We start from the raw sequence: 55,971 nt of genomic DNA on the forward strand, positions 1-55,971 counted from the left end.
GCGGACGACCGACTCCAGCAGATCGCGGCTGCACGCGATCATGAACTCCATCTCGGGCCAGCGCCGGACCCAGCCCTGCGCCGACAGCGAGACCAGACCGGTCGGCAGCGGGATGCGCCGGGCACCCGCCGCCAGCCAGGCGTCCGTGACCCCCGGCAGCAGGTCCTCCATGGCGCGCGCCCCGCCGGACCACAGGAGATGGGCGTGTCGGGCCTGGGGGACACCCTTGCGGGGCTCCGGGCCCTCGGGCAGCGTGTCGCGTTCGACGACGACGACCTCGGCGTGGTCGCGCAGCGCGGCGGCGGCCAGCAGACCGGCCAGGCCCGCGCCGACGACGACGGCGCGCCGGGCGGTCGTGACCGCCGAGTCGTGCGGGCCGCTAACGGGTTCTTTCATGGAAGTCGCTCTCTGACCTGGTCGCGGCGGCCCATTCGCGGGCGGCCGCTACGACGGGTGACTGACGCAGGGCGATGGACATCCTGACGAGGTCACGGGGGTTCTCGGCGGGCGGGGCGGGGGTGTCGGCGGTGGCCGAGTCGATGACCCGGCCCTCCGGATCGTCCTCCTTGGCCCGGACGGCCGCCGTCACCATCGCCGCGTCCGCCTCCGCCCGCGCCTGGACGGGCTCGGAACCCGACGCGACGGCCGCGTCGTAGGCCCTGGCCCGTACCTCGGAGTCGAAGTACGGGTACAGGCTGAGCATGCCGTCGTGGATGTCGGACTCCCGCTGTGTCATCCGGAGCCTGGCAGGGGCCCACCAGGAGATCCGCACCTCGTGGCTCGCCTGGCCCCAGACCGGGCGCAACTCCCGCCACAGCGGGCCGAGCCGACGGTACATGGACCAGATGGTCCACGAGTCGTCGAGGCGCTCCCCGGCCAGCGGCAGACAGAAGCCGACCGCGCCGACCTGGGCGCCGGCGGACGCCAGCAGCGGGGCGACGTCCGTGCTCAGATGGTCCAGGTCGGCGCCCTGCCAGCGGGCGACCACGGCGATCAGTTTGACCGCCGCGAACGGGACGTTGAGCAGGAAGCCGGACGCGATGATCAGCAGCCCGGCGCGCAGCCAGCCACGCACCTGCAGCGCCCAGCGCCAGCACATCACGTTCATCGCGACACCCGCGACGGTGAAACCGACCAGGTAGAGCACGATCATCTCGCGCAGGAACGGGGTGTCGGCGTAGTACGTGTCGAAGTCCCGCACCCGCTCCACGGGCGCCTCGCCGAGCACGAACAGCAGCACGATCGCCGCGCACACCGCGCCGTACCCGGCGATCCAGCGGCGGGAGAGCCTGCGGGTCGTCTCGGGCGGGCCGCCCCGCCAGTTGGTGATCAGCACCAGACAGGAGCCGCTGAACGCGCTCAGCAGGAAGTAGACGACGGGCGCCGAGATGTTGGTGACGCCGGTGACGTGGTTGAGCTGGGTGATCGTCGGCGGTGCGGCGAAACAGAAGACCAGGGCGGCCAGGGTCATCAGCGCGCACACGGACCTGATCAGCGGGTCGCGCCGGTTCCGCAGCAGCGCGGGCGTCTTCGAGGCCAGCGCGATCGTCATCGCGACGGCCGGGATGTAGTAGCTGGGCCCGTCCATGTCCGCCGTGTCTCTGCGTCTCGTGCGTCTCGGAGTTCCGGCCGCTCAGCCCTGCGGCCCGCGGTAGCCCAGCGAGGCCCCGATACGGCCCGCCAGATGGTCGCGGCGCACCGGCCCGCGCAGCGCCGAACCGGCCAGCCACGTACGGCACTTGCTGGCCAGCAGCAGGCCGAAGCTCTCGGCGTCCTGCTCGTCCCTGAGGTCGAAACGGGTACGGGCGGCGACCTTCAGCACGGTCTCCCGCAGTTCGGTGTCCCGCAGATCCGCGTCCCGGCTCAATAAGCGCGCGGCGACCGCCACGCCCTCGACCTGCCGGCCGCAGTGCCCGGCCTGCATGTGCCACAGCTCGTGGCCGAGGATCACCAACTGGTGGTCGGGCGCGGTGCGTTCCTCGATGACGACCAGGTCCTGCTCGGCCATGTCCAGCCACAGCCCGCTGGCCGTGCCCGGCGGGAACGCGGCCGTACGGTAGTGGACGGGCCGGCCGCGGCGTCTGCTCATGGCGTCGCACAGGGCGCCGTAGAGGTCGGCGGGGTCCGCCGGTGCCGGCAGGTCGATCTCGCCGACCAGCTCGCCGCACAGACGGCGCATTTCCTTTCCGATGCTCAACTGATCTCCCCCGGTCAGGACTCGGGCCGCTTGACGCTCTCCAGCAGCATGTCCAGCCACTCCGCCACCTTGTCACGGTGCTGGTCGGTGGGCAGCTGGGCCGCCCGCCAGGCGATGGAGCGCACCCCGTGGTTCTGCAGCAGCCGCTGCAGCGGGTCGTCCACGGCCTCGGCCGCCGCGCGCTCACGGTCGGCGAGCTGCTGGAGGAGCTCCTGCTCGGTCCGCATCAGGGCGCTCGCCAGCGCCTCGGGGTCCTCGGCGGTGAGGAAGCCGGCGTGCACTCTGAAGAAGCGCTGGATGGCGTCGCAGTGCTCCATCGTGGGACGCCGGTCCCCGTTGATCAGGGCACCCGCCTGCTGGCGCGACATCCCGGCGCCGTCGGCGATCTCCTGCTGGGTGTACTTGCGGCCGCCCGGCTTGAGGCGGGTGCGGCGCAGCAGGCCCAGCCGCTGCAGAAAGCGGGCCTGGACGTCCGGTTCACCGGCGCGCTGGCCGCTCAGCAGGGCCTTCACCACCGCCTCCGGCACGCCCGAGGCGACCGAGAGCCGCCGGGAGTCGAAGACCTCCGTGTGCCGTACGCGCAGCTTGTCGGCGAGCGCGGTGACACGGGCCACGACGGCCGGCAGCAGAACCGTCGCCGCGGCGTCCGGAACCTCGAAGCCATCCGTCACCGACAGATCTCCTACGTCTCTCTCAGGCCAATTTCGCGGTACTGCGGAATCCGTGGATCCAAGCCTGGCGCGAGACCCTGGTCCCGGCAAGTACACCGTGAACTGCGGGGAGACTAGCGGTTGGGTCGAACTCACATCCAGGTCTCGCCACAACTGTGGCGAGATTCAGCCGTCAACCGGCGCCAAATGCCACGATAGTTGACACGTCTGAGGCCGGGGCAGCAGGATCAAGGCGCCGCGAGAAGGCCGCATAGGCAAGAGGGGTGACCTCCCGATGGCATATCAGGCAGGAGGGCGGCGGTCGGTACCGCGGCCCGTCCCCGACAGTCTCGAGACCCGGGACGCGCAGGCGTATCTGCAGGACTACGCCGTGCTGCTGGACTCCGTCCTGTTCCCGTCCGCCGTCCTCGACCACCGCTGGGACGTCGTCGTCGCCAACGCCGCGTTCCGGTCGCTGTTCGGCAATGTGGGACCGCATCCGACGGCCATGCCCGACGACAACTTCCTGCGCTTCGTGCTCTTCCACCCGGACGCCGCCACGGTCCTCGGGGACCACGAGTCCAGCTGGTGCCTGCCGATGCTCGCCCATGTCGCCGCCGCGGTGGAGCACCACCCCCAGGACCGGGGCCTGCAGTCCATCCGCCGGGACATCGCCCAGGACCCGATCATGGACGCCGCCTACCGCCACGGCCTTCCGCACTGGCTCCGTACGGTCGGCCCCGCCGCCGGCCGGCACGACGGCGCCGTACGCCCCGTCGTCCACCCGGACCCGCGCTGGGGCGCCACCGACTGCCGGATCGTCGGCGAGACCCCCGACACCCTCCGCGACCTGGGCTACCACCGGATGACTCTCGTCCTGCGCGAGGTGGGCCGCCCGGCCAACCCCGTCCGCAGACCACGGCGCCCCCGGCGGGCCGTCCTCGGCCATCTGAGCGTGGTGCCCTCTCCCGAGCGGTGAGCCGCACCCCCTCCGGTGCCGCCGGCGTTCAGGTCGCCGACGGCACCGGAGGTCAATCCTTGTCCAGGGAGACGTCCCGAGGGACGTCCCGCGGCGCGTCCTGCGGCACCCCGCGTTTGGCCGCCTGGATCTGCTCGTACACATGGGTCCGCAGCTCCGCGAAGCGCGGGGCCACCCGGGTGTGCAGCTGATCCCGCTCGGCGGGCAGATCGATCTTCAGCTGCTCCCGTACGACGGTGGGGGAGGCGGAGAGGACCAGGACCCGCTCGCCCAGATAGACGGCCTCGTCGATGTCATGGGTGACGAACAGGATCGTCATGCCCCGCTCCCGCCACAGGCCCCGCACCAGATCCTCCAGATCGGCACGGGTCTGCGCGTCCACCGCCGCGAACGGCTCGTCCATCAGCAGCACCTGGGGCTCGTACGCCAGCGCGCGGGCGATGGCGACCCGCTGCTGCATCCCGCCCGACAGCTGCCAGGGGTAGGCGCCCGCCGCGTCCGCGAGGCCGACCGATGCGAGCGCGTCGTCGACCAGCCCGCGCCGCCGTTCCTTGCTCAACCTCTTCTGTTTCAGCGGGAGTTCGACGTTGTCGCGGACCCGCATCCAGGGGAACAGGCTGCGCCCGTACTCCTGGAAGACCACCGCCATCCCCGGCGGCGGACCCGCCACCGGCCGTCCCCCGAGCAGGACCTGACCGGCCGTCGGATCCAGCAGCCCGGCCACACACTTCAGCAGGGTCGTCTTGCCGCAGCCCGACGGGCCCACCAGACAGACCAGTTCGCCCGCCTCGACGGTGAAGGTGAGGTCCCGCACCGCCTCCACCCGGCGCCCGGAACCCTCGTAGACCTTCTTCAGGCCCCGTACATCCAGCATGGACCGCCGCTCCTTGTCGAGTCCCACTACGACCGCCGGGATGACGCGCGCACACCGTGGTACCAGCCGAGCACGCGCCGCTCGACCAGCCGGAAAACGACGGACAGCAGAAAGCCGAGCAGACCGAGGACGAGGATGCCGGTCCACATGTCCGGGATCGCGAAACCGCGTTGGAACTGGACGATGGTGTACCCCAGCCCGTTGCTGGACGCGGTCATCTCGCTGATGACCATGAGGATGATGCCGATGGACAGCGCCTGCCGCAGCCCCGCGAAGATCTGCGGGCTCGCCGAGCGCAGCACCACGTTCCGCAGCCGGGCGACGCCGGTGATGCCGTACGACCGGGCCGTCTCGGACAGCACGGGGTCCACCGCGCGGACGCCCTCGACCGTGTTGAGCAGGACCGGCCAGACACAGCCGCTCGCGATCACGGCGATCTTCATCGAGTCGCCGATGCCCGCGAACAGCATGATGACCGGGACGAGGACCGGCGGCGGCACGGCCCGCAGGAACTCCAGGACCGGTTCGCAGACCGCCCGCACCCGCCGGGAGGAGCCGATCACCGTGCCGAGCGCCACCCCGGCGACGGCCGCCAGGGCGTAACCGGCCGACAGCCGCAGCAGGCTGGGCAGCACGTCGGCGCGCAGCCGCTCGGCGGTCCAGACGTCCGGGAAGGCGGTCAGGATCGTGCGCAGCGGCGGCCAGAACACATCGGTGCTGTCCGCCGACGCGAACCACCAGACCGTGACCAGCACGAGCGGCAGTGCGACGGCGAACAGCAGCCGCAGCAGGACCCGGCTCACACCGCCACCTCCCCGCGCACCGACTGGTGCCAGGCCAGCGCCCGCCGCTCCACCGCGCGGGCGCCCACATTGATCAGCAGCCCCAGCAGCCCGGTGACCACCACCAGGGCGTACATCTCCGGCACCGCCTGCGAGGTCTGGGCCACCGCGATGCGCTGGCCCAACCCCGGTGCCCCGATGACCAGTTCGGCGGTCACCGCCAGGATGAGGGCCACGGCGGCGGCCAGCCGGACCCCCGTCATGACGTACGGCAGGGCCGTGGGCCACAGCACGTACCGGACCCGGGCCCAGGGGCCGAGGCCGTAGGAGCGGGCGGTCTCCTCGGCGACCGGGTCGACGTCCTGGACGCCGTACAGGGTCTGGATGAGGATCTGCCAGAAGGACGCGTAGACCACCAGCAGCAGCACCGAGCGCAGTTCGCTGCCGTAGAGCAGGACGGCGAGGGGGATCAGCGCGACCGAGGGGATCGGGCGCAGGAACTCGATCGTGGACGTGGTCGCCTCGCGCAGATACGGGACGACGGCGATGACGACCCCCGTCACGATCCCGGCCGTCACCGCGATCAGCAGGCCCACCGCCCAGCCGGTGAGGGTGTCGCCGAGCGCCGTCCAGAACGCGCCGTCGGCGAGTTCGGCGGCGAGCGCGTCGGCGACCCGGCTCACCGGCGGGAGATAGTCGTCCTCGACGAGGCCGACGCGCGGGGCGGCCTCCCACAGGGCGAGGAACCCGGCGAGCCCGGCCGCGCCGAGGGCGGCGTCGGCACCCCTCACGGCGGCGGCACCCTTCACGGCAGCAGCTTGTCCAGGTCCGGGGCCTTCTCGAACAGGCCGTCCTGCTGCCCCAGTTCGGCCAGCCGCTCGATGGAGGCACGGTCCGGCTCCGCGGGCCAGCGGGGCAGCACGACCGTCTTCAGCAGGCTCTCCGGGATCTTCGTGTACGTGGTGATGATCTCCCGTACCTCGTCCGGGTGTTCGTCGGCGTACGCCAGCGACTCGGCCGTGGCCTCCTGGAACTTCTTCACCAACTCCGGGTTCTTCGCGGCGTACTGCTCGGAGGTGAAGTACATGGCCACGGTGAGGTCCGGGGACACGTCCACGAAGTTCGACGCCAGGACCGTGCCGCCCTGGGACTTGATGGTGGCGAGCGCGGGCTCCACGACACAGGCCGCGTCCACCTGGCCCTTGGCCAGCGCGGCCGGCATCTGGTCGAACGGCATCTCCACGTACTCGACCTTCGACGGGTCGCCGCCGTCCTTTCGGACCGACTCGTTGACCGAGGTGTCGCAGATGTTGCCCAGGGTGTTGGCCGCGACCTTCTTGCCCTCCAGCTCCTTCGCGGACTTCAGCGCGCTGCCCTTCGGCACGGCGATCTCCGCGAAGTCCGCGCCCGGCTTCCCGGTGGAGGCCACCCCGTTCACCACGGCCTTCACCGGCACGTTCTTGGACTGGGCGACCAGCAGGGAGGTCATGTTGCTGAAGCCGAAGTCGAACTGCCCGGAGACGACACCGGGCACGATCGCCGCCCCGCCCTGCGCGAGCGTCGGCTCCAGCTTCAGCCCGCGCTCGCTGTAGAAGCCCTTCTTCTCGCCCAGGTACATCGGGGCGACATCGATGATGGGGATCACGCCCAGCTTGAGCGTGGTGGTCCCGCCGGAGGCCGAACCCCCGCCACCCGAACCGGAGTCGGAGGAACCACAGGCGGTCGCGGCGGTGAACAAGGTGCCGGCCGCGAGGCCGATGAGCAGACGACGCATGACTCCCCCAGACGGGAACGCTCTTCGACGGATGTCCTCGACAGGCTGTGCGCACACCGCACAGAAGTGCTCAGCGGGAAGGTAGAACGCCGTTGGTTGCGGGTCAATGCCCTTGCTGTGCAAGCGCGTTGACAGTTGCGGAAGTGTGCTCCTAGCGTGCGCAGAGCGCACCGCCGTGCGCACGGAGCGCAGCGGGCACGCTTCAGCCGTGCGCATTCCGTGTGCGTTGTGTGTTTCCGTGCGCCGGCCGCGGTGCTTCCTGGAGGCGACGATGCCTGATCGAGACCGGTTCGGCGCAGACCGCGCACCGCACTTCGTCCGGTCCTTCGAGCGGGGCCTCGCGGTCATCCGGGCCTTCGACGCCGAGCACCCCGCGCTGACCCTGAGCGAGGTCGCCCGCACCTGTGAGCTGACCCGGGCCGCCGCCCGCCGCTTCCTGCTCACCCTCGTCGACCTCGGGTACGTCCACACCGACGGCCGGCTGTTCCGGCTGACCCCGCGCGTGCTCGAACTCGGCTACGCCTATCTCGCCGGACTCGCCCTCCCCGACCTCGCCGTACCGCATCTGGAGCGGCTGGTCGCGCAGGTGGGGGAGTCGTCCTCGCTGTGCGTCCTCGACGGCGACGACATCGTGTACGTGGCGCGGGTCAGCGCGTCCCGGATCATGACGGCGACCATCACCGTGGGCACCCGCTTCCCCGCCCAGGTCACCTCGGTCGGCCGGGTGATCCTCGCGCATCTGCCGGACGAGGAGATCGACGCCCGGCTCGCCCGCGTCGTCCCCCATCCCTTCACCCGGCGCACCCTCACCTCCGCCGACCGGCTCAGGGCCGAGCTGCGGCGGATACGACGCCAGGGGTACGCCGTCGTCGACCAGGAACTGGAGGAGGGGCTCCGCTCGGTCGCCGCGCCCGTCCGGGACCGGGACGGCGAAGTGGTGGCCGCCGTGAACATCCCCGTCCACGCCGGCCGCACCTCGGTCGAGTCGGTACGCCGCGACCTGCTGCCCCCACTGCTCGCCACCGTCGCCCGGATCGAGGCCGACCTGTGCGCGACGGGGGCGGCGGCGAGGACGACGACGGGACACGGCACCGCCGTGCGCCCGTCGCTACAGGTCGAGCACCAGCCGTGACCCCTGGCACCGGGAGACACAGATGAGCATGGTCTCCCCGGCCGCGCGCTCCTCGTCGGTGAGCACCGAGTCACGGTGGTCGGGGGTGCCCTCCAGGACGTCCGTCTCGCAGGTCCCGCAGGTGCCCTCCGCGCAGGAGTACAGCACCTCGACCCCGGCCGCCCGCACGGTGTCGAGCACGGAGACCCCGACGGGGACCGTGACGGTCTTCCCCGTACGCTCCAGCACGACCTCGAACTCGCTGTCCGGACCCGTCTCCTGCTCCTTGGGCCGGAACCGCTCGACCCGGAGCGCGGCGCCGGGGCACCGCTCCTCCACCGCGTCGAGCAGCGCGCCGGGCCCGCAGCAGTAGACGAGGGTGTCCTCGGGCAGCCCGTCCAGCACGGACCCGAGGTCCAGCAGCCCCGTCTCGTCCTGCGGGGCGACGGTCACCCGGTCGCCGTACGCGTCCAACTCGGCCCGGAACGCCATGGATTCACGGTTGCGCCCGCCGTACAGCAGGGACCACTCCGCACCCGCCGCCTCGGCCGCGGCCAGCATCGGCAGGATGGGCGTGATGCCGATGCCGCCGGCCACGAACCGGTAGCGGGGCACCGGTTCCAGGGCGAAGTTGTTGCGCGGCCCGCGCACCCGGACCTTGTCGCCCGCCGCCAACTCCGTGTGCACATAGGCCGATCCGCCGCGCCCGTCGGGCTCCCGCAGGACCCCGATGCGCCATGTCGAGCGGTCCGCCGGATCACCGCACAGCGAGTACTGGCGCTCCAGCTCCGGCCCCAGCAGCACATCGATGTGCGCGCCCGGCTCCCAGCCGGGCAGTTCCTCGCCGAGCGGGTGCCGGAGCGTGAGGGCGAGCACGCCGTCGGCGGCGAACTCGCGCCCCTCGACGACGAGTTCGGCCTCGTAGACGGCCGAGGCGGCGGACGCGGGGGCGGACGTGGAGGCGGGGGCGGACGTGGAGGCGGTCATGAGCTGTTCCCTTGCGGCTCGTGTCCCTGGGGGTGGGCGAGCATCCACTCCCACATCTCGATGGGGTCCTGCGCGGTGTGTTCCCGCCCGCAGTGACAGGTCCCGTGCAGGATGTCCGTGCCCGGCAGCCAGTCGATGCGGTAGACCTCGCCGGTCCCGAACGTGGGCGGTGTACTCACTGGACCTGCTCCACCGGCTTCTCGCCCTGCTCGACCAGCCGCGCGAGGATCCGCCGGGCCGCGAGCCCACCGGTGTCGATGTTGATGCTCAGCTCCTGGTAGCCGGTGCGCTCCGAGCCCAGCGTCTTCTGGAGCAGGTTCAGCGCGACGACGTCCTGCATGACGACCGTGTGGTTGTTGCCCTTGAGGAACTCGGTGACCTCGTCGCTCTCGGTGGCCCAGTCCCGGGAGACCATCCAGAAGTCGTACACCTTGCCGTCCGTGGACGGGGTGATCGCGTAGGTGATCTCGGTGTGGAAACCGTTCGGGTCGCTGCCGTCCGCCTCCGGGACCACGCCCACCGGGGCGATCCGGCTGTGCAGCAGATACAGGCACGGGGCGAAGTACTCGATGTCCTGCCAGCGGGTGATCCGGCCCTCGATGCCGGTCGACTTCGCGTAGAACGGCGGGCACTCGGCGTCGTCCATGTGCCGGCTCACCCGCACCACCCCGGCGCCCTCGTCGACCTCGGTGGTGATCGGTGTCTCCGCGACCTCGGGGGTGCCGATGTAGCCGCCGTGCAGATACGTCTCGTGGGAGAGGTCGAGCAGGTTGTCGACGAGGAGCCCGTAGTCGGCGTCGATCGGCTCCATACCGCGTACGGTCGTCCAGCCCGGGGCGGCCAGGTGCTTCGCGCGCGGGATGGTCCCCGCGTCGGCGAGCGCCGGGTCGCCTATCCACACCCAGATCAGCGAATCCTGCTCCACCACCGGGTACGAGGCCACCCGCGCGGTCCGCGGTATCCGCTTCTGCCCCGGCACGTACACACAGGCGCCGGTCGTGTCGTACGTGAAGCCGTGGTACCCGCACACGATCCGGTCCCCGTCCAGCCCGCTCTCCGACAGCGGGTACCGGCGGTGCACACACCGGTCGTGCAGCGCGACCGGCGTGCCCTCCTCCTCGGTCCGGTAGAACACCAGCGGCTCCCCGAGGATCGTCCGGCCGAGCAGCTCCCGCCCGACCTCTTCGGCGTAGGCGGCGACGTACCACTGATTCCTGGCGAAGGCGGTGGTGTGAGGCATGGCGATCCCGTCCCTGAGAACCCTGAGAACCCGGTGTGCGGAGCCGTGTCGCCCCGCGTGCCACCACATTCCTGAGCGGGCCCGGGGTCGGGCAATACCGCTTCCGTCAGACGGAAGGACCGCTTTGCCCGGCCGTGGCGCGCCCGCCCGGCGCTGTTCGCGCGGTGGACCCCGACGTGTCACACCCGCGCCACGGACCCTTCCCCGGCGTTCGTTCCTCTTGGACCATTCCCCGGGGGTGCTTCGAGAGTCCCGCACAGTGCCTGGGGCGCCCGGCACGCACCCTCGCCGCACCGGCCAAAGACCCAAGTAGCTCCGCTACGAGGGCCTTCGTCCGGCACGCCGAGGGCACGCACCGGACACCCCAGGCACCGCACAGGACTCTCGAAGCACCCCCGTCGCGCAGGTCACATCCGACGCACCACGTCAGGACAAGAGGTCTTCCACCCATGCCTGAAGTCAACCGGCGGCGATTCCTCCAGGTCGCGGGCGCCACAACGGCGTTCAGCGCACTGTCGGCCAGTATCCAGCGGGCCGCGGCGCTGCCCGCGCACCACCGTTCCGGCACGATCGAGGACGTCGAGCACATCGTCGTCCTGATGCAGGAGAACCGGTCCTTCGACCACTACTTCGGCGCGCTGAGAGGGGTACGCGGCTTCGGCGACCCGCACCCGGTGACGCTGGACAACGGCAGGAGCGTGTGGCACCAGTCGGACGGCACGAAGGACGTGCTGCCGTTCCACCCCGAGGCCGACGATCTCGGGATGCAGTTCCTGGAGGGCCTGCCGCACAGCTGGCCGGACGGGCACGCCGCCTACAACGGCGGCAAGTACGACAGGTGGGTGCCCGCCAAGGGCACCACGACCATGGCGTATCTGACCCGCGAGGACATCCCGTTCCACTACGCCCTCGCCGACACGTTCACCGTGTGCGACGCCTACCACTGCTCGTTCATCGGCTCGACCGACCCCAACCGCTACTACATGTGGACCGGGTACACGGGCAACGACGGCAAGGGCGGCGGCCCCGTCCTCGGCAACGACGAACTCGGCTACGGCTGGACCACCTACCCCGAGCGCCTCGAAGCGGCCGGGGTCTCCTGGAAGATCTACCAGGACATCGGCGACGGCCTGGACGCGGCCGGCTCCTGGGGCTGGATAGCGGACGCCTACCGGGGCAACTACGGCGACAACTCGCTGCTGTACTTCAACAAGTACCGCGACGCCAAGCCCGGCGACCCCTGGTACGACAAGGCCCGCACCGGTACGGACGCCAAGGCCGGCGACGGCTACTTCGACCTGCTCAAGGCCGACGTGAAGGCCGGGAAGCTGCCGCAGATCTCCTGGATCGCCGCGCCCGAGGCGTTCTCCGAGCACTCCAACTGGCCCTCGAACTACGGCGCCTGGTACATCTCCCAGGTCCTCGACGCGCTGACCTCCGACCCGGCGGTCTGGGCGAGGACGGCCCTGTTCATCACCTATGACGAGAACGACGGCTTCTTCGACCACCTCGTGCCGCCGCTCCCGCCGCGCGACGCGGCCCACGGCAGGTCCACGGTCGACGTCTCCCTCGACCTCTACCAGGGCGACGCCAACCGGGTCGCCGGGCCGTACGGTCTCGGCCCGCGCGTCCCGATGCTGGTCGTCTCGCCCTGGAGCAAGGGCGGTTACGTCTGCTCGGAGACCCTCGACCACACCTCGATCCTGCGGTTCATGGAGCGCCGGTTCGGGGTGAAGGAGCCGAACATCTCGCCGTGGCGGCGGGCCGTCTGCGGTGATCTGACCTCGGCGTTCGACTTCTCCCGCAAGGACAGCCGGCCGGCCGCGCTGCCCGGCACCGACGCGTACGAGCCGCAGGACCGGGAGCGGCACCCCGACTACAGGCCCGCCGTCCCGGCGGACCCGAGCATGCCGAGGCAGGAGCGGGGGTCGCGTCCCGCCCGGCCGCTCAAGTACGCGCCCAGGGTGGACGGTTCGGCCGATCCCGGGGCCGGGACCCTCACCCTCACGTTCGCCTCCGGCGGCAGGGCGGGCGCGGCGTTCCTGGTCACCTCCGGCAACCGTACGGACGGGCCGTGGACGTACACGACCGAGGCGGGCAAGGCCGTGTCGGACACATGGAGTTCCGCGGCCTCCGGCGGCTCGTACGACCTCACTGTGCACGGGCCGAACGGCTTCCTGCGGGTCTTCCAGGGGCCGGGGAGGACGCGTGGGCCCGAGGTCACCGCGCGGCACGTCGGCGACGACGTGGAGCTGACCTTCACCAACAAGGGCTCCGCGGCGGTGAGCCTGAAGGTCGTCAGCGCGTACGGGGGACGGTCCCGTACGGTCCGGGTGCGGGCCGGGGCGACCGTCCGGCAGACCGTCGAACTGCGGGCGAGCCGGCGGTGGTACGACCTGACGGTCACCGGCGGCGGGGGGTTCCTCCGGAGGTTCGCCGGACATGTGGAGAACGGGCGCGTCGGGGTGAGTGATCCGGCGCTGGGGCGGAGGTAGGGCGCCTGAGAGCTCGGGGGACCTGTGATCGGGCGGCCCTGGCCGTACGTGGCTGAGCGCGCAGTTCCCCGCGCCCCTGGAGGCCTACGGCCCCAGGGGCGCGTCCTCCGCCGTCGCTCAGAGCGGAGTCAGGTGTCCGGGGGGACCAGGCAGCAACGAGGGTTCCGTCGGGGCGTGGTGGGGCTCCAGGGCGAGGACGGCCGCCACGGGGTGCTCCTCGGTGAGGGGGGCGGGATCGGCCGGTCGGTCGGGGTCCATGGGCCGGATCACGACCTCCGGGGTCACCCGGGTCAGCAGCACCACGCCCCGCGCCGCGACCACCGCCCCCGCCACGGCGAGCAGGACGCCGGCCACCCCGCCCCGCAGGCCCTCGCCGAGGAGGGAGAGACCGATCACGGCGGCGGCCAGCGGGTTCGAGAGGGTCACGACCGCGAGGGGCGCGCCCAGGCCCCCTCGGTACGCCGTCTGCGAGAGCAGCAGCCCGCCCACCGCGAACGCGGCGACCAGCAGGGCCACCACGACGACCTCCAGGTCGAGGAGGGACCCCGAGCGGTCCGTCGCGGCGACCGTGACCGTCTGCGTGAGCGCGGAGGCCACACCCGAGGCCACGCCGGAGGCGCCGGCGTGGCGCAGTCCGGGCCTGGTGCCGGGCCGGGAGAGCAGACCGGCCAGGACGACGGTCGCACCGGCCACGGCGACGGCCTCCGGGAGACTCAGCACGTCGTCCGGGGCGGGCCCCGACGCGACGACCAGGATCGCCGCCAGCCCGGCCAGCGTGAGCGCGGTGCCCCGCCACTCGGTCGCGGTGACCCGCCGCCCGGCCACCCGCGCCCCGAGCGGCACCGCCGCCACCAGCGTGAGCGCGCCGAGCGGCTGCACGACGGTCAGGGGGCCGTACTTGAGCGCCACGACATGCAGCAGCGCGGCGCCCGCGTTCAGCGCGACCGAGGCCCACCAGGCACCGCTGGCGAGCATCCGCCGTACGCCGGCGTCGGCGCTGCGCGCGGCCAGCCGCTCCTGGGCCACGGCGGCGGTCGCGTAGCCGACGGCGGAGAGCAGCGAGAGGACGACGGCGACGAGGGTGGCGTTCATCGGCCCGCTCCGGCCAGGACGGGCTCTTCGGCCGGTACGAGGGCCTTGGAGTGCTGCCCGGCGGTCGTGGCCGTCCGCTGCGGCAGCTGGATCACGGCGAGGGCGACGGCCAGCAGGCCACCGGCCACGATCGCGTCCAGCCAGTAGTGGTTCGCGGTGCCGACGATCACGACCAGGGTCACCAGCGGATGCAGCAGCCACAGCCACCGCCGTCGGGAGCGGGTCGCGGCGATCAGCCCGATCGCGACCATCAGGGCCCAGCCGAAGTGCAGCGAGGGCATCGCCGCGAACTGGTTGGCCAGGGAGTCGGTCGACGGCGTCGCCGAGTAGACCGTCGGCCCGTACACCTGTCCGGTGTCGATCAGGTGCGCGCCGTCCAGCATCCGCGGCGGGGCCAGCGGGAACGCGAGGTGCAGCAGCAGGGCGGCGCCGGTGAGGGCGGCCAGGACCCGGCGTGCCCAGACGTAGTGCGCCGGGCGCCGCAGGTACAGCCAGACCAGGAAGGCCGCGGTGGCCGGGAAGTGGACGGTCGCGTAGTAGACGTTCGCGACGTGGACCAGCGTGTCGCCGTGCAGCAGGGCCTCCTGCACGGAGGCCTCGTCCGGCAGGCCGAGGGCACGCTCCCAGCTCCACACGTCGTGGGCGTTGCGGAAGGCCTCGGCGGTGTGGCCGTTGGCCAGCAGCCGTCCGAACTTGTAGACGAGGAAGAGCCCTGCGACGAGCAGGAACTCACGGACGAGGGGCGGCCGCGCTATCGCGGCGGCCGGCTCTTCCACAGGCTCGGTGCGGCATTCCATCCCCCGGCCCTTTCACTGACGGCGCTGGTGGCGCTGGTTCCCTTGGCGGTACTGGCGAACGCGGATCGATACATCGATACGACCTCGTACCGGTACAGCTCCGTACCGGTACAGCCTCGTACCGATACGCGCTGGTACCGATACGAGAGTGTACCGATACGCCACTGTACCGAAACGACGGGGTATCGATACGGCACTGTACCGATACGTTGGCGTTCCGGTACAGTGGCGTATCGACAGGCCTTTCGGCACGGGGACGACCGAAGGAGACACGGGTCATGACGTCGCAGGCAGCGGACGGGCCGGAGACGGCCGTCGCCTCGCGCCGCTCCAAGCTCACGCCCGAGCGTGAGCAGGAGTTCTTCGACGCTGTGCTCGAACAGGTCCGTGAGTGCGGGTACGACTCGGTGACCATGGAGGGCGTCGCCGCGACCACGCGGTGCAGCAAGTCGACGCTCTACCGGCAGTGGAGGACGAAACCGCAGTTCGTGGCCGCCGCGCTGCGCGCCCGCCGCAGTGTCCGCTTCGCCGGGATCGACACCGGCACCCTCGCCGGTGACCTGCGCGAGGTGGCCCGGCACGCGGGGGAGGGCTACGTCCTGGAGGGTCGGCTCTTCCAGGCCCTCGGCAATGCCGTCGTGCAGGACGAGGAGTTGAAGACCGCCCTGCGGGACGCGCTGGTGGAACCGGAGATCGAGGCGCTCCGGGCGATGATCGCCCGGGGAGTGGCCCGGGGCGAGGTCGCCGCGGACCATCCGGCGCTGGAGTTCATCCCCGCACAGGTTTTCGGCGTCCTGCGGGCCCGGCCGGTCCTGGAGGGCAAGGACGCGGACGAGACATACATCATCAAGTTCATCGAGGCGGCCGTGCTGCCGACGCTCGGCCTCGTATGAGACTCAGGCCGCCGTCCGTGGGTTGAACCCGACGACGACCTGATCGCGCCGCACCGTGGGGACGGGGGCGGCGCGCACCCCCGGCCGGGTGGGATTCCTCTGGAGCGGAGAGGAATCCCACCCGGCCGACTTCTTTTGCGGTGCCGTCCGTCGGCTCACACGTCCTGGCCGCTGCCGCCCCCGCTGATCGACGCCTTCTTGATGCCCTTGGTGATCTCGTCGATCACCGACTGCCTGGGCGCCTTGTCGCTCACGTCGACGCCGAAGCGGACCACGACGAGCTTCGAGGAGTCGGCGGGGGAGGGGAAGGCCAGCGACTCGACATAGCCGTCGTCGCCCTTGCCCGTGACCACCTTCCAGCGGACGTAGTAGCCCTTCTGCCCGGCCACGGTCACCGCCTTGGAGGCCAGCTCCTCGTGCGAGGTGATCTTCCCGTAGCCCTCGGAACCGTAGGCGTCCTCGGCGGCCTGGGAGATGTCCTCCTTGGCGGCGGCCTCGGCGGTGGTGGCCTTCAGCTTCAGCAGCTCGGCGGGCGACGAGTAGGCGCCGCCGCGCGTGCAGGTCTTCGTGGCGTCGGCCGGGCACTCGTACGAGGCCTCCGTCGTCACCTGCGCACCGGCCTGCAGCGCCGAGCCGAGCCAGCCGTCCGGTACGGGGATGCTGATACCGCTGGTCGTGTCGGTGGCGTACCCCTCCTCCAGTTGCGGCGGCTGCCCGGACCCGTCCGGCGCCGGGGTCTGCCCGCCGGAACCGCCGGAGCCACCCGAGCCACCGGGTCCGCCCTGGCCGCCGGAATTGCCGCCCGGCCCGCCCTGACCACCGTCGGTGCCGCCCGTGCCGCCCGTGCCGTTCTGCCCGCCGGGGCCCTGGGACGTCGCGCTGCCCCCGCCGCCCCCGTCGTCACCGGCCAGGGCGTACACGCCCACCCCGATGCTGGCCAGCACCGCCGCCGCCACGGCCACGGCTATCCCGGTGCGCAGGCCGCGCTTCGGAGCCGCGGCCGGGTACCCGGGATACCCCGGATGCCCCGGATACCCGGGGTGGCCCCCGGGCCCCGGCGGATAGGGCGCGGCGCCCGACGGATAGGCCGGGGGCCCGAATCCCGCGGCCGGGCCCACGGGCCGGATCCGGTCCGTCCACGCGTTGCCGTCCCACCAGCGCTCGGTGGCGGGCGCGTCACTTGTCTGCCCGGGGTCGGGATACCAGCCGGGAGGAGTCACCTGCGTCATGGGGCAACCGTATGAGGCCGGAGTGAAAACCGGATGAGAGGGGAGGCATATCGGCCCGCCGCGGCCGTTCTCCGTTCCCCGGGCTGGGGGCTGGGGGCCGGTTACCGGTTGCCGGTTGCCGGATGCCGGGTGTGGTCCGCCGGGCGGGGCCGGCAGCCTGCTGATGCGGGCCGCCGGAGTCGACGCGTGGCCCGCGCGCCATGGCCCGCCGACCCGAAGTGCCGATTCCCTCGCCGCCTGTCCCGGCCTGGCCGACGGCCGTCTCCGCAGGGGCCTTCCGGCCGGGAGACGCTCCCGACGAACGGTCGGATGCCCCGCGGCTCCCGGCCGTACCGGCCGCCTCCTTCACCCTCTCCACTCCCTCCGCTCACCGCACGACCAGCCGCACCGGCGGCCCCACCCCGGGTCCGGTGCCCGCTCCCGGCAGGGGCGGCAGTCCCGGGCGGCCCGGGGTCACCGATCCCAGCACGCTCGGGTGGCGGGCGCCCGTGCTCGCCGGGGCGGTGCCCGGGAGGCCGTGGACGGTCAGGAAGCCGAGGACGGCGAAGGCGTACGCCTCCTTCGCGTCCGCAGGGAGTCCCAGTTCGTCCGACACCCGCAGCGGGACGCCCGCCAGCTCCGTGCCCAGCATCCGTGTCAGCGTCGGATTGCGGGTGCCGCCGCCCGAGGCGATCACCTCGGTGGCCCGCACCGCGCGGGTGGCGTCGGCGACCGTACGGGCCGTGAGGAGGGTGAGCGTGGCGACGACGTCCGCCGGGCTCAGCACCGTGAACCCGGCCAGCGCGGCCCGCAGATAGCCGCCGTGGAAGACTTCCTTGCCCGTGGTCTTCGGCGCGGGCAGCGCGTAGTACGGCTCGGCGAGCAGCCGCCGCAGCAGCGGCTCGTGGACGGTGCCGGCGGCGGCGAGCGTCCCGTCCGCGTCGTACGTCAGCCGGCCACCCGTCGCGTCCCGCACGGCCGCGTCGATCAGGGCGTTCGCGGGCCCGGTGTCGAAGGCGGTGCCGTCGGGCGCGGTGAGGTTGGCGATGCCGCCCAGGTTGAGGGCGACCGGGGTGCCGGGCCGGCCCCGCAGCCACAGCAGGTCGACGAGGCTCACCAGCGGCGCGCCCTGGCCGCCCGCGGCGATGTCCCGGGGCCGGAAGTCGGCGACCACCGGCAGCCCCGTCGCCTCGGCGATCCAGGCGGGCTGCCCGAGCTGCAGGGTGCCGAGGACCCGGGTCCCCGCGCCTGCCCCGCCCGGCTCGGTCCAGTGATGGACCGTCTGACCGTGCGAGGCCACCAACTCGGCTCGCCCGTCGCAGAGTTCACGGTTCGCCTCGACCGCCGCCGCCGCGAACGCCTGCCCGATCCGGGTGTCCAGCCGGCACACCTCGGCGACGGTCGTGGCCGCCGGCGGGAGCGCCCGGCCCAGCGCCGCGCGCAGTTCGCCGTCGTACGCCCGGCAGACCAGTCCGAGGGGCCGCAGCACGAGGGTGTCCCCGTCGAGGTCCAGGTCCGCCGCCGCGGCGTCGACGGCGTCGTACGACGTCCCGGACATCAGCCCGATCACCCGCATGGCATCTCGACTCCCATACCCGCCTCAACTCCCCAGTCCGCCCTGCGACTTGCCGTCATCCGGCGACCCGCGGAGCGTCAGCAGCGCGAGGGCGCTGACCGCGCAGGTCGCGGCCGCGTAGTACGCGGGGATGTCCACACTGCCCGTCCGCTCGATCGTCTCCGTGATGATGAGGCCCGCGCAGCCCGAGAACACGGCATTGGACAGGGCGTAGGCGAGTCCCAGGCCGGTGTAGCGCACGCTCGTAGGGAACATCTCCGCCAGCATGGCCGGACCCGGGCCCGCCATCAGCCCGACGACCGCGCCCGCCGCGCACACCGCCAGGCCCTTCACCGCGTTCGAACTCCCGGTGTCCTGAAGCAGGTTGAGCAGCGGAACCGCCAGGACCGTCACCGACAGGGCGCCCGTGAGCATCACCGGCCGCCGTCCGACCCGGTCGCTGAGCCATCCCGCCGGGACGATCGTGACCGCGAAACCGAGATTGGCCAGCACGGTCGCCAGCAGGGCCTGGCGGAACGTGGCGTCCAGACTGCTCTGCAGATACGACGGCAGCACCACCAGGAAGGTGTAACCCGCCGCCGCCCAGCCCATGACGCGCCCGGCCCCGAGCACCACCGCGCGGACGGTCTCACGGACCGGCGGCCGTCCCCGCGCCCCCGCCCGCTCCTGCCCCTGTTCCTGGCCCCGCTCGCGCCGGAAGGCCGGCGTCTCGTCCAGCCGCAACCGCAGCCACAGCGCGCCGAGACCGAGCGGCAGCGTCAGCAGGAACGGCAGCCGCCACCCCCACGCCGCCAGCTGGACGGGGGACAGGACGGTGGCCAGCACGGCGGCCACCCCCGCCCCGCCCAGCAGCCCCAGCGCCACCGTGAACGACTGCCACGACCCGTACAGCCCCCGCCTGCCCGGCGGCGCGAACTCCGTCATCACCGACACCGCGCCACCGAACTCCCCTCCCGCGGACAGCCCTTGGAGCACCCGCAGAAGGGTCAGCAGCCACGGCGCGAGGGCGCCGGCCGTGTCGTACGTGGGGAGCGCGCCGATCAGTGTCGTCGCCACCGTCATCAGGGAGATCACCAGGATCAGCACCGGACGCCGCCCGATCCGGTCCCCGAGCGCGCCGAACAGCGCGGCGCCGACCGGCCGGAAGAAGAACGCCAGCGCGAACGAGGCGTACGTCCGCACCAGTCCCTCGGCCTCGCCGCCACCCTCCGGGGTGAAGAAACGGGCCGCGATGACCGTCGCGAAGTAACCGTAGACACCGAACTCGTACCACTCGATCAAGTTGCCGACCGATCCCGCGAACAGCGCCCTGCGGGACCGTGCGGGCCCCTCGTGCCGTGCGGGGCCCGGGGTGCGGCCGGGGTCGGGTGGGCGCATGGCGTCTCCTGGAGGGGGTGGGGGCCGCCGGTACCGGAGATCGGGAAAACCGGCGGTGGATCACGGGCAGTTGACTGTCCATCACTTTCAACGCGGCAGGTGGGCGGCCGGATGCGTCGCCCCGGAGCCCTCCGATGTCACCCGACACGGCAATAGGTGCCCGGACCAGCCTCCACTTCGGCAGCCGGAGGGCTACGCTCAATCACCTGTACGTCGTTCGGGCGACGCTGGGGAGGTAGCGGGATGACGGAGGGACGGCCCGGTGAGGCCGCCTCGGCTTTCCTGTGGGAGCGCGACGCGGAGATCGCCGCCCTCACACAGGCGATCGACGAACTCCGCGTCGACAAGGCGTCTCCGGGCAGTGTCCTGGTGTTCAGCGGTGAGGCGGGCATCGGCAAGACCGCCCTGCTGACCGAGGCCCGCCGGATCGCCGAGGAACGCGGCTGCAAGGCCTGGTACGCACGCGGCGGCGAGACCGTCACGTCCGTCCCCTTCCACGTCGTACGGCAGCTGCTGCAGCCCGCGTTGATCGGGCTGCTGGAGGAGGAGGTCCGCGAGTACCTGGGCGACTGGTACGACATCGCCGGAGCGGCGCTGGGACTCACCGAGCCGGGCGCGGGCCCGGTCGACCCGCAGGTCGTGTGCGACGGGCTGGTCACCGTCATGAACCGCCTCTCCCGGGTGAGCTGGCCGCTCGTGCTGTTGATCGACGACGCCCACTGGGCCGACCAGGAGACCCTGCACTGGCTGTCCTCCGTCGTCGCCCGCCTGACGGAGATGTGCGTCCTCGTCGTGGTGGCCCGTCGGCCCGGCGAGGCCACCGGTGAGCGCAGCGACCATCTCGCCCGGATCGCCGCCGAGTCCCGCCCGGTCCCCACGCTCAAGATGCTCACGCCCGGCGCCGCCGCCGGTCTCACCCGCGCCACGGTCGGCGAGCACGCCGACGACCCGTTCTGCCGCGAGGTGTGGGCGGTGACCGGCGGCAACCCGTACGAGACCGTCGAACTCCTCGCCAAGGTGCAGGACAGCCGGCTGGAACCGGTGGAGGACTCCGCCGCCGAGCTGCGCGCCCTGAACCGCACGGCACGCGGTCGCGGCCTCGTCGCCCGTCTGGAGTCGCTCGGCATCGACGCCACCCGCTTCGCGTGGGCCGCGGCCATCCTGCACACCGGCATCTCCGTGGAGATCGTGGCCCGGCTCGCCTCGCTGAGCCGGGAGACGGCGGTGGAGTGCGCCGAACTGCTGACCGAGGCCCGCATCCTCACCGAACCCGGCCCGGTCAATCGCCGGGCGGGCGCCGGTGATCTGGAGTTCGTGCACCCGCTGATCGCCACCGAGGTCTACAAGTCGATCCCGCCGGGCATCCGCACCGCGTCCCACGGTGTGGCCGCGACGGTCGTCACCGAGTCCGGGCGGGGCGCGGCGGCGGCCTCCCGCCACCTCGTCGAGGTGCACGCCGACGGCGACGCCGAACTGGTCGAGCAGTTGCGGACCGCCGCGCGCGAACACCTCGCCGTGGGCGCCCCCGACGCCGCCCGCCGCTGTCTGGAGCGGGCCCTCAAGGAACCCCCGCCCCAGGAGGTCCGGGTCCGCGTCCTGTACGAACTGGGCTGCGCCGGTCTCCTCACCTCCCCCGCCACCACCGTCGAATACCTCCGGTCGGCCCTCGCGGAACCGGGGCTGGACAGCGAGGAGCGGGTGGACGCGGTGTTCCGTCTCTCCCAGGCGCTGCTCCACAACGACCAGTTGGAGGAGGCGGTCCGTACCGTCGACGCGGAGGCCGCCCGGATGGAACCGGGCCCGGGGCGGATGCGGCTCCAGGCCGCGCACTACATGTGGGCGGTCATCCACGGCGACGTGGAGTTCTCGCCGACCCACTCCCAGGAGCTGACCGCACTCGCCGCGGCCTGCACGGGACGGGACAACTCCGAGCGGGCGCTGCTCGTCCTGCGCGGCTTCGACGCGGTGGTGCGCGGCGAGAGCGCCGAGGAGGTCGTCGAGTTCTGCGACCGTGCCCTCGTCAACGGCCGGCTGGCCCCGGGCCTCGGCTGGACCGACAGCGAGTGGGGCTTCGAACTGCCGATGATGCTGGCCGTCGCGTACGCCTACGCGGACCGGCTCGACCGGGCGGAGAGCCTCTACACGGAGGCCCTGCGCACCTATGAGAGCGCCGGATGGACCGGCGGCCACCTCGCCCTGGCCCACGCCTACGTCGGTCTCGGGCATCGCCTGCGGGGCCGTCTGAAGGAGGCGGAGAAGTCCCTGCGCAAGTCGCTGGCCTTCGCCGAGCAGGTCGGCCGCAGACTGCCCCTGCACTGGACGGCGACCTGCAACCTGGTCGACACCCTGCTCGCGCGCGGCCATGTCGAGGAGGCCTGGGCGGTGGCCGAGGAACACGGCTTCGCGCCCCCGTACCCGTCCACCGTCGTCCTGCCCGACCCCCGTTCGGTACGGGGCCGGCTGCTGCTCGCCGTCGGCCGCACCAAGGACGGCATCAACGAATTGGAGGCCGCGGAGAAGGCGGCCGCCGCCCGTGGCCATCACAACACGATCATCGCGCCCTGGGGCGGGGACCTGGCCCGCGCCCTCGCCACCGAGGACCCGCGCCGCGCCGCCGAACTCGCCCTGAGCGTCCGCCGCCGTGCCGAACGCCTCGGCACGGACACCGCCATCGGCGAGGCGCTGCGCGTCGAAGCCCGTCTGGCCACCGGCAAGCAGGCCGCCGCGCTGTACGCGAAGGCGGTCACCTATCTGGCGGCCTCGCCCTCCGCGTACGAACACGCGGCGGCCCGTGTCGACCACGGCATCGCCATCCGCTCGGTCGCCGAACTGAAGCGGGGGCTGGACCTGGCCGACTCCTGCGGCGCTGACGGCCTCGCGGAACGGGCCAGGGAGGCGTTGGGCCGGCTCGTGTAGCTCAGTCCCGGCCCTCGTCCTCCTCCTCCGCCAGCACCCGCTGGGCCGTCGCGAAGGCGGAGTTCGCCGCCGGGACACCGCAGTACACGGCGGACTGCAGGAGGACGGCGGCGATGTCGTCGGGGGTGAGGCCGCCTCGGCGGGCGGCCCGGATGTGCATGGCGAGTTCGTCGTAGTGGCCGTGGGCGATCAGCGCGGTCAGGGTGATCATGCTGCGTTCACGGCGGGAGAGCGTGGGGTCGGTCCAGATCTCGCCCCAGGCGTAGCGGGAGATGAAGTCCTGGAAGCGGGCCGTGAAGGGCACCTGCCGGGACTGGGCACGATCCACGTGCGTGTCGCCGAGGACCTCGCGGCGGACCTCCATGCCCCGCCGCGCGTATCCGTCGAAGTGCCCGCGCAGCGCGGCGAGCACGGCCTCCGGGCGCTCGGCGGGGGCGAGATGGGACGCCCCGGGGATCTCGGTGAGCGACGATCCGGGCACCGCGTCCGCGATCTCCCGCAGCTGCGCGGGCGGTGTCGCCGGATCCTCGCGGCCCGCCACGAGGAGCGTGGGCGCGGAGATCCGGGACAGCTCCCCGCGGATGTCGAACGCGGCGAGCGCGTCGCAGCAGGCGGCGTACGCCCCCGGATCGGCGCGCCGATGGTCCTCGACCAGCTCCGGCACGGTGAAGCCGGGCGTGAACCAGCGCGCGTCGGCGGTCTCCGCCAGCCCGGCCAGCCCCTCCGCGCGCACCAGCTCCGCCCGCTCCCGCCACGGCCGCTCCCCGTTGAAGTGGGCCGAGGAACAGATCACGGCGAGGGACGACACCCGCTCCGGACGGTGTGCCGCCAGCCACAGACCGACCGCGCCGCCCAGGGACACCCCCGCGTACGCGAACCGCTCGATGCCCAGCGCGTCCGCCAGGTCCAGCACCAGGGCGGCCAGTTCGGCGACCGTCGCCCCCGGGGCGATCAGACCGGCCGGGGAATCGCCGTGGCCCGGCAGATCCCAGCGGATCACCCGGTGCGTGACCGACAGCTCGGGCGCCACCTTGTCCCACAGCCTGGTGGAGGTGCCGAGGGAGGGGCCGAGCAGCAGCGGGGGCGCCGAAGTCGGGCCCTCCGCGCGGTGGTTGAGCAGCTTGTCAGTCAACGTCGCTCCAGGGCACGGTCGGTGAGGGCTCCGGCGGAGCCGGTGTAGTGGGTGGGGTCGGTGAGGTCCGCGAGGTCGACGTCCTTCAACTCCGGCTCCTCCGCGAGGAGTTCGCCCAGCGTTCGCCCCTCGGAGTACACCCGCTCTGCGGTCCGGGTGAGCAGTTCCCTGGCACGGGCCCGGCCCAGCACCGGCGCCAGCCCGGCCGCCAGCCGCTCGGAGACGATCAGCCCATGGGTGAGGTCCAGGTGACGGCGCATCGCGTCGGCGTCCACCCGGAGGCCCCCCGTGAGTTCCACCGCGTCCCGCGCGGCGCCCCCGACCAGCCGCAGCAGATCGCGCAACGGTTCCCACTCCGCGTGCCACGCCCCGGCCGGCCGTTCGTCCTCGGCGGCCAGCGCGCCGTACAGCGTCGCGGCCAGCTGCGGCGCCCGCCGGGCCGCCGCCGCGATCAGCGTGGACCGTACGGGGTTCGCCTTGTGCGGCATCGCCGACGAACCGCCCCCGCCGGCCTCGGCGACCTCCGCGATCTCCGTGCGGGCCAGGGTGAGCACGTCCACCGCGATCTTCCCCAGGGCCCCCGCGGTGAACGCCAGCGCCCCGGCCAGGTCCGCGACCGGGGTGCGCAGGGTGTGCCAGGGCAACTCCGGTGTGTGCAGGCCGAGTTCGCTGGCGTACGCGGCGCCCAGCGCGGCGGTGTCGGTCGCCCCGAACACGGTGAAGGCCGCCAAGGTGCCCGCCGCGCCCCCGAGTTGGGCGGGCACTGTCGCCCGGACGACCGCGAGCCGGTCCCTGGCGTCCAGGAGCAGCGAGCGCCAGCCCGCCGCCTTCAGCCCGAAGGTCGTGGGCACGGCGTGCTGGGTGAGGGTACGGCCGGGCATCGCGGTGTCCCGGTGCGCGGCGGCGAGCGCGGCGAGCGCGGACTCGGTGCGGCCGAGGTCGGCGAGGACGAGGTCCAGGGTGCGGGCGGCCACCAGCATCGCCGCCGTGTCCATGATGTCCTGGCTGGTCGCGCCCCGGTGGACGTACGGGCCGTACTCCGGGCCGACCGCCTTCGTGAGGTCGGCGACCAGCGGGATCACCGGGTTGCCGCCGGAGCGGGCACGGTCGGCCAGGGACCGTACGTCCAGGGCGGCCGAGTCCGCCGCCGAGGTCACCGCCGGACCGGCCGCGGCGGGGACCAGCCCCAGCGCGGCCTGGGCGCGGGTCAGCGCGGCCTCGGCGTCGAGCAGCGCCCGCAGCCAGGCGGTGTCGCTCGTCGCGGTCGCGGCCGGGGAGCCGGTCCACCCGGGGGCGAGCAGACCGGCGTCGGTGTCGGCAGACGTCACTGGAACTCCAGGAAGACCGTTTCGCCTTCGCCCTGAAGGCGGATGTCGAAACGGTAGGCGCCGGGGCCCCGCTCCTCGGCGATCAGTGTGCCCCGGCGCGCCTCGTCCACCCGGGAGAGCAGCGGGTCGGCGGCCAGCGCGGCCTCGTCGCCCGGCAGATAGATCCGGGTGAACAGATGGACGAGCAGGCCCCGCGCGAAGACGCAGACACTGAGGTAGGGCGCGCTCTGCCCGCGCGCGCCGGGCCGCAGCGTACGCGCCGTCCAGTGCCCGTTCGCGTCGGTCTGGATGCGCCCCCAGCCGGTGAACTCGACGCCGTTGCGGCCGAGGAAGCCGCCGCTCGCCGGGTCGCGCCGCATCGAGCCGTCGGTCCGGGAGAGGTTGCCGTCCGGGTCCGGGCCCCACAGCTCCAGGAAGGCGTCCGGCAGCGGGTCGCCCTCGCCGTCGAGGATGCGGCCCTGGAGGGAGATGGTGTCGGGGTGGCCGACGGGGGCGATGTCACCGCCGCCGGGGAAGGGCAGGGCGTGGCCGTAGAAGGGGCCGACCGTGTGCGACGGGGTCGGGAGCACCGTCTCGGGACGGCTGGTGTCGATCTTCGTCATGGCTGGTCAGCGCCCTTCTTCGATCCAGGTGGCCTGCGGGCCGTCGAGCACGATGTCCCAGGCGTAGCCCATCGAGAACTCCGGCACGGACAGGCTGTGGTCGTACGTCGCGACCAGCCGCTGCCGGGCGGCGTCGTCCGTCACCGACTGGATGATCGGGTCGTAGGGGAACAGCGGGTCGGCCGGGAAGTACATCTGCGTCACCAGCCGCTGGGTGAAGGCGGTGCCGAAGAGCGAGAAGTGGATGTGCGCCGGACGCCAGGCGTTGAGGTGCTGCCGCCACGGGTACGGGCCCGGCTGGATCGTCGTGAAGTGGTAGTGCCCGTCGGCGTCGGTGAGGGTGCGGCCGACGCCGGTGAAGTTCGGGTCCAGCGGCGCGTCGTGCTGCTCGCGCTGGTGGGCGTAGCGGCCGGCCGAGTTGGACTGCCAGATCTCCACCAGCTGGCCGCGCAGCGGGCGCCCGTCGCGGTCGAGGAGCCGGCCGGAGACGGTGATGCGCTCACCGATCGGCTCGCCGTTGTGCTGCCGGGTCAGATCGTTGTCGATCTCGGTGATGTCCCGCTCCCCGAAGGCGGGCGCGGACAGCTCCACCAGCTCCGGGTCCTGGGTCACGTCGATCGCGACCGGCGGCTGCCGGGGGTGCCGCAGCACCGAGGACCGGTACGGCGCGTAGTCCCGGCGGGGCTGGTGCTCCACCGGCGCCCCGTCGGCGACCCGCTTCTCGTAGGCGGCGTGCTCGGCGGCGATCTCTTGGTCGATGTCGTGCTGGGTGAGGGTCATGGGGTGTCCCTGGGGGTTCCTGACGTTCACGTCGAAAGGCGGATGTCGAAGGCCGGGCTGCGGTGGAGCGTCAGCGCTCCAGGACGAGGGCGAGTCCCTGACCCACCCCGATGCACAGGGTGGCGACGCCGACGCCGCCTCCCTTGCGCGCCAGCTGATGAGCGACCGTCCCGGCGAGCCGCGCACCGGACGCCCCCAGCGGGTGGCCGAGCGCGATCGCCCCGCCCCGCGGATTGAGGACCGCCGGGTCGAACTCGGGCCACTCGGCGACACAGCCGAGCACCTGCGCGGCGAACGCCTCGTTCAGCTCCAGGACGTCCAGGTCGCCGAAGCCCTTGCCCGCCTTGGCGAGCGCGCGGTTGGCCGCCTCGACCGGCGCGAGCCCGAAGTACTGCGGGTCGATCGCCGAGACACCCGAGGCCGAGACCCGTGCGAGGGGTTCGCGCCCGGTGGCGGCGAGTCCCTCCTCGTCCACCAGCAGCAGCGCGGCGGCCCCGTCGTTGAGGGGTGAGGCGTTGCCCGCGGTGACCGTGCCCCCGTCGGGGCGGAACGACGGCTTCAGCTTGGCCATGGCCGCCAGGGACGCGTCCGCCCGTACGCATTCGTCGGCGTCGACGACGACCGGGTCGCCCTTGCGCCGCGGAAGCGAGAGGGGGGCGATTTCGGCGTCGAACAGGCCCTCGGCCTGCGCCTTCGCGGCCTTCTGATGGGACGCGAGGGCGAACTCGTCCTGCTGTTCCCGGGTGATCTTGTGCTTGTCGGCGATGAGTTCGGCGGACTCGCCCAGCGGGATGGTCCACTGCGGGTCCATCGCCGGGTTGACCATGCGCCAGCCCAGCGTGGTCGAGTACAGCTCGGTGTGCCCGGCGGGGAAGGCCCGGTCGCTCTTGGGCAGGACGTACGGGGCGCGGGTCATGGACTCGACACCACCGGCGACGGCGATCGAGGCGTCGCCGACCGCGATCGCGCGCGCGGCCTGGAGGACCGCTTCGAGGCCCGAGGCGCAGAGCCGGTTGACGGTCACGCCCGGTACGGAGGTGGGCAGCCCGGCCAGCAGCGCGGCCATCCGGCCGACGTTGCGGTTCTCCTCGCCGGCGCCGTTGGCGTTGCCGAAGTAGACGTCCTCGATCCGCGCCGGGTCCAGGTCCGGTGTGCGGGCGAGCAGTTCACGGATGGCGTGCGCGGCGAGGTCGTCGGGGCGCACGCCCGCCAGAGCGCCGTTGTAGCGGCCGACGGGGGTGCGGACCGCGTCGACGATGTAGACGTCCTTCAGGCGGTTGCTCATGACTGGCTCTCTTCGGGGACGTGTACCTTCGCGGCGGTCTTGGTGACGATCTCCTCGACGGTCACCCCGGGCGCGGTCTCCACCAGCACCAGGCCCTCGTCGGTCACGTCGAGCACGCCCAGGTCGGTGATGATCCGGTTCACGCACCGCTTGCCGGTCAGCGGCAGCGCGCACTCCTGAAGGATCTTCGCCGAGCCGTCCTTGGCGGTGTGGGTCATGACCACGATGACCGTGCGCGCGCCGTGCACCAGGTCCATGGCACCGCCGATCCCGGTGATCATCTTCCCGGGGATGGCCCAGTTGGCGAGGTCGCCGCCGGCGGAGACCTGCATGGCGCCGAGGACGGCGACGTCGATGTGGCCGCCGCGGATCATGGAGAAGGACAGCGCCGAGTCGAAGTAGGAGGCGCCCGGCAGGACCGTGACCGTCTCCTTGCCCGCGTTGATCAGATCGGGGTCGACCCGGTCCTCGGTCGGGTAGGGGCCGGTGCCCAGGATGCCGTTCTCCGACTCCAGGATCACCTCGACGTCGGCGGGGAGGTAGTTGGGGATGAGCGTCGGCAGACCGATGCCGAGATTGACGTACTGGCCGTCCCGCAGTTCGCGCGCGGCGCGGGCCGCCATCTGTTCACGGGTCCAGGCCATCACTCGCTCACCGTTCCCTCTGCGGCGGAGACCGTCCGCTTCTCGATCTTCTTGTCGGCCGCCTGCTCGGGGGTGAGGGCGATGACCCGCTGCACGAAGATGCCGGGCAGATGCACGGCGTCCGGGTCGATCTCGCCGGGCTCGACCAGCTCCTCCACCTCGGCGATCGTGATCTTGCCGGCCATCGCGGCGAGCGGGTTGAAGTTGCGGGAGGACTTGTTGAAGACCAGGTTGCCGTGCCGGTCGCCCCTGGCCGCGCGGACCAGCGCGTAGTCGGTGCGGATGCCGTGCTCCAGCACGTACTCGGAGCCGTCGAACTCGCGGACCTCCTTGGGCGGCGAGGCCAGGGAGACGCCGCCGTTGCCGTCGTAGCGCCAGGGGAGGCCGCCGTCGGCGACCTGGGTGCCCACGCCGGCCGGGGTGAAGAACGCCGGGATGCCGGCGCCGCCCGCGCGCAGCCGCTCGGCGAGCGTGCCCTGCGGGATCATCTCGACCTCCAGCTCACCGGCCAGGTACTGTCGCGCGAACTCCTTGTTCGCTCCGATGTACGAACCGGTCACCCGGGCGATCCGGCCCGCCGCGAGGAGGACCGCGAGGCCGGACTCCATGGCACCGCAGTTGTTCGACACCACGCCGAGACCCGAGACCCCGCGCTCGTAGAGCGCCTGGATCAGCACGTTCGGCACACCGCTCAGCCCGAACCCGCCGACGGCGAGCGTCGCGCCGTCCGGCACATCGGCCACTGCCTCCAGGGCTGTGGCGACCACCTTGTCCATCCGTGAGGCCCCATCTCGTGCGCACCCGGTGACCAGTTAATCAGGGCACTGAGCATTTCGGTGAAGTTTCCTTCACGCTGCCACTCGTCGGCTTCGCCGTCAAGGGTCATGAGAACGGCGAGGTCATGCGGGTACGTGGTGCTGGACACGCCGAGTCGGGTGCCGGATATTGTTCGGTGAGTTATTCAGTGCACAGACGAACCGTCCGAGTCGAGGAGCGCTCATGACCGCGGTGGATCTCTCCACCCACCCCGGGCACCTGGCCCGACGGCTGCAGCAGGCCCACTATCTGCTGTGGAACGTGATGGTCTCCGAGGAGATCACCTCCCCGCAGTTCGCGGTCCTCAACACGCTCGTCGCCGAGCCGGGGCTCGACCAGCGCACGGTGGGGGAGCGGGTGGGGCTCGACCGGTCCACGATGTCCGAGGTGATCAGCCGGCTCGGCCGCCGCGGGCTCCTGGACAAGGTGCGCGATCCGCAGGACGGGCGGCGCTTTCTGCTGCGGCTCACCGAGGACGGCGTACGGACCCATCGCCGGCTCACGGTACGGACGGCCCGGATGAACCAGGTGTTCCTGGCACCGCTGTCGGCGCAGGAGCAGGGCGTGTTCTTCGAGCTGATCCGGCGGGTCGCGGACGCGGCGGAGGAGCTGCGCAGCCCGGCCGAGTCCCTGGGAGCGGGCTAGGGCCCTTCTGACGGATCTCCGCGGCGTCGCGACGCCCGGCACGCACCCTCACGGCGCGGCGGCGTACACGACCCATACCTGGCCCTTCGCGAAGTTCATCGGTTTGCCCTCCGGTGTGGTGAAGGCCGTGCCGTCCGCCGGGCTCTCCCGGCGCCAGTGCGCGTCGTACGCCCTGCCGTCCCGCAGGACCTCGGCGCGGCCCGAGCCGACCGTCTCCGTGTACGGGGTGTTGTTGCCGAGGTAGTCGTGGAAGCGGGACGCGCGGATCGTCACGTACTGGACGACGACCGTGGCCGGGGCGACCCGGACGTCGTCGGTGGTGATCGTCGGGCTGCCGTCCATGGAGACCTGCCAGCGGCGGCTGTCGTCGGACCAGGTGAAGGTGAAACGGGCCGCCGGATAGCGGACGGTGCGGGACTCCTCGGGGGTGCCGCCGGCGGGGGCGGGGCCGTAGTGGAACCCGGTGGTGAGCGCCTCGGCACCGGGCGGGGTGTCGATCAGCTTCTCGGGGCGCAGATACAGGTTGTGCGGGACGGGTTTCTCGTCGCCCCGGAAGTACGCGCTCTCGGCGTCCTCGGGGGTCTCCGCGTGCAGCGGCGCCCGGTCGATGATCGGCAGCAGCTTGCCCTGCGCGCCGGAGAAGGCGAGGGTCGGCTCGTCGAACTGGCGCAGCAGCTCCAGATCGGATTCGCGGGCGCTGCGCACCGGCCCGACCGCCTCCGGGAACGTCGTCGCGTAGACGGCCATCAGCCGGCTGAGACCGCCCTCGACCTGCTCGGCGTAGACGATGTCCGCGGCGTCGATACCCGTCTGGGGACGGGCGGCCGAGACGTTGTCGATCTTCACGGCGAGGACCGAGCCGGCCGGCGGCGCGCTCGCCCGGTCGTCCCGGCGGCCGTCGTCCCCGCCGCGGTCGTCGCCGCCGTCCGAACCGGTCACCGTGCAGCCCGCCAGCAGGGCGGCCACCGTCAGGGCGGCGAGCAGCGGCCCCGCCGACGAGCGGCGCCGCGCCCGCCGTGCCCGGAGTCCTCTGTCTGCTGTGCTCGGCCCGTTCAAGGTCATGGTGTCTTCGATTGTGCGCTTATCCGTTCATGAATGGCTATACGGGTTCGTTTCCGACTGGTTCGGGGCGGGGGTGCCGGGTACCCGTGGCGGGCCTGTCGGCCGGGCCGAGGGAACACCGAGGGAACGGAGTGTGGGTGTGATGAAGGCAGTGACATGGCAGGGCAAGCGGGACGTACGCGTGGAGACCGTGCCCGATCCGGTGATCCAGGAGCCGACGGACGCGGTCGTCCGGATCACCTCCACCGGACTCTGCGGTTCCGACCTGCATCTGTACGAGGTGCTCACCCCGTTCATGACCCCGGGCGACATCCTCGGCCACGAGCCCATGGGCATCGTCGAGGAGGTCGGCGCCGGGGTGCCGGACCTGGCGGCCGGGGACCGGGTCGTCGTACCGTTCCAGATCGCCTGCGGCAGCTGCTGGATGTGTCTCACCGGGCTTCCCACCCAGTGCGAGACCACCCAGTGCACCGGCGAGGGCATGGGCGCCGCCCTCTTCGGCTACACCCGGCTGTACGGCGCGGTCCCGGGCGCCCAGGCCGAGTATCTGCGGGTCCCGCAGGCCCAGTTCGGGCCGATCAAGGTGCCGGAGGGGCCGCCCGACGACCGCTTCCTCTACCTCTCCGACGTGCTCCCCACCGCCTGGCAGGCGGTCGAGTACGCCCATGTCCCGCCCGGCGGCAGCGTCGCCGTGCTCGGCCTCGGTCCCATCGGGGACATGGCCTGCCGGGTGGCCGTGCACCGCGGCGCCGAACAGGTCTTCGGCGTCGACCTGGTGCCCGAGCGGCTGCGCCGGGCGCGCGACCGGGGCGTCGAGACGTTCGACCTCCGGGACTTCGACAGCGAGAAGGAACTGATCGCCGCGATCCAGGACCGGACCGCCGGACGCGGCCCCGACTCCGTCATCGACGCCGTCGGCACCGAGGCCCACGGCGGCGCCGCCGCCCGGCTCGTCCAGAACGCGGCCGGACATCTGCCCCGCGCGGTCGGCGCGCGCTTCGCCGAGCATCTGAGCGTGGACCGGCTGGCCGCCCTCCACACCGCCATCGACCTCGTACGACGCGGCGGCACGATCTCCGTCTCCGGCGTCTACGGCGGCATGGTCGACCCGATGCCGATGCTCACCCTCTTCGACAAGCAGATCCGGCTGCGCATGGGCCAGGCCAACGTCCGCGCCTGGAGCGACGACATCCTGCCCCTGCTCACGGAGGACGACCCGCTCGGTGTCGACTCCTTCGCCACCCACCGGGTGCCGCTCACCGAGGCGCCGCACGCCTACGAGATGTTCCAGCGCAAGCAGGACGGCGCGGTGAAGGTGCTGATGGAGCCCTGAGCGTCACCGGCCGGTGCCGGGGCCGGGCGTCACTGACCGGTGCCGGGCCCGAGGATCTCCGCCAGGTCGTAGCTCACCGGCTCGTCCAGCTGCGCGTAGGTGCAGCTGTCGGCCGTGCGGTCCGGGCGCCAGCGGCGGAAGCGGGCCGTGTGACGGAACCGGACGCCGTTCTCCATGTGGTCGTAGGCGACCTCCGCGACCTGCTCGGGCCGCAGCGGCACCCAGGAGAAGTCCTTCTTCGACGACCACCGGCTCGGCGCCCCCGGCAGCCGGGCCGTCTCGTGCGCCGCCTCGTCGGACCAGGCCGCCCACGGGTGCTCCCCGACGTCCGTCAGCCGCAGCGGCTCCAGTTCCTCCACCAGCTCCGCGCGCCGCTTCATCGGGAACGCCGCGCACACCCCGATGTGCTGGAGGGTGCCCCCGTCGTCATACAGCCCCAGCAGCAGCGAGCCGACCACCGGCCCGCTCTTGTGGAGGCGGTACCCGGCGACCACCACGTCCGCCGTCCGCTCGTGCTTGATCTTGAACATGGCCCGCTCGTCCTGCCGGTACAGCAGGGTGACCGGCTTGGCGATCACCCCGTCCAGCCCCGCCCCCTCGTACTGCTCGAACCACTGCTCCGCCAGCTCGCGGTCGGTGGTGGCCGGGGCGAGATGCACCGGGGCCGTCACCTCCGACAGGGCCAGCTCCAGAAGCGCGCGGCGATCGGTGAGCGGGACGTCGAGCAGCGACTCGTCGCTCAGCGCGAGCAGGTCGAAGGCGACGAAGGAGGCGGGGGTCGTCTCGGCCAGCATCCGGACACGGGAGTCCGCGGGGTGGATGCGCTCGGTGAGGGCGTCGAAGTCCAGCCGCCGCCCGTCCCGGACGATCACGATCTCGCCGTCCATGACACAGCGCCGCGGCAAGCGCTCCCGCAGCGCCGCCACCAGCTCGGGGAAATACCTGGTCAGCGTCTTGCCCGTGCGGCTGCCGAGCTCCACCTCGTCGCCGTCGCGGAACACGATCGCCCGGAACCCGTCCCACTTCGCCTCGTAGTGCATGTCCGGCGGGATCTTCGCCACGGACTTGGCGAGCATCGGTTTCACGGGCGGCATCACCGGAAGATCCATGCCATCGATTCTGCGACCGCGGGTCCACCACCGCGCGGTGAGCCAGGGCGAGCCATAGCGAGACATGCCCCGGTATGCGGCATATGGGCGTTCCGCCTACCGTGGCTCGCATGGGCGAAGCGGTGGAGCTGGAGGCGGCGGGGCGGACGGTACGGCTGTCCAGCCCGGACAAGATCTTCTTCCCGGAGCGCGGTTTCACCAAGCTGGACCTCGCCCGGTACTACATCGCCGTCGGCCCCGGCATCCTGCGGGCCCTGCGCGACCGGCCCACCACCCTGGAGCGGTACCCGGAGGGCGTGACGGGCGAGAACTTCTTCCAGAAACGGGCCCCCAAGAACATGCCCGACTGGATCCCCACCGCCCACATCACCTTCCCCAGCGGGCGCAGCGCCGACGAGATGTGCCCCACCGAGGTCGCCGCCGTCGTGTGGGCCGCGCAGTTCGGCACGCTCACCTTCCATCCGTGGCCGGTCCGCCGCGCCGACGTCGACCGCCCCGACGAACTGCGCATCGACCTCGACCCACAGCCCGGCACCGAGTACGCCGACGCCGTCCGCGCCGCCCATGAACTGCGCGAAGTCCTGCACGAGTACGGCGGACTGCGTGGCTGGCCCAAGACCTCCGGCGGCCGTGGCCTGCATGTCTTCGTGCCCATCCGGCCCGACTGGACCTTCACCCAGGTCCGCCGCTCGGCCATCGCCGTGGCCCGCGAGCTGGAGCGCCGGATGCCGGAGCAGGTGACCACGGCCTGGTGGAAGGAGGAACGCGGCGCGAAGATCTTCGTCGACTACAACCAGACCGCCCGCGACCGCACCATCGCCTCCGCCTACTCCGTACGACCCCGCCCGCACGCACCCGTCTCCGCGCCCCTCACCTGGGACGAGGTGGGCGAGGCCGTACCGCGCGACTTCGACCTCGCGACGATGCCGGCGCGCTTCGCCGAACTCGGTGACGTCCACGCCGACATGGACGACCACGCCTTCTCCCTGGAGGCGCTGCTGGAGCTGGCGGCACGGGACGAGCACGACCACGGGCTGGGCGATCTGCCGTATCCGCCGGAGTATCCGAAGATGCCGGGGGAGCCGAAGCGGGTGCAGCCGAGTCGGGCGAAGAAGGGGTGAGCGTCCTGACGGGGGGTGCGGGGCGTCGGTCGGCCGCGGGTGGGTGGGCGGGCGCTGGTCGCGCCGTTCCCCGCGCCCCCTACGAGGCGGTGGTCTCCAGCTCGGTCACTATGCGGCGGCAGGCCGCCAGCAGGTCCTCGTCCTCGGTGACGTCCCCGCGTATGTTCACGCTCGCGGCGGCGGTCATGGACGAGTTGTCGGTGCGGTGGCGGCGCGGGGACGCCAGCTCGGCCCGAATCAAGGGGAGCGCGGGTGCCGCCGCCGGGCCCATCTCGGTGAGGCAGACGGCGATCCGCGGGCGGGCCATGGGGGTCGTGGTCCAGTGGTGGAGGAAGGCCGGCAGTGCCTCGGCGGGGTCGCCGGTCACCTTCCACAGCGCGACGGCCTCCTCGACGCCTCTGTCGCGGGCGCGCAGCTCGTCGGCCAGCGGCGTGGCCGCCGGGCCGAGGGAGCCGATCAGACGGAGGGCGAGACGGCTTTCGTACCGGCCGTCGCAGCCCAGGCCGGAGCGCAGTGCGGGAAGAACCGCCTTGGCGTCGCCGGTCACCGACCAGAGGGCCGCCGCGGTCTCCAGCCGGTCCGGCACCGGGGCGGTGGGGTCCGCGAGCAACTCCCTGAGCAGCGGCGCGGCTTCGGCCGCGGCCCGGCCGTACCGGGCCGTCGCCTTCAGCGCGTGTCGTCGGGTCGCCGGGTCGTCGTGGCTGTCCCGGAGCAGGGCGAGCACGAGGGGCAGGGACTCGGGAGGGGTGAGGACGCCGAGGCCGGCCAGCAGCCGGTGCAGGGTGTCGCCCCGGTCGTCCGGGCCGAGGGCGACGACGCGTTCATGGAGCACCGGGCCCAGCTCGGCGACCGCCTCCGGTCCGAACGCCTCCAGCCAGCGCACGATCTGCTCCGGGAGATCGAGCCGGCCGAGGATCGACGTCAGCGCGTTCACGATCCGCTCGTCGCCCTGGAGCGTGAGCACCTCGGCGGCCTTGCCGAGCGCCGTGGCGCTCCAGCCCAGGTCGGCGTCGGTCTCCTCGCGCCCGCTGTCCGCCCACCCCTCGATATAGGCGACCACCTCGTCGGCCACCATGCGCGCGATCGGGGCGAGACGGCGCAGCTCGTCCAACGCCGCTTTGTTCAGGCGTGGTTCGGGGTCGTCCAACTGCTCGGCGAGCGCGATCAACGGCTCGTCGTCCGGTACCCGCCAGCCCGTCATCAGGGCCCCCGCCATGCTGACGGCGGCCATGCGCTGTCCCCGGTCGGGGCTGCGCAACTGGCCGACGAGGAGGGCGTACCGCAGGTCCGTCCGGTCGCCGAGGGCGTGGTGCAGTTCGACGAGGAGATCGTCGGTCGCGTCGGCGTCCACGGCCGCCGCCTGGCTCGCCTTGAGCTCGCGAAGGTACGACACCATCGTGTCCGTGCGCGGACGGTCCCGCTCCGGCTCGGTCGCACGGGCACCGGACCCCTTCGCCTCGCAGGCCAGGCGCATCACGGCAAGGGCGATCGCGACCGTGTCCTCGGGCAGCGACTCCGGGGCGCAGTCGGCGAGTCGGGCGAGACCGGTCAGCCGGACCTCGGGCCCGGAGCGGTCGGAGAGCACCGACGCGCGCAGCAGCACCCCGGCCTCGGCGCCCAGCGACTCCGGGTGGCGGGCGCCCAGCCGGCCGATCGCCTCCACCAGAGCACACTGTGCCGTCGAGTCGTGCTCCACGGACAGCCGCTCACGCAGTACCCCGAAGGCCCGTGCCGGATCCGGGTGCACCCGGGACAGGGCGAGGGCCGCCGCCGCGCGTACCTCCGCTTCGGCGTCGGCGAGCAGACCGAGGAAGCCGTCCGCGCGCTCCCGCACCGCCGCCCAGGCGTCCAGGAACGGCTGGACGAACGCCGCGTCCTCCTCCTCGTCCTCGAAGAGACCACCGATCTCCGCCGGATCGGGCCGCTCCTCACCCCCGATGCTGCACAGCAGATGGACGAGCGCGGCCCGGTCGGCGAGACCGTCCAGCGCCGCCAGCTCGAAGAGGAACGGAACGCAGGCCACCGTGCTGTCGTACACATCCCCCTGGTGGTGCACCGCCCCGTACATCCCGTCGAGCGCGATGTCCCGCTCGGCCGGGTCGTCCGACGCCAGGCCTCGCAGCAGGCCGGGCACATCGGTCGCCGACTCGGTGTACGCATGCCCCATCGACGCCCAGTCGACGTCGTCGATCCCCGTGAGCACAAAGCCTCCCCGTCGCGCGGCAGTGGCGTACAGCAGCCACCGATCACAGCATGCCGTACGCCACCGACAACGGGCCGGGCCGAAGCGGACCCTGCGCTTCCGGAGAGGTTCCTCGCTGTTCCCTACAGTTCCTTGATCCGGATGTCCCGGTAGGAGACGACATCCGTCGTGCCGTGCACCTGGAGGCCGAGGTAGCCGGAGGCGAACCGCCGCCCGTCCGTGCCCGGGTCGTCCGAGCGGGGCGGGGTGAAGTCCTGGCCGCCGGTGTTGTCGAACTCGTTGATCAGGACGCCGTTGCGGAAGACCGAGTAGTGCTGGTCGACCACCCGGATCTCGTAGTCGTTCCAGGTGCCCTTCTGGGTGACGCCCGCACCGGCGAGACCCACCCGGTCGAACCCGTAGACCGACCCCGTCTTGTACATGTCGCCGTCGGGCCGGTCCAGGACCTGCACCTCATGGCCGTACTTGATGGCCACCCACTCCGGCCGTGACTCCTCCGGGTGGCCGTGGACCCCGGGGAAGCGCACGAACACACCGGAGTTGGCGTTGCCCGTGCCGGGCGCGTCGTCCCGCCACTGCAGGCGCAGCGAGAAGTCGCCGTACTTCCGCTCGGGGAACCACAGCATGCCGAGCCCGGCCTTCGTCGTACCGGAGGTGATCGAGCCGTCGGAGTTCAGACCGAACGAACCACCGCCCACCTGCTGCCACTTGGCGAACGACTCGGCCGTGCCGTCGAGGATCGTGCGGTACCCCTCGGTCTGGCCCGGCCTGCCGATGCCGGACTTCTCCGCGGCCTCCTTCACGGCGGTGTACTCGCGCAGGTCGACGACCCCTTCCCGGAACAGCTTGTCGAGGACGGTGTCCACGTGCTTCAGGAACAGGGCGTGGGACGTCCACTCCTTCTCGTCCTCGATCAACTCGTTGATCCGGCAACGGTTGTTGGTGACCCGGTTCGGCACACCCGAGTCGACCGTGCCGACGAAGACCGTCAACCGCTCGTCGTACTCCGCGCAGTTGGGCGCCGGCACCCCGCCCCCCGCGACGACCGTGAAGCTCACCGAGCGCGCGGAGGCCGTGTTCCCCGCCTTGTCGCTCGCCCGGTACGTCACCGTGTGTGTGCCCGCGCGGTCCACCACCACGGGGGCGGAGTAGGCGAGATAGGGGCCGCCGTCCAGGGAGTACTCGACGGCGGCGACACCGGACCCGCCGTGGTCGGTGGCGCTGACGGTGACCTTCGCGCTCTTCAGATACGCCCCGGCCGAGTTGCGGTCGCCCTCGACGGTCACCCCGGTGACCGGGGGAGTGGTGTCGTTCGCCGGCGGGGCGACGACGGTGAAGCCGACGCTCTTCACGGCCGCCACGTTCCCGGCCTTGTCCGTGGCCCGGTAGCGCACCTTGTGGGTGCCGACCTCGTGCACCATCACGGGCGCGGTGTACGGCTGCCACGCCCCCGAGTCGCCGAGCGCGTACTCGATGAGGTTGACGCCCGACCCGGTGTCCGACGCGGAGACGGTGACCGTCGCCATGGAGACGTAGTCGCCCTGCGGATTCTTCTCACCGGCCACCGTCGCCGAGGTCTCCGGCGCGGTGGTGTCGTCCGTCGGCGGGGCGACGACGGTGAAGCCGACGCTCTTCTCGGCGGCCGTGTTGCCCGCCTTGTCGACCGCCCGGTAGCGCACCTTGTGCGTGCCGACCTGGTCGATCACCACGGGCGTGGTGTACGGCAGCCAGGCGCCGGTGTCGCCGATCGCGTACTCGACCCGCTCGACCCCCGAACCGCCGGTGTCTGTCGCGCTCACCGCCACGGACGCCGAACCGACGTACGCACCCGAGGAGTTCTGCGTCCCGCTCACCGACGCCGCCGTCTCCGGCGCGGTGGTGTCCTCGCCGGTGCCCTCGGTCACCACGAGGATGCCCTGCATCTGACCGTGCCCCGGGATCGTGCAGTAGTAGCGGTAGCGGCCCGGGGCGAGCGTCACCTCGGCGGTGTGCCGGCCGCCCTGGTCGTCTCCGGGATTGGCCAGGATGTTGAGCGGGACGTCGTTGTTGTACTCCGGGTCGGAGACGTCGAACGTCAGGGTGTGGGGCATCCCCATGGTGTTGCCGGTCGCCTTGCTGTTCTCGAAGACGATCGTCGTCGGGCCCGCCACCGCCGTCCGCGGGGCGGACACGTACTGGGTGATGTCGTCACCGGCGGTCCAGGTGAGCACCTGGGCGGCCGCGGCCCGGTCCGGTGCCGCCTGCGCCGTACGGCCGGACGCGGGCGTCGAGGTGAGCCCGAGGACCATCAGCAGGGCCGCCGACAGGACCGTCCACAGCCGTCTTTCCCGTGTCGAGCGTCGCTCTCGCGTTCTTCTGCCGACCCCCATCACTCCGCCTTCCTCGCCAGCTCGTCGGCGGCCGGCGTGGGACCGCCGCCCGTGTAAGTGATCCGCCACAGAGCCGACTTGGCGTCCGAGGTGAAGAAGCCGCGTCCGTAGTCGAGGACGTACAGCGCGCCGTCCGGACCGAACTTCCAGTCCATGAGGTTGCGGATGCCGTTGTTCCCGACCGGCACGATCTTCTTCAGCGACTCCGCGTGGACCGGGAGTCCGCCGCTGCCCTGGTTCTTCGGGTCCATGACCACCGCGTGGCGCGGCTGGTCGGCGTCGTAGAAGTCGCCGACGAACCACTTGCCGTCCCAGTAGGCGGGCCAGCGGACCGAGTTGTCGCCGGAGGCGGAGTAGCGGTAGACCGGGCCGTTCATCGTGGCCTGGCCGCCGCCCTTCAGCCACGGCAGCAGATACGTGGCCTCCTCGTTCTTGTAGGAGGGGATGCCGTTCGCGTCCCGGGGGAAGTCCGGGGCGCCGCCCTGCGGTGAGTACCAGATGTTGTTGCCGGTCACCGGGGGCAGGTTGACGAGTCCGTCGTTGTTCGGGGACTCGTTCTTCGGGTGGTCGCAGTCGTACCAGCCGAGCGGCTTCGACGGGTCGGGCAGATCGCGGTCCCGGTAGGGCTGCTTGTTGCCCATGCAGAACGGCCAGCCCCGGTTGCCCGCCTCGGTGATGGCGGCGAAGGTGTCGTACTTCGCCGGGCCCCAGGTCGTCGACGGCGCGCTCGCGTCCGGGCCGACCCAGCCGGCGTACAACACGTCCGTCTGCTGGTCGACGAAGATCCGGGCGGGGTTGCGGACACCCATCACATAGATCTCGCCACGTGTCTTGCCACCGCCCTCGGCGGTCTCCCGGCCGGTGAAGAGATTGCCGGTCGGCAGGGTGTAGGTGCCGTCGGGCTCCGGGTGGATGCGGAGGATCTTGCCGTTGAGGTTGTTGGTGTTGCCCGCGGTGCGGCGGGCGTCGGCGAACGAGACGCCCTTGTAGTTCGGCTGCGGGTTGTTGCCGGAGTAACCGCCGCTGAAGCCGCTGGAGTTGTTGTCGCCGGTCGCGATGTACAGGTTGCCCTTGGAGTCCCAGGTCATCCCGCCGCCCGCGTGGCAGCAACTGTGGATCTGCACCGGCCACTTGAGCAGTGTCTTCTCACTGCCCAGGTCCAGTTTGTTCGTCGTGAGGTCGAGGGTGAAGCGGGAGACGCGGCGCTCGGCCGTCCGGGTGTCACGGTCGATCCCGGAGTGCGGCGTGTAGTGCAGATACACCCAGCCGTTCCGCTGGAAGCCCGGGTCCAGCTCGATGCCGAGCAGGCCCTCCTCGACCTTGATCAGCTCGTCGCCGCCGCCCTTGTTGCCGAAGACGGTGAGCGCGCCCGCGAGGGTCACCTTCTTCGTCCTCGGGTCGTAGACGTGGACCTCGCCCTTGCCCTTGCCGATGTCGGGCTTGTTCCAGTCGGTGACCACGGGCTGCGACGAGTCGGCGCCGCCTCGGCCGATGTACAGGACGCGCCCGTCGGGGGCGGTGACCAGGCCGTGCGGCTCGCCGATCTGGTCGTTCTGCCCGGGCTGGTTGGGCTGGGTCAGGCGCTCCGCCTTGTAGTTGGCGTCGATCGTCGCCTTGCAGTCGGCCCGCGCCAGCCGGGACGTCCACAGCAGGGCGCCCCGCAGATGCGTACGGAAGTCGGCCTCGTCGTACGCCGAGGCGGTCCCGCCCATGCCGGTGTAGAAGGACCGGCCGCCGTCGTAGTCGCGGCACCAGCTCACCGGGTGGTCCGCGCCGTTGGCGCTCGTGCCCGGCTGGTACGTGGACTCGCGCACCCGGGCCACCGTGTGGACCGTGCCGGACGGGTTCTTCGTCCAGTTGAGCCACTTGTCGGGCCGCTTCCACTGCACCGGCAGATCCTTGGTGGCCGGATTCTGCCGGTCCCCGACCTCGACGGTCGCGCGCTGCACGGCCGTCGGGCTGGACGCGGCCGGGCGGGCGCCGATCAGGCCCGTGAACCAGTCCGAGTAGGGCTCGGCGCGGGCCGCGTCATGGACGCCGAGGAAACCGCCGCCCGCCTCCATGTACGCCTCGAGTCCCGCTTCCTGCTCGGGATCCAGGACGTCGCCGCCGCCGGTCAGGAAGACGACGGCGTTGAAACCGCTCAGCCGGGTCTCGTCGGTGAACACGGAGGCGTCGTCGGTGGCGACGACCCCGAACCGTTCGGCGGCCGGCCCGGACAGACCGATCCGCTCGATCGCCTCGATCCCGGCGTTCACCACGGGCGACTCGTCCCCGGACGCCGCCGAACCGTGGAACAGCAGTACCCGGGGGCCGGATCCGCCCGGCGGCGACTTGATCGACATCGTTGTCAGCGGCGGCTCCGGCGCCGGACGCGCCTGGGCCGCGGGACCTGCCAGGAGCCCCGCGGTGACGACCGAGGCGGTCACCGTGGCCGCCCAGGCCCGTCTCTTCGCGTCGCTCAACCCTCGTAAGTACATGGGCACCTCCTCGGTCACAGCAACAGCGCCATGGAAGCTAGCCCCCATTTGCGCGGCTCGCCAAGACCTATGACCGGAATGGTGCGAACTTTGTCCTGGGTGTGGAGAAACAGCTGGGCTGCCGCTACCGTCACACAGGTTGATCACAGATGCGTCTCCGCAAGATCCGTATGAGCGTGGGGAGTTCCGCATGGACGCGATGGACAGACGAGGCTTCAACCGGCGGGTGCTGCTGGGCGGCGCGGCCGCCGCGACATCGTTGTCCGTGGCCATCGAGACCGTCGGTGCCTCCGAGGCCGTGAGCGCCGCCGGACAGACGAAGGCGGCCGAACAGACGAAGACCGCCCCGGCGGGCGGCGAGGTCAGGCGCATCAAGATGTACGCCGAGAAGCTGCCCGACGGGCAGATGGGCTACGGCTTCGAGAAGGGCAAGGCCTCCATACCGGGCCCGCTGATCGAGCTGAACGAAGGCGACACCGTCCACATCGAGTTCGAGAACACCATGGACGTCGCCGCGAGCCTGCACGTCCACGGCCTGGACTACGAGATCTCCAGCGACGGCACCAAGCTGAACAAGAGCGACGTCGAGCCCGGCGGCACCCGCACCTACACCTGGCGCACCCACGCCCCCGGAGCCCGTGCGGACGGCACCTGGCGTGCGGGCAGCGCCGGCTACTGGCACTACCACGACCATGTCGTCGGCACCGAGCACGGCACGGGCGGCCTGCGCAAGGGGCTCTACGGTCCGGTCATCGTCCGCCGCAAGGGTGATGTCCTCCCGGACAAGACCGTCACCGTCGTCTTCAACGACCTGCGCATCAACAACAAGCCCGCCCACTCCGGCCCCGACTTCGACGCGACCGTGGGCGACCGGGTCGAGTTCGTCGTCATCACGCACGGCGAGTACTACCACACCTTCCATATGCACGGTCACCGCTGGGCCGACAACCGCACCGGCATGCTCACCGGTCCCGACGACCCCAGCCAGGTCATCGACAACAAGATCGTCGGTCCCGCCGACTCCTTCGGCTTCCAGGTCATCGCCGGTGAAGGCGTCGGAGCGGGCGCCTGGATGTACCACTGCCATGTCCAGAGCCACTCCGACATGGGCATGGTCGGCCTGTTCCTGGTCCGCAAGACGGACGGGACGATCCCGGGGTACGAGCCGCACCAACAGCACGGGTCCGGCACGTCCGGCGGCACCGGCGGCACCGGCGGCACCGGTGGAGTCGGCGGCACCGGCGATTCCGGTGAGTCCGGCGCGTCCCACGAGCACTGAGGGTTCAGTCGGCGGCGGGCGGCGCGGGTGGTGTTCGCCGTGCCGTGTCCCGCCGGGCGACGGCCTCGGCCACCTCCTCGATCGCGGTCCGCAGCAGATCGCCGTACGCGTCCCCGGCGAGGTGCGGGGTGTGCCGCCGGGCCGCTTCGATGTGCTCGGCGGCGGCCTCGAAGGACGCCAGCCTGCGGTAGCCGTCGGCGAGGTTGAGGTGCAGCGACGGGTAGAAGGCCGCGAGGCGCAGCCGGGCGTCGTGCGCCTGGACGCGCCGCTCGGTCGCGGCGTCCGCGGCGTCCAGCGCCCGTACGTCCCACGCCAACGCCCGGGCGGGATCGGCGGGGTGGAGATCCGCCAGGTGGTGGGCGAGGGCGCAGCGGTGCAGCGGATCGCCGGTGACCCCGATCGTGGCCCACAGGTCCAGGAGCCGGCGGCGCGCGGAGTCGACGTCCCCCGCGCGGCCCGACGTGACGGCCCGGGCGATGGCGTCCATGACCGGATCGGTGGAGGGCGCGGCGGCGGTGGTGGTGTTCGAGTCGGTCATGAGGGGGCTCCTCGTCGTCGGGGCCGGTGCTCGGCCGGAGTCCCCGGATGGATGGGCATGGCCAAGGTGGTGAGATCGCCGCGGTCGGCCGAGCGGATCGTCACGGGCTGATCGGGCCCCCGCAGATCGAGCATCACGTCCGGGCCGATCGCCGTGCTCACGGCCGGGTAGAGCGTCGTCAGCTCGAACCAGAGGTCACAGCCCGCTCCCGTCACCGTGGCCGGAAGCCGTGTCCCGGACCGCTCGTCACCGCCCACCCGGACGCGGGGCCCGTCGTCGGCCGGGCGGACCTCCGTCCCGTCGCCGGACACGCGGACCTCCGTCCCGTGCCCCGGCACACGCAGGGCGAGCCGCTCGCCGGAGTGTTCCTCCAGGGCACGCAGGAACGGTTGCTGGGGGAGCGTCACGCGGGTGGTGACCTCGGGCAGCGCGGCGAGCATCGCCCGGAAGTCGGGGAACTCCTCCGTGAGCGCACGGCAGTACTGGTCCTGTCTGCCCTCCATCCGCAGCCACAGCCCCCGTGCCGTCGCCTCGACGCGCACCAGCGCACTGCGCCGGACCTCGGCGACCGCCGTCCGCAGCTCCTCGCCGTCGACCGTGCCGGCCCAGGTCGTCGCCGGCGGCTCGGACGGCACCAGCGTCCGTGTCGAGAGCCGGTAGCGGTCGGTCGCGGTCAGGGTGAGCGACTGCCGGTCCACCTCGACGCGCAGACCGCGGAGCACGGGCAGGTCCGGCTCCCGCGCGGTCGCGGTCAGGACCTGCTCGACCGCGTCGGCCAGCACGGGCCCCCGCAGCGTGGCGACCGGCGGACCCGGCACCTCACCGAGGGACGACCTGAGGGCGACGGCCGTCCGCCGCGCCGCCGCCGCGTCCCCGAGAATCCGTGCGACATGCTCGTCGACCAGCCGCGCCGCGTCCTCGGGACCGGCGTCGAGGACCGCCTCGACACCGGTGAGCGGCATGGCGATCTCGCGCAGCCGACGCAGCGCCGTGGCCCGGACCAGCTGGTCGGCGGTGTAGTAGCGGTAGCCCGAGGCGGGGTCGACCTCGGCGGGTCGCAGCAGCCCGGAGTCGTCGTAGAACCGCAGCGCGCTGGAGGTCAGCCCGCTGCGGCGGGCGAAGACACCGATCGGCATCAGCTCGTCGTCTGTCATCCGGCCATCCTGGGCCTTCGACCGACTCGAAGGTCAACACCGGCCGCCGGTGATCCGGGAGCGCTCTCAACGGCGTCGCGAGCGGGTCTATCCTGAGCGCACCCGTCCCGAGGAGAGTCCCCCAGTGACCGAGACAGCGTCCCGTCCCACGTTGGAGGCCGTGGCCGCGCGCGCCGGGGTGTCCAGGGCGACCGTGTCGCGGGTCGTCAACGGCGGCGAGGGCGTCCGGGAACCCCTGGTGGAGCGGGTGCGCAGGGCGGTCGAGGAACTCGGGTACGTGCCGAACCAGGCGGCCCGCAGCCTCGTCACCCGGCGGCACGACGCGGTGGCCGTGGTGATCGCCGAACCGGAGACCAGGGTCTTCGCGGACCCCTTCTTCGCCCTTCAACTCCGGGGTATCAGTAAAGAGTTGACGGCACACGACTCCCAGCTCGTCCTGTTGCTCACCGAAGGCCCGGAGGACTACGCGCGCGTGGGGCGGTATCTCGCCGGCGGGCATGTCGACGGGGCGCTCGTCTTCTCCCTGCATCTGGACGACCCGCTGCCGGCGCTGATCCGGGGCGCCGGTGTCCCGACCGTGTTCGGCGGCCGGCCCGGCTGGGCGGACGGCACGCGCGGCGGCGCGCCCACCGTGTACGTCGACAGCGACAACCGGGGCGGCGCCCGGGACGCCGTCCGCCATCTCGTGGGCCTCGGCCGTACCCGGATCGCCCATATCACCGGGCCCCTGGACCAGACCTCCGCCGTGGACCGGCTCGACGGATTCCGGGACGTCATGGTGGACGGCGACCCCCGGCTGATCGTGGAGGGCGACTTCACCCCGGCGGGCGGGGAACGCGCGATGCGGGAACTCCTCGACCGCTGCCCGGAGTTGGACGCGGTGTTCGCGGCCAACGACGTATCCGCGTCCGGTGCGCTGCGCGTCCTGCGCGAGCGCGGCCGACGGGTTCCCGAGGACGTCGCCGTGGTCGGCTTCGACGACATGCTCCCGGTCGCCGAACAGACCGAACCGCCCCTGACGACGGTCCGTCAGGACATAGAGGAGATGGGCAGGTTGATGACCCGCCTCCTGCTCCGGGGCCTCGCCGCCGCCCCGTCCAGCGTCGTCCTCCCGACCACCCTGGTACACCGCGCCTCCGCGTAGCAGCGGACCCGCAACCCGCCTCGCCCCCAGCGGAGCGCCTACGCTCCGACGGTCACCGTGAACCGCCGCGGATTGCCGTCGTGGGCCGCCCCCGACACGTCCGGCTGCCCGTCGGGACGTACGTCGTCGTACGGGAAGGCGTACCCGATGGGCGAGTTGGCGTGCACCACGCGTGACCAGTGGTTGGTCACGGTGCCCCGGTAGTAGTCGGCCGCCGTCGCCCCGTTCGGCTGGGTGGGACGGGTGAGCATGATCGAGCGGTTGAAGCCGGCGGCGAGCCGGGCGAGGAGGGCCTTCTTGTCGTCGGGGTCGCCGGGGTTGTTGGCGAACGGGCCGTGGTTGCAGGTGAAGATGTCCTTCGAGGCGGGCCGGGCGAAGGTGTGGCCGCCGGCGAAGGTGAGGGTGTCGCCGGAGACCCGGCCGGCGAGGACACCCCGGCCGCCCTGGAGGTCGATCCTCAGATCCGTCGAACGGTACTTCTCCCACACCTGGTTGACGTAGGAGTCCCAGTAGCCGCGGAACGGCATCTGGTCCGGCCGGTCGAAGTACGGTGCCATCAGGTTCTGCGGCGAGACGACCCGCAGCACCCTGCCGTCGCCGCCCCGGATGACGAGCCGGTCCCAGGGCTGGCCGTCCCGTGCCGACTGCGCCACCAGGTCCGCGGCGATCCGGTCCACCGCCCCGTCGGGCAGCGGGGCGACCGTGTGCGTGGTGTCGCCCTCCAGCGTCAGCCCGATCGGCAGGGCGGTCACCAGGTCGACGTAGCTGATGTTGGCGAACAACTGGGTGGGGTTGAACGTGAACTCGCAGAACGACCACGTCTTGCCGTAGTTGGCGTCGGCGGGCGTGGCGAAGGCGGGCTCGACCAGTGCCGGGCCCGGGTTGAGGAAGAACTCCAGAGTGCTGTCCCGTACGAAGTAGACGCGGGCGCCGAACATCTGAGGCAGCGTCAGCACGGTGGGCGCCGAACCCGCCGGGCCGAGCGGGATGGCGCAGTCGACCGGCAGCGGGGTCTGCGGCGCCGGGGGCGAGGCCGGCCGGTAGACGCCGCCGTCGGCCCGCAGCAGCAGCCAGGCGCCCGTCCCCTGCTCGTGCCCGGTGACGTACGCCCGTACCGTGCCGGGCAACGAGGCGTTCTGCAGGGAGAGTTGGCAGGTCGCGGGCGCGGCCTGGGCGGGTGCGCCGAGGGCACCCCCGAGAGCGGTCGCGCCGGCAGCGGCGGCGGTTCCGGACAGGAACGTACGGCGGGAGATCACGACGGCCTCCTGGGACGTGGGGGAGTGGAGGCACAGCGGACGGGGCCCCTGCTGTGGTGCCCCCACTGTTCCCAGGGGGAGTTGAGGCGTCAAGACTTATGACTGAGAGCGCTCTCAGAAATCTGTTGGCTTCAGGAGATGACGACACGTCGAACGGTGTTCGGGCTTCGCTGCCGGAGCCGGAGCCGGAGCCGGAGCCGGAGCCGGAGCCGGAGCCGACGGTGGCGGTGGCGGCCGTCCGGTCCGGGTCTCAGCCCTGCGGCTGCTCGCTCCTGATCACCGCGAAGCGGGCACCGAACGGATCGGCCAGCTTGGCGAACCGCCCCGCGCCCGTGAGGTCGGTGGCGGGCAGCCGGACGGCCCCGCCCAGCTCGCGCGCCCGTTCCACCACGGCATCCGGGTCGGTGACCTCGAAGTACGGCAGCCAGTACGGCCCCGACCCCGCCTCGCTCGGGTCCTCGTCGAGCGGGACGATGCCGCCGAACATGGCCCCCTCCTCGGTCCCCGCCGGGTTCACACAGGTGTAGCTGCCGCCGGCGATGTCGATCGCCGAGGTCTCCCAGCCGAACACGGAGTTGAAGAACCCGGCCGCCGCCGGCAGATCCGGTGTGTACAGCTCCAGCCAGCACAGCGCGCCGGGGTCCGTGACGACGTCGAGGCCGGTGATGCGGTTCGGCTGCCAGACGCCGAACGGTACGCGCGCCCGGTCGGCGAGGATCGCCATCCGGCCCTCGTCCGCCACGTCCATCGGCGGCATCAGCACCGAACCGTGGGCCTGCTCGACCGCCTTGGCCGTGGCGTCGGCGTCCGGAGTCCGGAAGTAGATGTTCCAGGACGGCGGTCCCTGCTCCGGGGGGTTCTGCATACCGGCCGCGGCGGTACGGCCGTCGAGCTGGAAGAAGCCGTAGCCGCCCATCCCGGGCCCGGCCGAGCGGAACTCCCAGCCGAAGAGATGGTGGTAGAAGGAGGCGGCGCCTTCGATGTCGGGGGTGCCGAGGTCGATCCAGTTGGGGGCGCCGGTGACATAGCGGGTGGTGAGCATTGCTGCGCTCCTCTGAGGGGGTCCGAGGGGCCCGTTGCCTGTACCTCAGAGTCTGGCACCGCCCGCGGGACACCGCCCGTGCGTCGGCACATCCCGCACCACCCGGCACCGCGCCCCTCCCGCGCGCCGTCGTGCGTCACCGCCGTGTCCGGGGGGAGCATGACGGAGCCCCGGAAAGGGCGTGTTGATGCGGCGTTGATCGAACGTTTTTCGGTGCGCGGCACGATGCTGTGCATGCACAACGACACGATCACCCCGATCGACCGTGCCTGGCAGGAGCGGGCGCTGTGTGCGCAGACGGGGGCCGACTTCTTCTTTCCCGAGCCCGGCAGCTCGGTTCGTGAGGCGAAGCGCATCTGCGGGATGTGCGAGATGCGTACCGCGTGTCTCGACTACGCCCTCTCCCACGACGAGCGGTTCGGCGTCTGGGGCGGGCTGTCCGAGAAGGAGCGGCTGCGGCTGCGGCGCACCGAGAACGGCTGACCCGGCGAGGGCGGCCCGCCGGGCCGCCCTCCCGTCTCGCGTGGCCACGCGAGACGACGCGTCGCTACGCCCCGGCGCGCGCGGCCATCCGCGCCTTGCGGGCCGCCAGCTTCTCGTCGAACTTGCGTGCCTCCGCGTCGAGTCCGCCCATGTAGAGGCCCAGTTCCTCCTGGGCCTTCATGCCCTCGGGGCCGAGGCCGTCGATCTCCATGATCTTCAGGAAGCGGATGACGGGCGCGAGGACGTCGTCGTGGTGGATGCGCATGTTGTAGACCTCGCCGATGGCCATCTGCGCGGCGGCCCGCTCGAAGCCGGGCATCCCGTGGCCGGGCATCCGGAAGCCCACGACGACATCGCGCACGGCCTGCATGGTGAGGTCGGGGGCGAACTCGAACGCGGCCTTCAGCAGGTTCCGGTAGAAGATCATGTGGAGGTTCTCGTCGGCCGCGATGCGCGCCAGCATGCGGTCGCAGACCGGATCACCGGAGTGGTGGCCGGTGTTGCGGTGCGAGACGCGGGTGGCCAGCTCCTGGAAGGCGACGTACGCGACCGTGTGCAGCATCGAGTGCCGGTTGTCCGACTCGAAGCCCTCGCCCATGTGGGCCATGCGGAACTCTTCGAGCTTGTCCGGGTCCACCGCGCGCGAGGCGAGCAGGTAGTCACGCATCACGATGCCGTGGCGGCCCTCCTCCGCGGTCCAGCGGTGCACCCAGGTGCCCCAGGCGCCGTCACGGCCGAAGAGGGTGGCGATCTCGTGGTGGTAGCTGGGCAGGTTGTCCTCGGTGAGGAGGTTCACCACCAGGGCGATCCGGCCGACCTCGCTGACCTTCGACTGCCCCTTCTCCCAGGCCTCGCCGTCCTCGAAGAAGCCGGGGAAGTTGCGGCCGTCGCTCCACGGCACGTACTCGTGCGGCATCCAGTCCTTGGTGACCTTGAGATGCCGGTTGAGTTCCTTCTCGACGACTTCCTCCAGCGCGTACAGCAGCCGCGCGTCGGTCCATTCGCCGGACGGGCTGCCGAGGTGGGGAGAAGTGATCGACACAGGCGCTCCAGAGGGACGTACAGGGGACGGGACTTCCGGTGCGGTCACGGGCGGGTGACCTTAACCTACGGCATCGTAGGCTACGAATCCGTAGGTTACGATGCCGTAGGTTAAGGGTGCTGTAAAGAGTGCTGATCAGCGGGGTTCCGCAGGGGATCGGCGGCTCTGCCGAAGGCCCCGTGGACCCGCAGGTCCCGGAGCCGAAAGGGTGAGCGGATCACCCGGCGCTCACCCGGTCAGGCGTACAGATCGCGCAGCCGCACCGAGAGGCATGTCACACAGCCCTCCAGCTTCTCGAACTCGCCGATGTCGACCACGACGGGCTCGTAGCCGAGGTCGGCGTACAGCTCCGCGGTCTTCGGGGCGCTCGCCGCCATCAGCAGCTTGTCGCCGCCGAGGAGCACCACATGCGCCCCGGACTCCTCCGGGACCGGCAGGAAGCGCCCGAACAGCGACGGGGTGTCCATCCTCGGGATGTGCCCGACGACCGTGCCGTCGGGCAGCGCGGTGACCGCCGACTTCAGATGCAGCACCTTGCTCACCGGCGCGGAGACCACCCGCGCCCCCAGCGGCTCGAACGCGGCCCGCAGCTGCTGCACCCCGGCCGCGTTGGTGCGCCCGCCCCGGCCCACGAACACCGTGTCGCCGACCTTGAGCACGTCGCCGCCCTCCAGCGTGCCCGGCGCCCAGACCCAGTTCACCGAGCAGCCGAGCGCGGCCACGGCCTCCTCGATCCCGTCGGTCTCGCCCCGCCGGGACTCGGCGCCGGGGCGCGCGATCAGCGCCACGTTCTTGTACATGACCACGGTGTCCTCGACGAACACCGAGTCCGGGCAGTCGTCGGCCGGGTCCACCTCGATCGTCTCCCAGCCGTGCTCGCGCAGGGCGTCCCCGTACGCCTCCCACTGCTCGACCGCGAGATCGACGTCCACCTCCGTGCGTTCGACGTGCGTGACGAGGCCTTCGGCCAGACGGGGGCTCGGGCGGCGGACGAGGGCTTTCCTGCTGGGCACGTGGGTGACTCCGAATCGGACGACGGTTTTCCGGCGCCCCGTGAAGCGACGCCGGTCCGCCATCATGCAGCCCCGGCGCACGAGGACAAAACCCCCGTGGGCAGGCTGTGGCCCTCCTGAGATACTCGGCGGTAGCCAGGCCCCGCGCCGACGCCTCGGCCGGCCGGGTCAGCCGCCGGCCTCGATCTCCTCCGGCGTCGTCGCCCGCAGCTCTCCCTCCTCCATCAGCAGCCACCTGGTGATCCCGATCGACTCCAGGAACGGCAGATCGTGGCTGGCCACGATCAGCGCCCCCTCGTACGACTCCAGGGCGGTCGTCAGCTGCCGCACGCTCGCCAGATCGAGGTTGTTCGTCGGCTCGTCCAGCATCAGCAGCTGCGGGGCGGGCTCGGCGAGCATCAGGGCGGCGAGGGCCGCCCGGAAGCGCTCCCCGCCGGACAGGGTCGCCGCGAGCTGGTCGGCACGGGCGCCCCGGAACAGGAAGCGGGCGAGACGGGCCCGGACCCGGTTGTTGGTGGCCTCCGGCGCGAACCGGGCCACGTTCTCGGCGACCGTCAGCTCCTCGTCGAGGACGTCGAGCCGCTGCGGCAGGAACCGCATCGGCACATGCGCCCGCGTCTCGCCGCCCACCGGCTCCAGCTCGCCCGCGATCGTCCGCAGCAGCGTGGTCTTGCCCGAGCCGTTGCGACCGATCAGGGCGATCCGCTCCGGACCGCGCAGATCGAACCCGCCCTTCACCCGGGCGCCGTACCTCAGCTCCAGGTCCAGCAGGGTGAGGACGGTCCGGCCCGGGGGTACGGCCGTGTACGGCAGCTCGACGCGGATCTCGTCCTCGTCCCGTACGGCCTCCACCGCCTCGTCGAGGCGTTCCTTCGCCCCGGCGAGCCGCTCCTCGTGCAGGATGCGGTGCTTGCCCGCGGACTCCTGGGCGGCCCGCTTGCGCAGGCCCGCGACGATCTTCGGCACCCGCTTCTGGTCCTGCATCTTCTGCCCGAACCGCTTGCGCCGGGCCAACTTGACGTGGGCGTCCACGAGTTCGCGCTTCTGCTTCTTCAGATCGGACTCGGCGACCCGCACCATCCGCTCGGCCGCCTCCTGTTCGGTGGCGAGCGCCTCCTCGTACGCGGAGAAGTTGCCGCCGTACCAGGTGACCTCGCCCGCGTGCAGATCGGCGATCTGGTCGACCAGATCCAGGAGTTCACGGTCGTGGCTGACCACGACCATGACCCCGGACCAGGACTCGACGGCGTCGTACAGGCGCCTCCGCGCGTACAGGTCGAGGTTGTTGGTGGGCTCGTCCAGGAGGAGGACGTCGGGGCGGCGGAGCAGCAGCGCGGCGAGGCGCAGCAGCACCGACTCGCCGCCCGAGACCTCGCCGATCGTGCGGTCCAGATCGACGTGGCCCAGGCCGAGTTGACCGAGCGTCGCCAGGGCGCGCTCCTCCACGTCCCAGTCGTCGCCGACCGCCGCGAAGTGCTCCTCGGCCACGTCGCCCGCCTCGATGGCGTGCAGCGCGGTGCGGGCGGCGGCGATCCCGAGCGCCTGATCGACCTTCAGGCCGGTGTCGAGGGTGACGTTCTGCGGGAGGTAGCCGACCTCGCCGATCGCGCGGACGGTGCCCTCGGACGGGGTGAGTTCACCGGCGATCAGCTTCAACAGGGTTGATTTCCCTGACCCGTTGACGCCGACGAGGCCGGTCCGGCCGGGGCCGAACGCGATCTGGAGGTCGTCGAAGACGGGGGTGCCGTCGGGCCAGGCGAAGGACAGGGAGGTGCAGGTGAGGGAAAGGGGAGTAGACATGAGGAACCTCGCGGGTGCGATGCGGCCGGGGGGACGCGTTCGAAACACCGCGAGGGGCGGCCCGACGAGAGCGAAGAGGCGGGCAGCGGAAAGGCCCGCTGCCGGCAGGACGGCTCGTACGCCGAGGTCGCACGCAACGCACACAGCAATGCCATGGAGAGCGGCATGACGCCGGAAGGCGGCAAGGTGTGTGACGCGGTGTCTCAGGACCTCAGACGAGCAACGTCCTTCTCCAATCGACGGCAACAGGACCGTGCAACAACGTACGGAGGGGCGCGGAAGGCTGTCAACGCATTAAACGCGGCACCGGGACGGGCGGGGACCTGCCTCCGGACCGGCGCCGCGCCTCAGCAGGCGTCCCGCATCAGCTGGGCGAGGTCGTGGTCCAGGTCGACATGGTGGTGTTCCAGGCCGAGCGGCACCAGGTCGATCGAACGCTCGAGGAAGCGGCGTATCTCCCCGGCGTGGACATGCACCACGGCCGTGCCCTCGGGGGCGTGGAACTCCAGGACGAGCCGGTCGTAGCCGTACGGGCGGACGCGCACGTCCCCGTGGCCGACGGACTCCTCCATACCGGTCACGAGGAGTTCGCGGGCGAAGGTCCAGCAGACGTCGACACCCTCCAGCGTGGCCGGGGCGGGGAAGGTCATACGGACCGCGAAGGGGTCGGTGGGGTCGTAGTGGAGCGTGGCGGGAATGCTCGGCATCCGCGGCGCGGCGGCGACGAGACGGGCCTCTACGGGCTGCTCGATGACGGTGGACAACGCCTTGCTCCCTTGTGACGGGTGGACGGATTCCGGATGGCTGAAGCCTGGCAATTGCAAAGACGCCGGATCGGGCCGATCCGTGCACACGAGAGTCGAGTGACCTCTGTCACCGAGCCCAATCCCTGGGGTGATCCCTTTCTCGTCCCGCGTCGCGGGATATGGGAGAGGACACCGGACGCCGCCCGGTGGTTCCCGGCCGAGGCCATCTGGACGGCGCCGGACCGGTGCACTAGCTTCGCCCGCCATGAGGGGCTTGGGGCAGTCGAGACGGATGAGTCGGACGAGTCGGACGATGACGACAGGCCTGGCCGCGGCGGCGCTCGCCGCCGCCCTGGCGGTGCCCGCGCAGGCACACGGGGAGGGCCGTCCACCGCACTGGGAACTGAAGGACACCGGCACCGACGTGCGCTTTCGCGGGCTCGCCGCGGTCAGCCGGAACAGCGCGTGGCTGGCGGGCTCCGCCGGGACCGTGCTGCGCACCGGCGACGGGGGCAGGACCTGGCGCAACGTCTCACCGCCCGGCGCACAGGATCTGCAGTTCCGGGACATCGAGGCATTCGACGCACGCAGGGCGGTCGTCCTGGCCATCGGCGAGGGCGAGGCCTCCCGCGTGTACCGCACGGACGACGGCGGTTCGACATGGACCGAGTCCTTCCGCAACACCGATCCGCGCGCCTTCTACGACTGCCTCACCTTCTTCGACCCCCGCCACGGACTCGCCATGAGCGACCCCGTCGACGGCAAGTTCCGCATCCTGTCCACCAAGGACGGCGGCCGCTCCTGGAAGGTCCTGCCGAACACGGGCATGCCGCCCGCCCTGGAGGGCGAGGCGGGCTTCGCGGCGAGCGGGCAGTGCCTCGTGAACTCCGGTCCGCGCGATGTGTGGCTGGCCACCGGAGGGGCAGCCCGCGCACGGGTGCTGCACTCCGCCGACCGGGGGCTGACCTGGACGGCCGCCGACACCACCGTCCCCGCCGGGGACCCGGCCCGGGGCGTCTTCGCGCTCGCCTTCCGGGACCGGGCGCACGGCATCGCCGTCGGCGGCGACTACCGCGCCGACCAGCCGTCCCCGCGCGCCGCGGCGACCACCGGCGACACCGGCCGCACCTGGACCCCCGCCGCGCAGCCGCCGCCCGCCTACCGCTCCGGCGTCACCTGGCTTCCGTACAGCCGTACGAACGCCCTCGCCGTCGGCCCCACCGGCACCGACCTCACCACCGACGGCGGCCGGACCTGGCACACGCTCGACACCGGCTCCTACGACACCGTCGACTGCACCCCGGACCGGGGCTGCTGGGCGGCGGGGGAGCAGGGGAGGGTCGCGCGGCTGGAGAACTGACCGGTGTGGGTCGGCCCGGCCGATGGGGGTACCCGTGGCGTGTTCCGGCCACGAAGGCCCATGGACGGCCATGGACGGCCATGAACGGCCGCGAAGGGTGAGGAAGGGAGTGTGATCGGCCATGCCGCGCGGTTCCAGCCCCAAGAGGGAACGCCAGTACGAGCACATCAAGGAGAGCGCCGAGCACCGGGGCGAGAGCGAGTCGCGCGCCGAGGAGATCGCCGCCCGGACCGTCAACAAGGAGCGGGCGCGGTCCGGCGAGTCGAAGACCGCGAGCCGCACCTCCACCCAGGACATGTCGTCGAGCAGGCGCGGCGGGCAGCGCTCCCACAAGGGCGCGCAGGGACCCACCTACGACCAGCTCTACGAAGAGGCCAAGAAGCGGGGTGTGCCGGGCCGTTCGGGTATGGACAAGAGCCGGCTCCGGCGCGCCCTCGGGAACGAGTAGCCCCGGACCGCCCACCCGTGCCGGGATGCGTACGCTCGTCAGCACCATGACGACCGTACGCATCCCCGCGGGCTGGCCCGCCACCGAAGAGCAAGCCCTCGCCGTGCAGGACGAGTTGCGGGGCGCAGTGGTCCTCGACGAGATCGGGCCACCGCCGGGCTCCGGGCATGTCACCGGCGTGGACGTGGCCTACGACGACGAGCGGGACGTCGTCGCGGCGGCGGCCGTGGTGCTGGACGCGGCGACGCTCACCGTGGTCGCGGAGGCCACGGCGATCGGGCAGGTCTCCTTCCCGTACGTCCCCGGACTGCTCGCGTTCCGTGAGGTGCCGACCGTGCTGGCCGCGCTCGACGCGCTGCCGTGCGACCCCGGTCTCGTCGTCTGCGACGGCTACGGGCTCGCCCATCCGCGCCGCTTCGGGCTCGCCGCCCACCTCGGCGTCCTCACCGGGCTCCCCACGATCGGCGTCGCCAAGAACCCCTTCGCCTTCACCTACGACGAACCCGCGGCCTCACGCGGGAGCTCCTCGCCGCTGCTCGCGGGCACCGAGGAGGTGGGCCGCGCCCTGCGCACCCGCGACGGCGTCAAACCGGTCTTCGTCTCCGTCGGCCACCGCGTCACCCTCCCCACCGCCTGCGCCCACACCCTCGCCCTCACCCCGGCCTACCGCCTCCCGGAGACCACGCGCCGCGCCGACTCCCTCTGCCGCCGGGCCCTGAAGGAGACGGCCGCCGGGGCACCGCTCGAAGGCGGGCGCGGACCGGGTACCTGAGTACGAACTGAGTACGAGTACGGATGCCGGGGCGCCG

General features: G+C 72.0%; 50 protein-coding genes (1 of these 50 cut by a window edge). 14 read left to right on the plus strand and 36 right to left on the minus strand.

The window, feature by feature from the left end:
* The 4 genes in view from J8M51_RS26300 to J8M51_RS26315 are tightly spaced (at most 45 nt apart) and all read right to left on the minus strand, a layout consistent with a single transcriptional unit that may run on beyond the window.
* On the minus strand, positions 1 to 396 hold the start of the coding sequence (locus J8M51_RS26300) for an FAD-dependent monooxygenase (RefSeq protein WP_086764539.1). The gene continues 1,032 nt to the left of window position 1, outside the view; 396 of the gene's 1,428 nt are visible here — the first part of the coding sequence; its start codon is at positions 394 to 396; its stop codon lies off the left edge, out of view.
* On the minus strand, positions 380 to 1,588 hold the full coding sequence (locus tag J8M51_RS26305; protein ID WP_216589732.1) for an MAB_1171c family putative transporter: 1,209 nt from the start codon (positions 1,586 to 1,588) through the stop codon (positions 380 to 382). The genes J8M51_RS26300 and J8M51_RS26305 overlap by 17 nt, the downstream gene beginning before the upstream one ends.
* Before the next feature lie 45 nt (positions 1,589 to 1,633).
* Positions 1,634 to 2,179 carry a toxin-antitoxin system, toxin component gene (locus tag J8M51_RS26310; RefSeq protein ID WP_086755843.1) on the minus strand — a complete coding sequence of 182 codons (546 nt, stop codon included), beginning with the start codon at positions 2,177 to 2,179 and terminating at the stop codon, positions 1,634 to 1,636.
* 32 nt (positions 2,180 to 2,211) lie between these two features.
* Positions 2,212 to 2,868 (minus strand): helix-turn-helix domain-containing protein, encoded by a 657-nt coding sequence (locus tag J8M51_RS26315; RefSeq protein WP_086755842.1) that lies wholly within the window; start codon positions 2,866 to 2,868, stop codon positions 2,212 to 2,214.
* Positions 2,869 to 3,142: 274 nt separating this feature from the next.
* Here J8M51_RS26315 and J8M51_RS26320 point away from each other — a divergent pair, with 274 nt between their 5' ends.
* Complete coding sequence (locus J8M51_RS26320) at positions 3,143 to 3,826, plus strand: MmyB family transcriptional regulator (protein ID WP_086755841.1); 684 nt, start codon at positions 3,143 to 3,145, stop codon at positions 3,824 to 3,826.
* A 52-nt stretch (positions 3,827 to 3,878) separates the two neighbouring features.
* Here the strand turns inward: J8M51_RS26320 and J8M51_RS26325 are convergent, their stop codons facing one another.
* Genes J8M51_RS26325 through J8M51_RS26340 form a run of 4 tightly spaced genes read right to left on the minus strand, consistent with a single transcriptional unit; the run spans position 3,879 to position 7,256 of the window.
* Complete coding sequence (locus J8M51_RS26325) at positions 3,879 to 4,700, minus strand: ABC transporter ATP-binding protein (protein ID WP_086755846.1); 822 nt, start codon at positions 4,698 to 4,700, stop codon at positions 3,879 to 3,881.
* A gap of 26 nt (positions 4,701 to 4,726) precedes the next feature.
* On the minus strand, positions 4,727 to 5,503 hold the full coding sequence (locus J8M51_RS26330; RefSeq protein WP_086755840.1) for an ABC transporter permease: 777 nt from the start codon (positions 5,501 to 5,503) through the stop codon (positions 4,727 to 4,729).
* Positions 5,500 to 6,273 (minus strand): ABC transporter permease, encoded by a 774-nt coding sequence (locus tag J8M51_RS26335; RefSeq protein ID WP_086755845.1) that lies wholly within the window; start codon positions 6,271 to 6,273, stop codon positions 5,500 to 5,502. Before J8M51_RS26335 ends, J8M51_RS26330 begins: the two co-directional genes overlap by 4 nt.
* Before the next feature lie 14 nt (positions 6,274 to 6,287).
* Positions 6,288 to 7,256 carry an ABC transporter substrate-binding protein gene (locus J8M51_RS26340; protein ID WP_086755839.1) on the minus strand — a complete coding sequence of 323 codons (969 nt, stop codon included), beginning with the start codon at positions 7,254 to 7,256 and terminating at the stop codon, positions 6,288 to 6,290.
* Positions 7,257 to 7,527: 271 nt separating this feature from the next.
* On the opposite strand from J8M51_RS26340, the gene J8M51_RS26345 reads away from it, so the two are divergent.
* Positions 7,528 to 8,388 (plus strand): IclR family transcriptional regulator domain-containing protein, encoded by an 861-nt coding sequence (locus tag J8M51_RS26345; protein ID WP_086755838.1) that lies wholly within the window; start codon positions 7,528 to 7,530, stop codon positions 8,386 to 8,388.
* Here J8M51_RS26345 and J8M51_RS26350 read toward each other — a convergent pair.
* The 3 genes from J8M51_RS26350 to J8M51_RS26360 are packed head-to-tail and all read right to left on the minus strand — an operon-like array spanning position 8,365 to position 10,594.
* Positions 8,365 to 9,354: a PDR/VanB family oxidoreductase gene (locus tag J8M51_RS26350; RefSeq protein WP_086755837.1), complete on the minus strand. Its 990-nt coding sequence runs from the start codon at positions 9,352 to 9,354 to the stop codon at positions 8,365 to 8,367. The genes J8M51_RS26345 and J8M51_RS26350 overlap by 24 nt on opposite strands.
* Positions 9,351 to 9,533, minus strand: coding sequence for a hypothetical protein (locus J8M51_RS26355; RefSeq protein WP_086755836.1), 183 nt, complete (start codon positions 9,531 to 9,533; stop codon positions 9,351 to 9,353). The genes J8M51_RS26350 and J8M51_RS26355 overlap by 4 nt, the downstream gene beginning before the upstream one ends.
* On the minus strand, positions 9,530 to 10,594 hold the full coding sequence (locus tag J8M51_RS26360; protein ID WP_086755835.1) for an aromatic ring-hydroxylating dioxygenase subunit alpha: 1,065 nt from the start codon (positions 10,592 to 10,594) through the stop codon (positions 9,530 to 9,532). Before J8M51_RS26360 ends, J8M51_RS26355 begins: the two co-directional genes overlap by 4 nt.
* A gap of 449 nt (positions 10,595 to 11,043) precedes the next feature.
* On the opposite strand from J8M51_RS26360, the gene J8M51_RS26365 reads away from it, so the two are divergent.
* A complete protein-coding gene (locus J8M51_RS26365; RefSeq protein ID WP_086755834.1) occupies positions 11,044 to 13,089 on the plus strand; it encodes a phosphocholine-specific phospholipase C in 2,046 nt (681 codons plus the stop codon).
* A gap of 117 nt (positions 13,090 to 13,206) precedes the next feature.
* On the opposite strand, the gene J8M51_RS26370 is transcribed toward J8M51_RS26365, so the two are convergent.
* Both J8M51_RS26370 and J8M51_RS26375 read right to left on the minus strand, forming a co-directional pair.
* Entirely contained in the window at positions 13,207 to 14,181 is a 975-nt protein-coding gene (locus J8M51_RS26370; protein WP_267299524.1) for a DMT family protein, read from the minus strand.
* The gene (locus J8M51_RS26375; protein WP_086755398.1) at positions 14,178 to 14,978 is read right to left on the minus strand and encodes a phosphatase PAP2 family protein; all 801 of its coding nucleotides are present in this window, start codon (positions 14,976 to 14,978) and stop codon (positions 14,178 to 14,180) included. The genes J8M51_RS26370 and J8M51_RS26375 overlap by 4 nt, the downstream gene beginning before the upstream one ends.
* 278 nt (positions 14,979 to 15,256) lie before the next feature.
* On the opposite strand from J8M51_RS26375, the gene J8M51_RS26380 reads away from it, so the two are divergent.
* On the plus strand, positions 15,257 to 15,871 hold the full coding sequence (locus J8M51_RS26380) for a TetR-like C-terminal domain-containing protein (RefSeq protein WP_086755399.1): 615 nt from the start codon (positions 15,257 to 15,259) through the stop codon (positions 15,869 to 15,871).
* A 155-nt stretch (positions 15,872 to 16,026) separates the two neighbouring features.
* On the opposite strand, the gene J8M51_RS26385 is transcribed toward J8M51_RS26380, so the two are convergent.
* The 3 genes from J8M51_RS26385 to J8M51_RS26395 form a co-directional block, all read right to left on the minus strand.
* Entirely contained in the window at positions 16,027 to 17,100 is a 1,074-nt protein-coding gene (locus J8M51_RS26385) for a DUF2510 domain-containing protein (protein WP_086755400.1), read from the minus strand.
* 367 nt (positions 17,101 to 17,467) lie between these two features.
* Positions 17,468 to 18,655, minus strand: a complete 1,188-nt coding sequence (locus J8M51_RS26390; RefSeq protein WP_086755401.1) for an anhydro-N-acetylmuramic acid kinase — start codon at positions 18,653 to 18,655, stop codon at positions 17,468 to 17,470.
* A 24-nt stretch (positions 18,656 to 18,679) separates the two neighbouring features.
* Positions 18,680 to 20,032 (minus strand): MFS transporter, encoded by a 1,353-nt coding sequence (locus tag J8M51_RS26395; protein ID WP_267299525.1) that lies wholly within the window; start codon positions 20,030 to 20,032, stop codon positions 18,680 to 18,682.
* Positions 20,033 to 20,275: 243 nt separating this feature from the next.
* Here J8M51_RS26395 and J8M51_RS26400 point away from each other — a divergent pair, with 243 nt between their 5' ends.
* The gene (locus tag J8M51_RS26400) at positions 20,276 to 22,948 is read left to right on the plus strand and encodes an ATP-binding protein (protein ID WP_267299526.1); all 2,673 of its coding nucleotides are present in this window, start codon (positions 20,276 to 20,278) and stop codon (positions 22,946 to 22,948) included.
* 1 nt (position 22,949) lies between these two features.
* On the opposite strand, the gene pcaDC is transcribed toward J8M51_RS26400, so the two are convergent.
* The 7 genes from pcaDC to J8M51_RS26435 form a co-directional block, all read right to left on the minus strand.
* A complete protein-coding gene (gene pcaDC / locus J8M51_RS26405; RefSeq protein ID WP_086760841.1) occupies positions 22,950 to 24,080 on the minus strand; it encodes a bifunctional 3-oxoadipate enol-lactonase/4-carboxymuconolactone decarboxylase PcaDC in 1,131 nt (376 codons plus the stop codon).
* Entirely contained in the window at positions 24,077 to 25,408 is a 1,332-nt protein-coding gene (gene pcaB / locus J8M51_RS26410) for a 3-carboxy-cis,cis-muconate cycloisomerase (RefSeq protein ID WP_086760842.1), read from the minus strand. Before pcaB ends, pcaDC begins: the two co-directional genes overlap by 4 nt.
* Positions 25,405 to 26,010, minus strand: a complete 606-nt coding sequence (gene pcaG, locus J8M51_RS26415; RefSeq protein WP_086760844.1) for a protocatechuate 3,4-dioxygenase subunit alpha — start codon at positions 26,008 to 26,010, stop codon at positions 25,405 to 25,407. Before pcaG ends, pcaB begins: the two co-directional genes overlap by 4 nt.
* Positions 26,011 to 26,016: 6 nt before the next feature.
* On the minus strand, positions 26,017 to 26,790 hold the full coding sequence (gene pcaH / locus J8M51_RS26420) for a protocatechuate 3,4-dioxygenase subunit beta (RefSeq protein WP_086760846.1): 774 nt from the start codon (positions 26,788 to 26,790) through the stop codon (positions 26,017 to 26,019).
* 70 nt (positions 26,791 to 26,860) lie between these two features.
* A complete protein-coding gene (locus J8M51_RS26425) occupies positions 26,861 to 28,063 on the minus strand; it encodes a thiolase family protein (protein ID WP_086760858.1) in 1,203 nt (400 codons plus the stop codon).
* Between the two features lie 8 nt (positions 28,064 to 28,071).
* Positions 28,072 to 28,719 (minus strand): CoA transferase subunit B, encoded by a 648-nt coding sequence (locus tag J8M51_RS26430; protein ID WP_086760848.1) that lies wholly within the window; start codon positions 28,717 to 28,719, stop codon positions 28,072 to 28,074.
* Positions 28,719 to 29,495, minus strand: coding sequence for a CoA transferase subunit A (locus J8M51_RS26435; RefSeq protein WP_086760850.1), 777 nt, complete (start codon positions 29,493 to 29,495; stop codon positions 28,719 to 28,721). Before J8M51_RS26435 ends, J8M51_RS26430 begins: the two co-directional genes overlap by 1 nt.
* A 223-nt stretch (positions 29,496 to 29,718) precedes the next feature.
* On the opposite strand from J8M51_RS26435, the gene J8M51_RS26440 reads away from it, so the two are divergent.
* Positions 29,719 to 30,180 carry a MarR family winged helix-turn-helix transcriptional regulator gene (locus J8M51_RS26440; RefSeq protein ID WP_086760852.1) on the plus strand — a complete coding sequence of 154 codons (462 nt, stop codon included), beginning with the start codon at positions 29,719 to 29,721 and terminating at the stop codon, positions 30,178 to 30,180.
* 48 nt (positions 30,181 to 30,228) lie between these two features.
* Here the strand turns inward: J8M51_RS26440 and J8M51_RS26445 are convergent, their stop codons facing one another.
* The gene (locus J8M51_RS26445; RefSeq protein ID WP_086760854.1) at positions 30,229 to 31,242 is read right to left on the minus strand and encodes a DUF3048 domain-containing protein; all 1,014 of its coding nucleotides are present in this window, start codon (positions 31,240 to 31,242) and stop codon (positions 30,229 to 30,231) included.
* A 142-nt stretch (positions 31,243 to 31,384) separates the two neighbouring features.
* Here J8M51_RS26445 and J8M51_RS26450 point away from each other — a divergent pair, with 142 nt between their 5' ends.
* Complete coding sequence (locus J8M51_RS26450) at positions 31,385 to 32,575, plus strand: zinc-dependent alcohol dehydrogenase (RefSeq protein ID WP_216589267.1); 1,191 nt, start codon at positions 31,385 to 31,387, stop codon at positions 32,573 to 32,575.
* Positions 32,576 to 32,604: 29 nt separating this feature from the next.
* Here J8M51_RS26450 and J8M51_RS26455 read toward each other — a convergent pair whose 3' ends face one another.
* The gene (locus tag J8M51_RS26455; RefSeq protein WP_086755061.1) at positions 32,605 to 33,684 is read right to left on the minus strand and encodes an ATP-dependent DNA ligase; all 1,080 of its coding nucleotides are present in this window, start codon (positions 33,682 to 33,684) and stop codon (positions 32,605 to 32,607) included.
* Positions 33,685 to 33,794: 110 nt separating this feature from the next.
* Here J8M51_RS26455 and ligD point away from each other — a divergent pair, with 110 nt between their 5' ends.
* Positions 33,795 to 34,805 (plus strand): non-homologous end-joining DNA ligase, encoded by a 1,011-nt coding sequence (gene ligD, locus J8M51_RS26460; protein WP_086755060.1) that lies wholly within the window; start codon positions 33,795 to 33,797, stop codon positions 34,803 to 34,805.
* Positions 34,806 to 34,884: 79 nt separating this feature from the next.
* Here ligD and J8M51_RS26465 read toward each other — a convergent pair whose 3' ends face one another.
* The 3 genes from J8M51_RS26465 to J8M51_RS26475 form a co-directional block, all read right to left on the minus strand.
* Entirely contained in the window at positions 34,885 to 37,008 is a 2,124-nt protein-coding gene (locus J8M51_RS26465) for a HEAT repeat domain-containing protein (protein WP_086756558.1), read from the minus strand.
* Between the two features lie 122 nt (positions 37,009 to 37,130).
* The gene (locus tag J8M51_RS26470) at positions 37,131 to 39,377 is read right to left on the minus strand and encodes an OmpL47-type beta-barrel domain-containing protein (protein WP_256964897.1); all 2,247 of its coding nucleotides are present in this window, start codon (positions 39,375 to 39,377) and stop codon (positions 37,131 to 37,133) included.
* The gene (locus tag J8M51_RS26475) at positions 39,377 to 41,857 is read right to left on the minus strand and encodes a ThuA domain-containing protein (RefSeq protein ID WP_179203139.1); all 2,481 of its coding nucleotides are present in this window, start codon (positions 41,855 to 41,857) and stop codon (positions 39,377 to 39,379) included. The genes J8M51_RS26470 and J8M51_RS26475 overlap by 1 nt, the downstream gene beginning before the upstream one ends.
* A 199-nt stretch (positions 41,858 to 42,056) precedes the next feature.
* Between J8M51_RS26475 and J8M51_RS26480 the strand changes: the two genes are divergently transcribed.
* On the plus strand, positions 42,057 to 43,136 hold the full coding sequence (locus J8M51_RS26480) for a multicopper oxidase domain-containing protein (protein WP_179203140.1): 1,080 nt from the start codon (positions 42,057 to 42,059) through the stop codon (positions 43,134 to 43,136).
* A 4-nt stretch (positions 43,137 to 43,140) separates the two neighbouring features.
* Here J8M51_RS26480 and J8M51_RS26485 read toward each other — a convergent pair whose 3' ends face one another.
* Positions 43,141 to 43,674, minus strand: coding sequence for a hypothetical protein (locus J8M51_RS26485; protein ID WP_086756562.1), 534 nt, complete (start codon positions 43,672 to 43,674; stop codon positions 43,141 to 43,143).
* Positions 43,671 to 44,828 carry a DNA polymerase III subunit beta family protein gene (locus J8M51_RS26490; RefSeq protein ID WP_086756563.1) on the minus strand — a complete coding sequence of 386 codons (1,158 nt, stop codon included), beginning with the start codon at positions 44,826 to 44,828 and terminating at the stop codon, positions 43,671 to 43,673. Before J8M51_RS26490 ends, J8M51_RS26485 begins: the two co-directional genes overlap by 4 nt.
* A gap of 124 nt (positions 44,829 to 44,952) precedes the next feature.
* Between J8M51_RS26490 and J8M51_RS26495 the strand changes: the two genes are divergently transcribed.
* On the plus strand, positions 44,953 to 45,972 hold the full coding sequence (locus J8M51_RS26495) for a LacI family DNA-binding transcriptional regulator (RefSeq protein WP_086756565.1): 1,020 nt from the start codon (positions 44,953 to 44,955) through the stop codon (positions 45,970 to 45,972).
* Between the two features lie 38 nt (positions 45,973 to 46,010).
* Here the strand turns inward: J8M51_RS26495 and J8M51_RS26500 are convergent, their stop codons facing one another.
* Positions 46,011 to 47,228: a glycoside hydrolase family 64 protein gene (locus tag J8M51_RS26500; protein ID WP_086756567.1), complete on the minus strand. Its 1,218-nt coding sequence runs from the start codon at positions 47,226 to 47,228 to the stop codon at positions 46,011 to 46,013.
* Positions 47,229 to 47,478: 250 nt separating this feature from the next.
* Entirely contained in the window at positions 47,479 to 48,270 is a 792-nt protein-coding gene (locus J8M51_RS26505; RefSeq protein WP_086756568.1) for a VOC family protein, read from the minus strand.
* Between the two features lie 234 nt (positions 48,271 to 48,504).
* Between J8M51_RS26505 and J8M51_RS26510 the strand changes: the two genes are divergently transcribed.
* A complete protein-coding gene (locus J8M51_RS26510) occupies positions 48,505 to 48,753 on the plus strand; it encodes a WhiB family transcriptional regulator (protein ID WP_306490459.1) in 249 nt (82 codons plus the stop codon).
* Between the two features lie 64 nt (positions 48,754 to 48,817).
* Here J8M51_RS26510 and J8M51_RS26515 read toward each other — a convergent pair whose 3' ends face one another.
* The 4 genes from J8M51_RS26515 to ssgD form a co-directional block, all read right to left on the minus strand.
* On the minus strand, positions 48,818 to 49,795 hold the full coding sequence (locus J8M51_RS26515) for an acyl-ACP desaturase (protein WP_086752139.1): 978 nt from the start codon (positions 49,793 to 49,795) through the stop codon (positions 48,818 to 48,820).
* A 236-nt stretch (positions 49,796 to 50,031) separates the two neighbouring features.
* Positions 50,032 to 50,808, minus strand: a complete 777-nt coding sequence (gene ddaH / locus J8M51_RS26520; protein WP_086752141.1) for a dimethylargininase — start codon at positions 50,806 to 50,808, stop codon at positions 50,032 to 50,034.
* A gap of 168 nt (positions 50,809 to 50,976) precedes the next feature.
* On the minus strand, positions 50,977 to 52,608 hold the full coding sequence (locus tag J8M51_RS26525) for an ABC-F family ATP-binding cassette domain-containing protein (protein WP_086752137.1): 1,632 nt from the start codon (positions 52,606 to 52,608) through the stop codon (positions 50,977 to 50,979).
* Positions 52,609 to 52,955: 347 nt separating this feature from the next.
* Complete coding sequence (gene ssgD / locus J8M51_RS26530; protein WP_086752135.1) at positions 52,956 to 53,372, minus strand: spore wall synthesis regulator SsgD; 417 nt, start codon at positions 53,370 to 53,372, stop codon at positions 52,956 to 52,958.
* Between the two features lie 295 nt (positions 53,373 to 53,667).
* Between ssgD and J8M51_RS26535 the strand changes: the two genes are divergently transcribed.
* The 3 genes from J8M51_RS26535 (at position 53,668) to J8M51_RS26545 (ending at position 55,934) form a co-directional block, all read left to right on the plus strand.
* Positions 53,668 to 54,714 carry a WD40/YVTN/BNR-like repeat-containing protein gene (locus J8M51_RS26535; RefSeq protein ID WP_267299527.1) on the plus strand — a complete coding sequence of 349 codons (1,047 nt, stop codon included), beginning with the start codon at positions 53,668 to 53,670 and terminating at the stop codon, positions 54,712 to 54,714.
* A gap of 121 nt (positions 54,715 to 54,835) precedes the next feature.
* Complete coding sequence (locus J8M51_RS26540) at positions 54,836 to 55,162, plus strand: plasmid stabilization protein (protein ID WP_086764570.1); 327 nt, start codon at positions 54,836 to 54,838, stop codon at positions 55,160 to 55,162.
* 46 nt (positions 55,163 to 55,208) lie between these two features.
* A complete protein-coding gene (locus tag J8M51_RS26545) occupies positions 55,209 to 55,934 on the plus strand; it encodes an endonuclease V (RefSeq protein WP_179203552.1) in 726 nt (241 codons plus the stop codon).
* Positions 55,935 to 55,971: the final 37 nt, after the last annotated feature.

The organism is Streptomyces griseiscabiei, from assembly GCF_020010925.1.
Taxonomy (GTDB): domain Bacteria; phylum Actinomycetota; class Actinomycetes; order Streptomycetales; family Streptomycetaceae; genus Streptomyces; species Streptomyces griseiscabiei.

Bases quoted from the DNA above. Each gene is read 5' to 3' on its own strand.
- J8M51_RS26305 (WP_216589732.1), bottom strand. From the start codon at position 1,588: ATGGACGGGCCCAGCTACTACATCCCGGCCGTCGCGATGACGATCGCG.
- J8M51_RS26310 (WP_086755843.1), bottom strand. From the start codon at position 2,179: ATGCGCCGTCTGTGCGGCGAGCTGGTCGGCGAGATCGACCTGCCGGCA.
- J8M51_RS26320 (WP_086755841.1), top strand. From the start codon at position 3,143: ATGGCATATCAGGCAGGAGGGCGGCGGTCGGTACCGCGGCCCGTCCCC.
- J8M51_RS26325 (WP_086755846.1), bottom strand. From the start codon at position 4,700: ATGCTGGATGTACGGGGCCTGAAGAAGGTCTACGAGGGTTCCGGGCGC.
- J8M51_RS26340 (WP_086755839.1), bottom strand. From the start codon at position 7,256: ATGCGTCGTCTGCTCATCGGCCTCGCGGCCGGCACCTTGTTCACCGCC.
- J8M51_RS26345 (WP_086755838.1), top strand. From the start codon at position 7,528: ATGCCTGATCGAGACCGGTTCGGCGCAGACCGCGCACCGCACTTCGTC.
- J8M51_RS26350 (WP_086755837.1), bottom strand. From the start codon at position 9,354: ATGACCGCCTCCACGTCCGCCCCCGCCTCCACGTCCGCCCCCGCGTCC.
- J8M51_RS26360 (WP_086755835.1), bottom strand. From the start codon at position 10,594: ATGCCTCACACCACCGCCTTCGCCAGGAATCAGTGGTACGTCGCCGCC.
- J8M51_RS26365 (WP_086755834.1), top strand. From the start codon at position 11,044: ATGCCTGAAGTCAACCGGCGGCGATTCCTCCAGGTCGCGGGCGCCACA.
- J8M51_RS26370 (WP_267299524.1), bottom strand. From the start codon at position 14,181: ATGAACGCCACCCTCGTCGCCGTCGTCCTCTCGCTGCTCTCCGCCGTC.
- J8M51_RS26375 (WP_086755398.1), bottom strand. From the start codon at position 14,978: ATGGAATGCCGCACCGAGCCTGTGGAAGAGCCGGCCGCCGCGATAGCG.
- J8M51_RS26380 (WP_086755399.1), top strand. From the start codon at position 15,257: ATGACGTCGCAGGCAGCGGACGGGCCGGAGACGGCCGTCGCCTCGCGC.
- J8M51_RS26385 (WP_086755400.1), bottom strand. From the start codon at position 17,100: ATGACGCAGGTGACTCCTCCCGGCTGGTATCCCGACCCCGGGCAGACA.
- J8M51_RS26390 (WP_086755401.1), bottom strand. From the start codon at position 18,655: ATGCGGGTGATCGGGCTGATGTCCGGGACGTCGTACGACGCCGTCGAC.
- J8M51_RS26395 (WP_267299525.1), bottom strand. From the start codon at position 20,032: ATGCGCCCACCCGACCCCGGCCGCACCCCGGGCCCCGCACGGCACGAG.
- J8M51_RS26400 (WP_267299526.1), top strand. From the start codon at position 20,276: ATGACGGAGGGACGGCCCGGTGAGGCCGCCTCGGCTTTCCTGTGGGAG.
- pcaG (WP_086760844.1), bottom strand. From the start codon at position 26,010: ATGACGAAGATCGACACCAGCCGTCCCGAGACGGTGCTCCCGACCCCG.
- pcaH (WP_086760846.1), bottom strand. From the start codon at position 26,790: ATGACCCTCACCCAGCACGACATCGACCAAGAGATCGCCGCCGAGCAC.
- J8M51_RS26430 (WP_086760848.1), bottom strand. From the start codon at position 28,719: ATGGCCTGGACCCGTGAACAGATGGCGGCCCGCGCCGCGCGCGAACTG.
- J8M51_RS26435 (WP_086760850.1), bottom strand. From the start codon at position 29,495: ATGGACAAGGTGGTCGCCACAGCCCTGGAGGCAGTGGCCGATGTGCCG.
- J8M51_RS26440 (WP_086760852.1), top strand. From the start codon at position 29,719: ATGACCGCGGTGGATCTCTCCACCCACCCCGGGCACCTGGCCCGACGG.
- J8M51_RS26445 (WP_086760854.1), bottom strand. From the start codon at position 31,242: ATGACCTTGAACGGGCCGAGCACAGCAGACAGAGGACTCCGGGCACGG.
- J8M51_RS26450 (WP_216589267.1), top strand. From the start codon at position 31,385: ATGAAGGCAGTGACATGGCAGGGCAAGCGGGACGTACGCGTGGAGACC.
- J8M51_RS26455 (WP_086755061.1), bottom strand. From the start codon at position 33,684: ATGGATCTTCCGGTGATGCCGCCCGTGAAACCGATGCTCGCCAAGTCC.
- ligD (WP_086755060.1), top strand. From the start codon at position 33,795: ATGGGCGAAGCGGTGGAGCTGGAGGCGGCGGGGCGGACGGTACGGCTG.
- J8M51_RS26470 (WP_256964897.1), bottom strand. From the start codon at position 39,377: ATGGGGGTCGGCAGAAGAACGCGAGAGCGACGCTCGACACGGGAAAGA.
- J8M51_RS26475 (WP_179203139.1), bottom strand. From the start codon at position 41,857: ATGTACTTACGAGGGTTGAGCGACGCGAAGAGACGGGCCTGGGCGGCC.
- J8M51_RS26480 (WP_179203140.1), top strand. From the start codon at position 42,057: ATGGACAGACGAGGCTTCAACCGGCGGGTGCTGCTGGGCGGCGCGGCC.
- J8M51_RS26485 (WP_086756562.1), bottom strand. From the start codon at position 43,674: ATGACCGACTCGAACACCACCACCGCCGCCGCGCCCTCCACCGATCCG.
- J8M51_RS26490 (WP_086756563.1), bottom strand. From the start codon at position 44,828: ATGACAGACGACGAGCTGATGCCGATCGGTGTCTTCGCCCGCCGCAGC.
- J8M51_RS26505 (WP_086756568.1), bottom strand. From the start codon at position 48,270: ATGCTCACCACCCGCTATGTCACCGGCGCCCCCAACTGGATCGACCTC.
- J8M51_RS26510 (WP_306490459.1), top strand. From the start codon at position 48,505: ATGCACAACGACACGATCACCCCGATCGACCGTGCCTGGCAGGAGCGG.
- J8M51_RS26525 (WP_086752137.1), bottom strand. From the start codon at position 52,608: ATGTCTACTCCCCTTTCCCTCACCTGCACCTCCCTGTCCTTCGCCTGG.
- J8M51_RS26535 (WP_267299527.1), top strand. From the start codon at position 53,668: ATGACGACAGGCCTGGCCGCGGCGGCGCTCGCCGCCGCCCTGGCGGTG.
- J8M51_RS26540 (WP_086764570.1), top strand. From the start codon at position 54,836: ATGCCGCGCGGTTCCAGCCCCAAGAGGGAACGCCAGTACGAGCACATC.
- J8M51_RS26545 (WP_179203552.1), top strand. From the start codon at position 55,209: ATGACGACCGTACGCATCCCCGCGGGCTGGCCCGCCACCGAAGAGCAA.